49 protein-coding genes (2 of these 49 running past the window's edge) are annotated in these 57,671 nt (G+C 43.9%); 25 read left to right on the top strand and 24 right to left on the bottom strand.

Translation table 11 applies throughout. The features are described 5' to 3' along the window. A protein-coding gene (locus MAS10914_RS0115020) for a cytochrome P450 (protein ID WP_017316765.1) crosses the window boundary here: on the bottom strand, window positions 1-415 show its start. The gene continues 968 nt to the left of window position 1, outside the view; only the first 415 of its 1,383 coding nucleotides appear in the window; it begins with the start codon at window positions 413-415; its stop codon lies off the left edge, out of view. A gap of 66 nt (window positions 416-481) precedes the next feature. After that, window positions 482-919 carry a hypothetical protein gene (locus MAS10914_RS0115015; protein WP_033366009.1) on the bottom strand — a complete coding sequence of 146 codons (438 nt, stop codon included), beginning with the start codon at window positions 917-919 and terminating at the stop codon, window positions 482-484. Window positions 920-1,028: 109 nt separating this feature from the next. Here MAS10914_RS0115015 and petN point away from each other — a divergent pair, with 109 nt between their 5' ends. Further along, a complete protein-coding gene (petN, locus tag MAS10914_RS32840) occupies window positions 1,029-1,118 on the top strand; it encodes a cytochrome b6-f complex subunit PetN (protein WP_071599833.1) in 90 nt (29 codons plus the stop codon). Between the two features lie 7 nt (window positions 1,119-1,125). Further along, a complete protein-coding gene (locus MAS10914_RS0115010; RefSeq protein WP_017316763.1) occupies window positions 1,126-1,311 on the top strand; it encodes a hypothetical protein in 186 nt (61 codons plus the stop codon). Window positions 1,312-1,556: 245 nt separating this feature from the next. Here MAS10914_RS0115010 and MAS10914_RS0115005 read toward each other — a convergent pair whose 3' ends face one another. The 5 genes from MAS10914_RS0115005 to MAS10914_RS0114980 form a co-directional block, all read right to left on the bottom strand. Continuing rightward, window positions 1,557-1,868 (bottom strand): DUF4926 domain-containing protein, encoded by a 312-nt coding sequence (locus MAS10914_RS0115005; RefSeq protein WP_017316762.1) that lies wholly within the window; start codon window positions 1,866-1,868, stop codon window positions 1,557-1,559. Beyond that, entirely contained in the window at window positions 1,865-2,212 is a 348-nt protein-coding gene (locus MAS10914_RS0115000) for a DUF6883 domain-containing protein (RefSeq protein WP_017316761.1), read from the bottom strand. Before MAS10914_RS0115000 ends, MAS10914_RS0115005 begins: the two co-directional genes overlap by 4 nt. 372 nt (window positions 2,213-2,584) lie before the next feature. Further along, window positions 2,585-3,991 carry an NAD(P)(+) transhydrogenase (Re/Si-specific) subunit beta gene (locus MAS10914_RS0114990; protein WP_017316759.1) on the bottom strand — a complete coding sequence of 469 codons (1,407 nt, stop codon included), beginning with the start codon at window positions 3,989-3,991 and terminating at the stop codon, window positions 2,585-2,587. Beyond that, complete coding sequence (locus MAS10914_RS0114985) at window positions 3,988-4,281, bottom strand: NAD(P) transhydrogenase subunit alpha (protein ID WP_017316758.1); 294 nt, start codon at window positions 4,279-4,281, stop codon at window positions 3,988-3,990. The genes MAS10914_RS0114990 and MAS10914_RS0114985 overlap by 4 nt, the downstream gene beginning before the upstream one ends. A gap of 62 nt (window positions 4,282-4,343) precedes the next feature. Further along, a complete protein-coding gene (locus tag MAS10914_RS0114980; RefSeq protein ID WP_017316757.1) occupies window positions 4,344-5,510 on the bottom strand; it encodes a Re/Si-specific NAD(P)(+) transhydrogenase subunit alpha in 1,167 nt (388 codons plus the stop codon). Between the two features lie 714 nt (window positions 5,511-6,224). Between MAS10914_RS0114980 and MAS10914_RS0114975 the strand changes: the two genes are divergently transcribed. The 7 genes from MAS10914_RS0114975 (at window position 6,225) to MAS10914_RS0114950 (ending at window position 10,402) form a co-directional block, all read left to right on the top strand. Then, window positions 6,225-6,737 carry a DUF2808 domain-containing protein gene (locus MAS10914_RS0114975; protein WP_017316756.1) on the top strand — a complete coding sequence of 171 codons (513 nt, stop codon included), beginning with the start codon at window positions 6,225-6,227 and terminating at the stop codon, window positions 6,735-6,737. A gap of 113 nt (window positions 6,738-6,850) precedes the next feature. Continuing rightward, window positions 6,851-6,985, top strand: coding sequence for a 50S ribosomal protein L34 (gene rpmH, locus MAS10914_RS32835; protein WP_071599832.1), 135 nt, complete (start codon window positions 6,851-6,853; stop codon window positions 6,983-6,985). 24 nt (window positions 6,986-7,009) lie between these two features. Next, window positions 7,010-7,429 (top strand): ribonuclease P protein component, encoded by a 420-nt coding sequence (gene rnpA / locus MAS10914_RS0114970; RefSeq protein WP_017316755.1) that lies wholly within the window; start codon window positions 7,010-7,012, stop codon window positions 7,427-7,429. Beyond that, window positions 7,416-7,805 carry a PH domain-containing protein gene (locus tag MAS10914_RS0114965; RefSeq protein WP_017316754.1) on the top strand — a complete coding sequence of 130 codons (390 nt, stop codon included), beginning with the start codon at window positions 7,416-7,418 and terminating at the stop codon, window positions 7,803-7,805. The genes rnpA and MAS10914_RS0114965 overlap by 14 nt, the downstream gene beginning before the upstream one ends. Before the next feature lie 191 nt (window positions 7,806-7,996). Next, the gene (yidC, locus tag MAS10914_RS0114960; RefSeq protein WP_026082563.1) at window positions 7,997-9,142 is read left to right on the top strand and encodes a membrane protein insertase YidC; all 1,146 of its coding nucleotides are present in this window, start codon (window positions 7,997-7,999) and stop codon (window positions 9,140-9,142) included. Next, window positions 9,142-9,666, top strand: coding sequence for a Jag family protein (locus tag MAS10914_RS0114955; RefSeq protein WP_017316752.1), 525 nt, complete (start codon window positions 9,142-9,144; stop codon window positions 9,664-9,666). The genes yidC and MAS10914_RS0114955 overlap by 1 nt, the downstream gene beginning before the upstream one ends. Before the next feature lie 226 nt (window positions 9,667-9,892). Continuing rightward, entirely contained in the window at window positions 9,893-10,402 is a 510-nt protein-coding gene (locus tag MAS10914_RS0114950; protein WP_017316751.1) for a YceD family protein, read from the top strand. 170 nt (window positions 10,403-10,572) lie between these two features. Here the strand turns inward: MAS10914_RS0114950 and MAS10914_RS32125 are convergent, their stop codons facing one another. Both MAS10914_RS32125 and MAS10914_RS0114940 read right to left on the bottom strand, forming a co-directional pair. Then, window positions 10,573-12,363: a tetratricopeptide repeat protein gene (locus MAS10914_RS32125; RefSeq protein ID WP_017316750.1), complete on the bottom strand. Its 1,791-nt coding sequence runs from the start codon at window positions 12,361-12,363 to the stop codon at window positions 10,573-10,575. Further along, window positions 12,360-13,652, bottom strand: coding sequence for a P-loop NTPase fold protein (locus tag MAS10914_RS0114940; protein ID WP_017316749.1), 1,293 nt, complete (start codon window positions 13,650-13,652; stop codon window positions 12,360-12,362). The genes MAS10914_RS32125 and MAS10914_RS0114940 overlap by 4 nt, the downstream gene beginning before the upstream one ends. A 132-nt stretch (window positions 13,653-13,784) precedes the next feature. Here MAS10914_RS0114940 and MAS10914_RS0114935 point away from each other — a divergent pair, with 132 nt between their 5' ends. The 3 genes from MAS10914_RS0114935 (at window position 13,785) to MAS10914_RS0114925 (ending at window position 17,081) form a co-directional block, all read left to right on the top strand. Continuing rightward, on the top strand, window positions 13,785-14,363 hold the full coding sequence (locus MAS10914_RS0114935; protein ID WP_017316748.1) for a Uma2 family endonuclease: 579 nt from the start codon (window positions 13,785-13,787) through the stop codon (window positions 14,361-14,363). A 226-nt stretch (window positions 14,364-14,589) separates the two neighbouring features. Then, window positions 14,590-16,128 (top strand): AAA family ATPase, encoded by a 1,539-nt coding sequence (locus tag MAS10914_RS0114930; RefSeq protein WP_017316747.1) that lies wholly within the window; start codon window positions 14,590-14,592, stop codon window positions 16,126-16,128. A 398-nt stretch (window positions 16,129-16,526) separates the two neighbouring features. Then, the gene (locus MAS10914_RS0114925) at window positions 16,527-17,081 is read left to right on the top strand and encodes an SH3 domain-containing protein (protein ID WP_026082562.1); all 555 of its coding nucleotides are present in this window, start codon (window positions 16,527-16,529) and stop codon (window positions 17,079-17,081) included. Window positions 17,082-17,241: 160 nt separating this feature from the next. On the opposite strand, the gene MAS10914_RS0114920 is transcribed toward MAS10914_RS0114925, so the two are convergent. Continuing rightward, window positions 17,242-19,206 carry a TAXI family TRAP transporter solute-binding subunit gene (locus tag MAS10914_RS0114920; protein WP_017316745.1) on the bottom strand — a complete coding sequence of 655 codons (1,965 nt, stop codon included), beginning with the start codon at window positions 19,204-19,206 and terminating at the stop codon, window positions 17,242-17,244. Between the two features lie 573 nt (window positions 19,207-19,779). Here MAS10914_RS0114920 and MAS10914_RS0114915 point away from each other — a divergent pair. From MAS10914_RS0114915 to MAS10914_RS0114900, 4 genes are all read left to right on the top strand, one after another. Beyond that, on the top strand, window positions 19,780-21,270 hold the full coding sequence (locus MAS10914_RS0114915; RefSeq protein WP_017316744.1) for a peptidoglycan-binding domain-containing protein: 1,491 nt from the start codon (window positions 19,780-19,782) through the stop codon (window positions 21,268-21,270). 99 nt (window positions 21,271-21,369) lie between these two features. Next, window positions 21,370-22,242, top strand: a complete 873-nt coding sequence (locus tag MAS10914_RS0114910) for an S-methyl-5'-thioadenosine phosphorylase (protein ID WP_017316743.1) — start codon at window positions 21,370-21,372, stop codon at window positions 22,240-22,242. Window positions 22,243-22,665: 423 nt separating this feature from the next. Then, window positions 22,666-23,121, top strand: coding sequence for a pentapeptide repeat-containing protein (locus MAS10914_RS0114905; RefSeq protein ID WP_017316742.1), 456 nt, complete (start codon window positions 22,666-22,668; stop codon window positions 23,119-23,121). 579 nt (window positions 23,122-23,700) lie between these two features. Next, window positions 23,701-24,147 (top strand): CAAD domain-containing protein, encoded by a 447-nt coding sequence (locus MAS10914_RS0114900; protein ID WP_017316741.1) that lies wholly within the window; start codon window positions 23,701-23,703, stop codon window positions 24,145-24,147. Window positions 24,148-24,328: 181 nt separating this feature from the next. Here MAS10914_RS0114900 and MAS10914_RS0114895 read toward each other — a convergent pair whose 3' ends face one another. From MAS10914_RS0114895 to petH, 3 genes are all read right to left on the bottom strand, one after another. Beyond that, window positions 24,329-25,348, bottom strand: coding sequence for an S-layer homology domain-containing protein (locus MAS10914_RS0114895; protein ID WP_026082561.1), 1,020 nt, complete (start codon window positions 25,346-25,348; stop codon window positions 24,329-24,331). A gap of 137 nt (window positions 25,349-25,485) precedes the next feature. Then, a complete protein-coding gene (locus tag MAS10914_RS0114890) occupies window positions 25,486-26,784 on the bottom strand; it encodes a homoserine dehydrogenase (RefSeq protein ID WP_017316739.1) in 1,299 nt (432 codons plus the stop codon). Window positions 26,785-26,968: 184 nt separating this feature from the next. Continuing rightward, complete coding sequence (gene petH, locus MAS10914_RS0114885; protein WP_017316738.1) at window positions 26,969-28,258, bottom strand: ferredoxin--NADP reductase; 1,290 nt, start codon at window positions 28,256-28,258, stop codon at window positions 26,969-26,971. Window positions 28,259-29,410: 1,152 nt separating this feature from the next. Between petH and MAS10914_RS0114875 the strand changes: the two genes are divergently transcribed. From MAS10914_RS0114875 to pcrA, 5 genes are all read left to right on the top strand, one after another. Then, window positions 29,411-30,415 carry a phosphoribulokinase gene (locus MAS10914_RS0114875; protein WP_017316736.1) on the top strand — a complete coding sequence of 335 codons (1,005 nt, stop codon included), beginning with the start codon at window positions 29,411-29,413 and terminating at the stop codon, window positions 30,413-30,415. 335 nt (window positions 30,416-30,750) lie between these two features. After that, the gene (metK, locus tag MAS10914_RS0114870; RefSeq protein WP_026082560.1) at window positions 30,751-32,013 is read left to right on the top strand and encodes a methionine adenosyltransferase; all 1,263 of its coding nucleotides are present in this window, start codon (window positions 30,751-30,753) and stop codon (window positions 32,011-32,013) included. A gap of 695 nt (window positions 32,014-32,708) precedes the next feature. After that, the gene (locus MAS10914_RS0114865) at window positions 32,709-34,433 is read left to right on the top strand and encodes a sensor histidine kinase (RefSeq protein ID WP_017316734.1); all 1,725 of its coding nucleotides are present in this window, start codon (window positions 32,709-32,711) and stop codon (window positions 34,431-34,433) included. Between the two features lie 97 nt (window positions 34,434-34,530). Next, the gene (locus tag MAS10914_RS0114860; protein ID WP_017316733.1) at window positions 34,531-34,722 is read left to right on the top strand and encodes a hypothetical protein; all 192 of its coding nucleotides are present in this window, start codon (window positions 34,531-34,533) and stop codon (window positions 34,720-34,722) included. A 137-nt stretch (window positions 34,723-34,859) separates the two neighbouring features. Beyond that, window positions 34,860-37,202, top strand: coding sequence for a DNA helicase PcrA (pcrA, locus tag MAS10914_RS0114855; protein ID WP_017316732.1), 2,343 nt, complete (start codon window positions 34,860-34,862; stop codon window positions 37,200-37,202). A 378-nt stretch (window positions 37,203-37,580) separates the two neighbouring features. Here the strand turns inward: pcrA and MAS10914_RS0114850 are convergent, their stop codons facing one another. From MAS10914_RS0114850 to MAS10914_RS0114830, 5 genes are all read right to left on the bottom strand, one after another. Next, complete coding sequence (locus MAS10914_RS0114850) at window positions 37,581-38,195, bottom strand: class I SAM-dependent methyltransferase (protein ID WP_017316731.1); 615 nt, start codon at window positions 38,193-38,195, stop codon at window positions 37,581-37,583. 60 nt (window positions 38,196-38,255) lie between these two features. Beyond that, window positions 38,256-39,077, bottom strand: coding sequence for a carbonic anhydrase (locus MAS10914_RS0114845; protein ID WP_017316730.1), 822 nt, complete (start codon window positions 39,075-39,077; stop codon window positions 38,256-38,258). A 470-nt stretch (window positions 39,078-39,547) separates the two neighbouring features. After that, a complete protein-coding gene (locus MAS10914_RS0114840; RefSeq protein WP_017316729.1) occupies window positions 39,548-40,192 on the bottom strand; it encodes a retron system putative HNH endonuclease in 645 nt (214 codons plus the stop codon). Beyond that, window positions 40,189-41,598, bottom strand: coding sequence for an AAA family ATPase (locus MAS10914_RS0114835; protein ID WP_017316728.1), 1,410 nt, complete (start codon window positions 41,596-41,598; stop codon window positions 40,189-40,191). The genes MAS10914_RS0114840 and MAS10914_RS0114835 overlap by 4 nt, the downstream gene beginning before the upstream one ends. A gap of 5 nt (window positions 41,599-41,603) precedes the next feature. Beyond that, the gene (locus MAS10914_RS0114830) at window positions 41,604-42,518 is read right to left on the bottom strand and encodes a metallophosphoesterase family protein (protein ID WP_017316727.1); all 915 of its coding nucleotides are present in this window, start codon (window positions 42,516-42,518) and stop codon (window positions 41,604-41,606) included. Between the two features lie 127 nt (window positions 42,519-42,645). Here MAS10914_RS0114830 and MAS10914_RS0114825 point away from each other — a divergent pair, with 127 nt between their 5' ends. Next, complete coding sequence (locus MAS10914_RS0114825; protein ID WP_017316726.1) at window positions 42,646-43,560, top strand: hypothetical protein; 915 nt, start codon at window positions 42,646-42,648, stop codon at window positions 43,558-43,560. A 196-nt stretch (window positions 43,561-43,756) separates the two neighbouring features. Here the strand turns inward: MAS10914_RS0114825 and MAS10914_RS0114820 are convergent, their stop codons facing one another. Beyond that, window positions 43,757-44,797 carry a zinc-dependent alcohol dehydrogenase family protein gene (locus MAS10914_RS0114820; RefSeq protein ID WP_017316725.1) on the bottom strand — a complete coding sequence of 347 codons (1,041 nt, stop codon included), beginning with the start codon at window positions 44,795-44,797 and terminating at the stop codon, window positions 43,757-43,759. A gap of 238 nt (window positions 44,798-45,035) precedes the next feature. Between MAS10914_RS0114820 and MAS10914_RS0114815 the strand changes: the two genes are divergently transcribed. After that, a complete protein-coding gene (locus MAS10914_RS0114815; protein WP_017316724.1) occupies window positions 45,036-46,289 on the top strand; it encodes an HhoA/HhoB/HtrA family serine endopeptidase in 1,254 nt (417 codons plus the stop codon). Window positions 46,290-46,528: 239 nt separating this feature from the next. On the opposite strand, the gene MAS10914_RS0114810 is transcribed toward MAS10914_RS0114815, so the two are convergent. Continuing rightward, window positions 46,529-47,209: an N-acetylmannosamine-6-phosphate 2-epimerase gene (locus tag MAS10914_RS0114810; protein ID WP_017316723.1), complete on the bottom strand. Its 681-nt coding sequence runs from the start codon at window positions 47,207-47,209 to the stop codon at window positions 46,529-46,531. Next, window positions 47,209-49,245, bottom strand: a complete 2,037-nt coding sequence (locus tag MAS10914_RS0114805) for a GAF domain-containing sensor histidine kinase (protein WP_017316722.1) — start codon at window positions 49,243-49,245, stop codon at window positions 47,209-47,211. The genes MAS10914_RS0114810 and MAS10914_RS0114805 overlap by 1 nt, the downstream gene beginning before the upstream one ends. Before the next feature lie 88 nt (window positions 49,246-49,333). Between MAS10914_RS0114805 and cobN the strand changes: the two genes are divergently transcribed. Together cobN and MAS10914_RS0114795 are read left to right on the top strand one after the other, a co-directional pair. Further along, window positions 49,334-53,311 carry a cobaltochelatase subunit CobN gene (cobN, locus tag MAS10914_RS0114800; protein WP_017316721.1) on the top strand — a complete coding sequence of 1,326 codons (3,978 nt, stop codon included), beginning with the start codon at window positions 49,334-49,336 and terminating at the stop codon, window positions 53,309-53,311. A gap of 18 nt (window positions 53,312-53,329) precedes the next feature. Beyond that, window positions 53,330-54,484, top strand: coding sequence for a peptidoglycan-binding domain-containing protein (locus tag MAS10914_RS0114795; RefSeq protein ID WP_017316720.1), 1,155 nt, complete (start codon window positions 53,330-53,332; stop codon window positions 54,482-54,484). A gap of 129 nt (window positions 54,485-54,613) precedes the next feature. On the opposite strand, the gene MAS10914_RS0114790 is transcribed toward MAS10914_RS0114795, so the two are convergent. From MAS10914_RS0114790 to MAS10914_RS0114780, 3 genes are all read right to left on the bottom strand, one after another. After that, window positions 54,614-55,069 (bottom strand): Fur family transcriptional regulator, encoded by a 456-nt coding sequence (locus MAS10914_RS0114790; RefSeq protein WP_017316719.1) that lies wholly within the window; start codon window positions 55,067-55,069, stop codon window positions 54,614-54,616. 360 nt (window positions 55,070-55,429) lie between these two features. Beyond that, window positions 55,430-56,680, bottom strand: coding sequence for an RNA polymerase sigma factor SigC (sigC, locus tag MAS10914_RS0114785; protein WP_017316718.1), 1,251 nt, complete (start codon window positions 56,678-56,680; stop codon window positions 55,430-55,432). 476 nt (window positions 56,681-57,156) lie between these two features. Next, on the bottom strand, window positions 57,157-57,671 hold the 3' portion of the coding sequence (locus tag MAS10914_RS0114780) for an NAD(P)H-dependent glycerol-3-phosphate dehydrogenase (RefSeq protein ID WP_017316717.1). 406 nt of this gene lie beyond the right edge of the window; the window shows 515 of its 921 coding nt (coding positions 407-921); its start codon lies off the right edge, out of view — the gene reads right to left on this strand; the stop codon is at window positions 57,157-57,159.

The raw sequence follows: 57,671 nt of genomic DNA, 5'->3' as shown, positions 1-57,671 counted from the left end.
TACGAGCTGAGAAGGGTTTTTTGTGTGGTAATTGACTAAAGACTTTTTCAGTTATATTGCAGATTATTTCACTGTAAACTCGCATGCGATCGCCATGAAAGGGGGGCATGACGAGTTGGCGTTGTCTTCTATGGCGTTCACCATCTAGCAAAAAGAGTGAATTATTGCCTGCTAACGGTAGCAAAATTTTGTTCTCTTCACCTAAGGCAGCAAACTTTTTTCGATCATTCGTTAAAATTTCCTGAATTGTCTGGGGGTGCTGCACAAATACCACTTGACGTTTAGACCTGATTATTTTAGAAGTAAAAATGTCGGGATATTGCTGAACCGCTTTTTCCATATATCCTACAGGATCAACAATCCACTGAAATCTCTGGATAATAGAGGGGGTTGTGATAGTGTTGGTTAGTTTCATTTGTTGTTTTCCTATAAAATTGTGTTAACAATGACTTCAAATTTTGAGTTAGTGTTCGTCTGACATTTACTCTATTTTAAAAGGCTTAATCCAGCCGAACTGTATGGCAGTATCGAGGGCATATGCTGCTAACCCAAACCACAAAATACTTTCAACTGCTAGCACCACTAAAGGCAAAACACTGCTAGAACAACAGAGCATAACATCCACTTGGGCTAAACCCCGTACCAAACCAAATGCTAGCACTCCCCCAGCTTTGAGTTGGAAATTTTTATCTGAACGAATGATATAGCGGTAGGTGACACCAAACAGCAAGCCACAGAAAACTGCAATCCCAGCACTCACAAACGAGTGCAAACTTAGAGTATCGATTCTCAAACTGCTAAAAACTTCATCATACTTTGCCAGTACTAGACTGTTTACCAAAGTAGTGATGAGGAAGGCTATCATCAGGCACAAACCCCCTATTATCGCGGCTTTGAGGGATTCAATGCGTTCTGCCATGAGCTGATTATCCAAAATGTTGTTCACTGAGTCCAAACTTTAGTTCAGAACATGGTTCTAGTATTATTAATATTAGAGTCGTTTCGTAAATAACTTTAAAAGTACCACTATGGACATTTTGACACTAGGTTGGGTTTCTTTACTGGTTGTTTTTACTTGGTCAATTTCAATGGTAGTTTGGGGTCGCAACGGACTCTAAGAGAATCGTGGAAAGTCCATTCCTGAGTATTTTGGCTTTAGTTGCTGCGGTACTGCTTGTTGCAGTCACAGGAGGTGTTGGTTATTTGACACTAGCAGATTGGCGCGATCGCCGTCTGCGAGCACAAGAAAAACGCGAAACACGACGCACCACTCATTCGAACACTGCTCCTAAGCTTAAGAAGAAAAAATAATTTTTCTTGAAATTTCGCGCAAAGGCGCTAAGACGCAAAAAGTTTCTTAGCGTCTTTGTGTATTTGTGCTTTGTTTCTCTGCCAAAGAGGAAAAGTGCGTAGTATGATTAATTAGTAGGATAGAAAGGTAATACTGATGGTCAAAATCACAATTACCTTATAACTCAGTAATCTTTCAGCAACAAAGGAGTAAACTCAAAGAATGATTCGACTAGAATCTTATCAAGTTTAATCCATATAAATAATTACCGCTGATATAGAGAACGGGCAAAATCTAATACTTCCTGCTTACGTTCTTCAGATAAATAGTTAATTACAGCAGTAATCCGTTCCGAGACTGGTAACCAACTCTTATTTTTAGCTTTCCATATAACTATAAATTGCTCAGATGATAAATTACAAAGAGCTAAAGTTTCTCCTTCTTCATTAGTAAACTCAACTTCATAAGTATTATTATCGTAACATTCTACAATCGCCCCTCGGACTCCTGCATATAGGTTATCTTCTGGCAAATTTACTAACAATTCAATCAGATCAAATAGTTCTGGTTCAGTCATTTTTTCCTCCGAACATAGAGCGTTACTAACCTAGCGCTATCACTGTTGGGTTCTACTATCCAACCTGTACGAACAATCGAGCGCTGTCCTTGTGTCCCCGTAATATCCAAATCTACAGTGTAGCGTTGTCCATGCTCGTCGGCACGCCCCAAAATTGCTTCAGCATCTAAGGCTTGAGTCGAAATTTGTTCTAGCAGAAGTTGATAGTTATCTATAGTAAAACCTAAATCACGCTGAAACATCACCGCTTTATCAGCACCTACGGGGTTGTCTGTGTTAAGAGCGTAATTTGTTAGCTTGCGAGGATCTATAACAATGCAACTAACAATATCTCCCAGCTTCATCCTTGTTTACCTTCAATTTTAGCGAAAGCTCATCAATTGCTTCATTCTTCGCTAACTAACGCTTGCATCGCTCACTAACGAAGCTTAGATTTGATGCTGCGTGACTTTTTCACAGCCTTATTTTCAATAATTTTAGATTATTGAGAATAACGAACGAAAAATCAGGGCTTGAGGAAACCCATAAAATGAGCTATTCCACATACCCTGAAAAGCCAACTGTGATATCACCTTCTCTATCAAAGACATGAATCACTTGAGTGAAACTGCTTACAAGGCTTTCTATCAAAAAAGCTTGCCTCAAGAGCATCATACTCCCAAGGCAAGCTAACTCTCTAATTCTTCCTCTGCGCCCTTGGCGTCTTGGCGGTTCGTTTACAACTGCTTCACCTCAGAAACCAACTTCGCCACCATATCCTTAGCGCTACCAAAGAGCATCGTGGTTTTATTCTTGTAGAACAAATCATTATCTACACCAGCAAAACCCGCACTCATACCGCGCTTAATCACAATCGTCTGCTTTGCCCGATCCACTTCCAAGATGGGCATACCATAAATTGGACTATTTGCATCACTCCGCGCCGCCGGATTCACCACATCATTTGCCCCAATCACCAAAGCCACGTCCGTTTGATCAAATTGGGGATTGATATCTTCCATATCATGCAACTGCTCATAAGGCACATTCGCCTCAGCCAGCAACACGTTCATATGCCCAGGCATTCTACCAGCAACGGGGTGAATCGCATACTTCACATCTACGCCCATGCGTTCGAGCTGATCTGCCAACTCGCGTACGCTGTGCTGCGCCTGCGCTACAGCCATCCCGTAACCAGGAACAATTACCACAGAACGGGCATAACCTAACATCATCGCGCCTTCTTCGGGATCGATGCTGCGGACAGATTTATCAGTTGTTCCACCAGCAGCAGCACCACTACCAGATGTAGCCCCTGAACCAAAAGCACTGAACAGCACACTAAATAAAGAGCGGTTCATTGCCTTACACATAATCTCGGTGAGGATTAAACCAGATGCTCCCACCAAAGCACCAGCAATGATCAACATATTGTTCATCACCACAAAACCAGCAGCAGCAGCGGCTATCCCCGACAAGGAGTTCAACAGCGAAATCACCACCGGCATATCACCGCCGCCAATGGGGATGACAAACATTACACCCAATACCAGAGAGACAGCCACGACTCCTAAGAACACGGGTAAACTATCCGGTGTGATGATTAAATAAGCGCTACCTGCTAGATATGCAATCAGGAGAAGAGCGTTGATTGGTTGCTGCAAAGGAAATGTAATCGGGGTACCGCTGATTAAACCTTGTAACTTGGCAAACGCCAGCATACTACCCGTGAAGGTAACACCACCAATCAACACATCTAACAGCATTGAGATGTTGACATCCAGGGGTATTCCTTCACCATTTGCCAGCAACCGCCAAAATTCAGCAACAGCGACAAGTGCTGAAGCTGCACCACCCAAGCCGTTGAGTAAACCCACCATTTGGGGCATTTCCGTCATTTGGACTTTGTAGGCGGCGATCGCCCCAATTGCAGAACCAATAGCCAACCCCACCAAAATCATTTCGTAGTTCAACACCTGCTGATCTAGCAGTGTTGCCACAATCGCTAACAGCATCCCCACGGCTGCAACAACATTACCTTGTCGCGCTGTCGCGGGTGATCCCAGCTTTTTCAAACCCAGAATAAATAAGGACGCAGCGACTAAATACGATAGCTGAATCCCAGTTGGTAAAAAGTCGCTCACGCCTTAATCTCCTTTTTCTTGAACATTTGCAACATCCGATCTGTGACGAGGAAACCACCCACCACGTTCACAGTTGCCAGCACTACAGCAATCAAACCTAAAATGACTGACAAATTCGTCTCTCTGGCACCAGAAGCCACGATTGCCCCAAGTACAGCAATGCCAGAAATGGCGTTGGAACCCGACATTAAGGGTGTGTGAAGAGTTGGTGGGACTTTGTTGATAATTTCAAATCCTGTAAAGGATGCCAAAACAAAGACAAATAAAGCAGCGATTAATGCTTCTGTCATCGATAAAAAACTCCTGTGGAAATTTGCTTGTAGTAAGCGCTTAAGCGCTTACTACGAACTGACTACCCTGCTACGCCGCTTAAAGCTTGTAGGGCATCCTTCACTCGCTGGTTGCGAATCTCTCCTGCATGAGTCACGCAAGCAGCATCGATGATGTCGTCGGCAAAGTTGACATTTAAAGCATTGTCTTTTGTAATCAACAGTTGCATCAACGATGTCAAATTCTTGGAATAGAGTTGACTGGCGTGGACTGGCATCGATGATGGTAAGTTGATGGGACCAATGATAGTAACGCCGTTCCACACAATATCTTTGCCGGGATCAGTGCAGGCGCAGTTACCACCTTGTTCGGCGGCGAGATCCACAATCACCGAACCTGGTTTCATCTGTGCCACCATTTCTTCAGTCACTAAAATTGGTGCTTTTCTCCCAGGAACTTGAGCGGTTGTGATCACGATATCAGCATTTTTCACGTGTTCAGTGACGACTTCCTGAGTGCGTTGTTTGCTCGCCTCAGAAATTTCTTTGGCGTAGCCTCCGGCGGCGACGGTTTCTTCCTCGAGTTTGACTTCGACGAATTTTGCCCCTAAACTTTGAACTTCTTCTTTGACGGCGGGGCGAATGTCAAAGGCTTCTACCACTGCTCCCAAGCGTCTAGCTGTGGCGATCGCTTGTAAGCCAGCAACACCAGCACCCATAATAAACACTTTTGCAGGCGCAATTGTACCAGCTGCTGTTGTCAACATGGGGAAATATTTTGGTAATGCTGCTGCACCAATCAGTACCGCTTTGTAACCGGCGATTGATGCTTGCGAAGATAACGCATCCATACTTTGTGCTCGAGTGGTGCGGGGGATCATTTCCATGCTGATAGCAGTTACCTTGCGTTCTGCTAGTTGCTGCGCTACAAATGGGTTCCCTAAAGGATTGAGAAAGCTAATGAGCACAGATCCTTCCTTGAGCAGGTCAATTTCTGAGCGTCCATCTTCTCTCTCTTGAGGTGGGCTGACCTTCAGCAGAATATCTGCTTCACCCCATAATGTAGCGGTATCAGTTATGACTTTAGCTCCGGCTGCCTCATAGGCTGCATCAGAAAAGAAAGCCCGCTCACCTGCACTCCTTTCTACCCATACTTCCAAGCCTTGTTTGACCAATCGGGCAACGGTGTCAGGAATTAATGCCACTCGACGCTCACAAACTTCAATTTCTTTGGCAACTGCTATTCTCATGCAATCTCCTTAAGATAAATACCTATTTTCTGCAAGCTGTGAAATTTTTCAGGGTGAGGCAACAGGCGCACTTATAGTGTGCATAGACAGCAGCTATTAGCAGTTGGTTTGACCAGTCAACTTAACCTTCGCTCTCACAATCTACAATTACCTACGCAAAGACTCAATTTCGTTCTTACAGGATTTCAAGATTCCAATGTTTTTGCAAAAAGGGTCATCTATTGCACATCCTATGCTACTCCCCAAATTTTGCATCTTTGTCTTCAACTTCTTTTAGGGATTTAACAATTTTGTTCTTCTTTTTTTACATACTGCAATATTAAGAAAATTTTCAAAAATTATCCCCAAATAATCTTAATAAATCCTGCATTGAGTACAACTTGTTTTAGCCAGTATAATTCAAGTTAACTACCGATGTTACTATTGAATGACTCAATTTTTATAACAAGTTATATATATTTCTACACATTTAGCAACACAATGACATCTCAACGTGTTTTTCGTAAGTTCAAATTCAAAAATCCTGAAAACCAATTCTAATAGTATAAAAAGTAACAAATAAAAAAGGGCTATCCCTGAGAAATACTGAGCTTGACACTTTTGTGAGCATTTTACGTCTATTATCCAAATGTTCAGTAGTAAAGTTTAGTTACGATGAACTTTTAGTCCCAGTTATTAAGACAAAAGATCTATATCTGCTTGAGGAGCTTAACCATGCGACGTTTACTTTCTACTTTGGCTTTGACTAGCTGTTTGCTGGCTGGGATCCCCGCCATAAGCTGGGCACAGAATTTGCCTGGGTGGACTCTATTTAGCGGTGTCAAAAGCGAAAATCAGCTACCATTCCGCTTAGATTTTGGTGGTCAAACCAATGGCTGGGATAGGTACAGACTGAAAATTTCTAACAAAAAGCTGAAAACAGCAGTTGGTCATTTTGTCATTTCTTATCCTGAGTACTACAAAGGAACCTTTGACCCCAAAAAGGTTGAGGTAAAGGTTAGGGACAAAGAGATTGCATTATCGGAAGTGAAGTGGGATAAAGAAAATCGCGTCATTGAAATTTATCCCCAAGAAGCAATACCAGCAGGTAGCAACGTTGAGGTGGTTCTCTCTAACGTAAAAAACCCATCTTCTGGCGGAATTTTCTATTTTAACTGCTCAGTTCAGTCTCCTGGCGATGTGCCGCTATCGCGCTACATCGGGACATGGATTATCAGCATTAGTTAAATTAAGAGTCAATAGTCAAGAGTTATTGGACTATTGACTACTTTTTGGAAATTTAAGTGATACAATTAAAAATTGTGACTTTTTTTATAAAAATTGTCTAAGAGGATAAAAACATGAAGAGAACGTTGGAAGGCACTTGCCGTAAGAGAAAAAGAACCTCTGGTTTTCGCGCTAGGATGCGGACACCAGACGGTAGAAACGTGATCAAGGCTAGGAGAAGAAAGGGACGCTACCGTTTGAGCGTTTAGGGCATTGAGCGAAACATAGCAGCAGTGGCATTGCCCAAAGCAAATCGGCTAAAATCTCGAAAAGATTTCCAGGCAGTTTTCCGGGAAGGATTCCGTCGTCATGGTTCACATATGACATTAAGAGCCTTACGACCATCACCTTCCTCCAAGCCTTCTGAGGATACTGTTCCTGAAATTGAAACAAAAAACACACCAAGTCTTACTCCAACCCGAATAGGCATTTCGATTAGCACAAAAGTCAGCAAACGAGCAGTCGTTCGCAACCGCCTGAAGCGGCAAATTGCAGCAGCTTTGCATCAATTGTTGCCTCAAATATTACCAGGATGGCGGATAGTGGTTGTTGTGAAACCAACAGCAGCAGAATCTAAGTGCGTAACCCAACAATTTCTGCAAGAATTAGAGCAGTTGTTGGCACAAGCCGAGGTGTTCAATGGGCATTCGTGAAGACGTTTATTTTGAGGGTGGTCCCCATATAGGGGATTTAATCACGAACATATTGATTGGGCTAACCATTGTTGGTCTACCATTGACAGTCGGGGCAATTGTTAGGGCATTGTGGCTGCGCTACCGCATTACTGATCGCAGGATTTCCGTGATGGGTGGTTGGATGGGGCGCGATCGCACTGATGTGATTTACTCAGAAATTGTCAAAATTGTCAAAATTCCCCGTGGCATTGGGTTGTGGGGGGATATGGTAATAACTCTCAGAAATGGTACCCGTCTAGAAGTGCGGGCTATTCCCAAGTTTCGGGAAATTTACGACTACATTGAAGAAAAAGTCATCGCTAGAAATCCCACCTATGTGGGCGCTAAGAAGTGATGGAAAGTGGGGAATTGTTAGTTGTTAGTTGTTAGTTGTCAAAAAGTACCACTACCCACTACCCACTAACCACTAACCCACTTGTCATATAATGTGCGGCTATCCGTAGTACGAAGCTAGTCGCATCTAAATCATGATTTAGATAAATTAGATTAAGTCAATTTACAGTATCTCAGGTTGAATTCAGAATAATGGATTTTGGTATCGGGTTTCTCTCGAACAACGTAATGCTGCCGATCATAGACTTGTTCTATAGCATTGTGCCTAGCTATGGATTGGCGATCGTGGCATTGACATTGATAATCCGCTTCGCGCTCTATCCCCTGAGTGCTGGTTCAATTCGCAATATGCGGCGGATGCGGATTGTGCAACCTCTGATGAACAAGCGGATGCAAGAAATTAGGGAGCGGTATAAGGACGATCCGCAAAAACAGCAGGAAGAAATGATGAACGTCCAAAAAGAATTTGGCAACCCGCTCGCAGGTTGTTTGCCACTGCTGTTACAGATGCCAGTTTTACTGGCACTGTTTGCTACTTTGCGGGGTTCACCTTTCGCTGGTGTCAACTATAGCTTAAATTTGCAAATCCTTCCTGGTGAACAAATCGAAAGAATTCAACCGCAAGCCTTTGCCACTGCCCCACAAAACATCTATGTTGCTGAAGGGGAACACGTTAAGGTAAGTGCCATCCTTCCCGGAGGCAACAAATTAGCGGTGGGAGAAAATACGAAGATAGAATATCAAACCCCGGAAGGCAAACCATTCCAGGCACTTTTAGCAGAACACCCCGATAGTCAGTTAATCCCCGAATGGAAAATTACTAAAGGGGAGGAACGGATAAAAATTGATGCTGAAGGCAACATAGAAGCCTTGCAGCCAGGGGATGTGACCATTCAGGGAACTATTCCTGGACTCGCCGCAAGTCAAGGATTTCTCTTTATTGATGCCTTAGGTAGGGTTGGTGCAACTGATCCAGACGGCACCATTCACTGGGATATCGTCGCTATGGTGGTACTATTTGGTATTACCCTTTACGTCAGCCAAATCCTTTCCGGGCAAAATTCCACTAATGCTAACCCGCAGCAGGACACCGTAAACAAAATCACCCCGGTCATCTTTTCTGGGATGTTTTTGTTCTTCCCCTTGCCAGCCGGGGTGCTGATGTATATGGTGATTGGTAATATTTTCCAAACACTGCAAACCTATATTCTCACGCGCGAAGCTCTGCCTGAAGAACTACAAAAAATTGTAGAGACTCAGGAGAAAGAAGAACAAAGCGCACAAAAAAAGGCGTTGCCGTTTGAGCCAAAAAGTTCTAAGAAAAAGACTACAGGGTAATGATGACAGACAGTCGAATGCAACGTGGTCAGGAGTGGTTAAAGACACTGCTGCAACTTAGTGGACTATCTGTTGATATTGAAGGTGAGCTAGAAACAACCCCCAGTCTGGACGAGGAATCTCAAGAACAGGATAGTTACTGGTTGACGATTGATCAAACCAACCTGATGCCAGAACAAATCGAGATTTTAACTGGTCCCGATGGTTCAGTGCTAGATGCAATTCAGTATCTAGCAAATTCTATTCTCAACCTGAGTCAACCACAACAAGAGCAAGCCTCCTACACTGTTGAGTTAAATGGCTACCGTGTCAGGAGATATGCAGAAATTCGCGCAATGGCTGAAGCAGCAGCCCAGCAAGTGCGCTCCTCAGGTCAAGAAGTAGAAATCAAGTCACTCAGTTCAGCTGAACGCCGTCAAGTTCACACATTATTTAAGGAGTTTGGTGACTTAGAAACCTTCAGCCGAGGGAAAGAGCCGCATCGTCACTTGGTTGTACGCCTTGCATCAATGGAGATGGAATAACTAAAAAGTGAACTGTAGGGGCGCAAGGCATTGCGCCCGTACCAAAGTCAAGAGTGAAGAGTTAGCACCAAACTCATGATTTTCATAGAATTCATATAAAAAGTTTCGGAAATCCGAATTTAACAGTTATAAAACTTATTTCTATAAAAGCTAGACTTAAATATGTATTAACAGCTGCATCGCTGATGATACACAGAGTTTGTCGTGAGGATGTCTCACAACTCCCATGGACGCAATTTATATTCCGCAGCTTACTAAAGCGCCACAACGAACAGAAGAAATTCAAGTCACAGAGTTTCTGCCCGGTCTGGACACTCTAACACCAGTTCGCGGTCGTATCAGCGTGCAGCATCACGGTAATTACTTAGAAGTCTCTGGTCAAGCAGAAGCCATCATTACCTGTACCTGCAATCGTTGCTTGCAAAATTACAATCAACGTTTAACGGTTGATACTAAGGAAATTATCTGGTTAGACGAAGCAGCTAACGAAACAGATGACCTGCCTTTAGAACGGGAAATCGCTTTTGATGATTTAGTAGAAACCCTCTCACCTGACGGATATTTTTATCCCAGTGAATGGCTGTACGAGCAAATGTGCTTGGAATTACCTCAACGACAATTGTGTGATGCCAATTGTTTGGGTATTCAACCAAGCACTGAGAGCAAATCAGATAAGTTGGTTGACAGCCGTTGGGCTTCTTTGGAGGCTTTGAAAAACCAATTACCAGGATCATAGATTGGTGGGTTTGTAGTAAGCGCTTCAGCGCTTATTACAAATTAGGGTTGACTTTTGCCAAGTTGACAAGATATCATATATATAATGGAAAAGGTGCGCGCAGGTAAACTCAGCCTTTCAAGAATTGTAGTTCTTATATATAGATGCTGGAATAAGCCCCGCAGTAGTCGCTACAGTATCAGCGGTGCAGCAGTAGAGTTAATTTCGGTTATCTTCGATTCAGCGTATTTGATAAAGGGTTCATAATTAATAGAGGTGGCGAGTTCAGCAGCCTGATGCAACGACTCAAGAGCGGCGTCTCGTTGTCCCAAGTTTAATTGTGCCTTAGCGATAAAGTAGAGTAGATTGCGACTTTGGCTGTAGATATCGCCAATTTCAAGGTAAAGGTTTTGAGCTTGTTGGAGATATTCTAGCCCTTGAACTGGGTCATCTTGTAATTTGCCAAACTGTTGCAGAACGTTTGCTTCACCCAAGCGATCGCCAATATCGCGGTAGAATGCCAATGCTTGTTCGTAACGTTCTAATGCTTCGCTGCTACGTTTGAGGAACTGCAAAACATTGCCAATCGCTTTTAAGGTGTTTGCTTCACCCAAGCGATCGCCAATATCGCGGTAGAATGCCAAAGCTTGTTCGTAACGTTCTAATGCTTCGCTGCTACGTTTGAGGAACTGCAAAACATCGCCAATCGCTATTAAGGTGTTTGCTTCACCCAAGCGAGCGCCAATTTCGCGGTAGAATGCCAAAGCTTGTTCGTAACGTTCTAATGCTTCGCTGCTACGTTTGAGGAACTGCAAAACATCGCCAATCGCTATTAAGGTGTTTGCTTCACCCAAGCGTGCGCCAATTTCGCGGTAGAATGCCAATGCTTGTTCGTAACGTTCTAATGCTTCGCTGCTACGTTTGAGGAACTGCAAAACATCGCCAATCGCTTTTAAGGTGTTTGCTTCACCCAAGCGATCGCCAATATCGCGGTAGAATGCCAATGCTTGTTCGTAACGTTCTAATGCTTCGCTGCGACGGTCGAGGAACTGCAAAACATCGCCAATCGCTTTTAAGGTGTTAGCTTCACCCAAGCGATCGCCAATATCGCGGTATATTTCTAGTGCTTGCTGATAACAATTGTTAGCTTTTTTGACCTCATCTTTCAGTTCAAAATACAGATCCCCCAACTTTTTCAAGCTATCAGCTAAATCAGCCTTTAACCCCAACTTTGTTTGCAGCGCAATTGCCTTTTCATACGCCTCAATTGCCAATTGACGTTCTTGGGCACTGTCATAACGTTGTTGATAAGCTTGTGCCAAACTGTCGTACAATGTTGCTAGTATGGGAGATTCCTTGCCTTGAGCTTCAATTTGTTCAATCAGTCGTAAGATTTCTTCTAGTGGTAAACCAACCGTTTGCTTTGGTGCAGTCGTCGAGAGAGTTCTTGATACGGAAAAATTCTCTCGTTCCACGGTTGTAGACTCGCGGGTAAACCAAAACACTCCACCGCGCCAACTCCAAAAATCTGGTGCGCGTTCTGCCAAGCGAACCAATATTGGTTCAGTTATCCACAGCACAATTGGGAAGCGAAACTCTCGCAGTGCTTCTCTTGTCCATTGTAAGTAGCCAAAAAACCTGTCTTGCTCAGATTTTGGTGCATCTAGCTTCACTGATAGTAACTCGTCCACTCCCAAAACTGTAATCACAGCAGGTTTACCCTGCTGCAAATCTGGCTCTTTTTCTACCAACTGCGCCAGCGCATAGCGTAAACTGGGGTCTTGGTTGCGTACCCGCACCCGATAGGTGAGAAAGTCTTGCTGTTTGAGTTCTGTTTCGTATTGTCGAATAAGATTTTCGCGCAAATTACGGTCATCGCAAACTGCAATCAGCAAGTTAAGAATACCTTGGCTGGCTTCCAAGGCTACGATTAACTTCAGATAATTCCGTTGATTTTCAGTTACATCATCAACTGTTGTCATTCTGCAATCAACTTCTTGCGCTTGAGTAGATCCACCACAATCGGATGGACGTCGTACCACAAATCATCGTTTTCATATTCTAGTACATACAGTCCGTGCAGCAGCGAGAGAAATTCCTCACTTTTGGCATCTTTTGGTGTGAGGTTTTCGTAGGTCGTTACTAATATGCTATACAAATTCTCACCCAAAGGACGAGCAAACTCATTCCGCAAATCCTTGACTGCTAATTGGAGAATTTCATCATTAATTTTAATATCGGTTCGCTCTGGTTCCGAACGAATTAATAGTAAACATTGAGAACAACATTCTCTAGCAATTCGCACTAATTCACGTACCACACCACCACTTTTAAGAACAATTTTTCTGGCGGTTTCTGGTTCAATTAATTCTTCTGGTATGCGCCTTTTAAGGATTTCCAGAAACAAATTTACAAATTTTTCCTTCGGGACTCCGTCTTGTTTGTGAATATCTTCTGGTTTAAAAAATTTACAAACTGCCATTAACAGAGGACGCGATACGAGTGATTGTAAAACCGCAAGTAACTCATTGTTGCGGATTGCTGAAATAGGAATGGTAAAAACTATCCTAAATTTCGGTAAAAATAAAGAATTGATATTATTTTTGTAAATATCCTCAACCAAACCTAAATCAAGTTTGTCTAAGTCATCAATGACTACCAAAACTTCCTTTTTTGTATCAGCTTGAATGATAGAGGCAATTTCATCAGCTTTACGAGCAAGTTCAGAAACTTTGCGTTCGTAAGTTTTTTTAATTTCTTCCCGAAATGTGGCTTCGTTTTTCAACTTGGCGGTGATAAGTTTGAGCCACTCACCACCCAGTCCTAGCTCAGATTTCAAATCTTTGGTGACTGTTTCTGTTTGCGTAGTGGTAAACCATTCTCGTAAAGTTTTTTCGGTTTCTTTGGATATTTGGACTCCGTTTTCTGTTGCTTTAGTTAGCAGAGTCAAAGCAATGGCATACAAGATATTAACGTGATTAACATCAGACATTTCAATCAAATCAGCAACAGAAAAGAAGGCAACAAAATATCCTTGTTGCATCATCTTTTTGGCAAATTTCGCTAGCAAAGTAGACTTGCCACAACCTCGGTGTCCTGCAAAAATAAGCTTACCGTTGGGAGGTGCATCTTCGACGGCTTGCTCTAAGCGGGCGATTGTATCATTGGCAAAATCAACTCGAAACGCTTCAATCTGTCTTGCAGTGATCAGCGGAAAGAGTTCTAGAGATTGATATGCTTTGCGAAATCTTTCCAGCAAAGATTTGTCCATATTCGTTCTTCCTGCGATGCTTCGATGATCATACCTTGTCGCCCTCAACAAGATTCCCGACAACTTTGGCGAAGTCGGGAATCTGAACCTGATAAATGCAAAAATTGGAGAAAGTATGACAGAGGTTGTCTGATGACATCCACTACTACCCAACATTTGCTCACCTTTGAGGAATATCTCGCTTATAAGGATGATACTGATAACCGCTATGAACTGGTGGACGGTAGGTTAGAACTGATGAATCCACCAACGTTCAGGCATATTTTGATTGCTAAGTTTATTGAAGGACAGTTGGATGGAGAAATTCGCCGTCTTGGCTTACCTTGGCTGTGCTTTCGGGAGGCTGGGATTAGAACAGGATGGCGCAAGTCGAGACTAGCGGACGTTTGTGTCGTGGCTGCGGAACAAGTGACAGATATGCTGGATGAATCTGCTGTTTGTCAAACGCCACCACTGCTGACTGTGGAGATCATCAGCCCAGAGTCTATCAAACGCGACTATCGCTATAAGCGTTCTGAATATGCTGCTTTGGAAATTCCAGAGTACTGGATAGTAGATCCCCTAGAAGGAAAAGTGACAGTCCTGTTGTTGGAAGAAGGACTGTATGAAGAATCTGTTTTTACAGGTAAGCAGTGCATCGCCTCTCGCACTTTCCCAGAGTTGACTCTTTCCGTAGAACAAGTTTTAGCAGCAGGTAAGGTTGGTGAATGAGTTGACTTTTCACTTCTGCTGTGGAAAACCTCTCTCCAAACCTCTCTCCTACAAGGAGAGAGGCTTTGAGTCTTACTCCCCTTCCCTCGTAGGGAAGGGGTTGGGGGTTAGGTATTTCGTGGATTTTTCTACATGGCGTGAAAAGTCAGGGTGAATGAGTTGTTAGAAGCATGACAAACCTGAACAATGAGAGAAAGAACTAACAACTTACTCCAAACATCTACTTATGAGCTTCCGTGACGAGTTTAAACTCCTATTACGCGCCCGCTACCCTTTAATCTACATTCCAACTTACGAAGAGGAACGGGTGGAAGCCGCTATCCGCGAAGAAGCAGCGAACCAGGGTAATCGTCCAGTGTATACTTGGGATTTTGTGGATGGTTATCAAGGCAATCCCAACGATGCGGGGTTTGGGCGGCGTAACCCTCTACAAGCTTTGGAATTAGTCGAAAAACTCCCAGCTTCTGCGCCTGGGGTGTTTATTCTGCGAGATTACCATCGTTTTTTAGAAGATGTGGCGATCGCCCGCAAACTCCGCAACTTCGCCCGACTCCTCAAGTCCCAACCGAAAAATATTGTGTTGCTGTCGCCAAGAATTGCTATTCCTGACGACTTAACCGAAGTTCTTACTGTCCTTGAATTTCCTTTACCCGCAGCAGCGGAAATTAAAACGGAAGTGGAACGCTTGTTAGCTGGGACTGGTAACTCCCTTTCTGGTAAAATATTGGATGATTTGGTGCGCTCTTGTCAAGGGCTATCGATGGAACGCATTCGTCGGGTTTTGGCACGCGCAATAGCTACCCACGGGGAACTGCAACCAGAAGACGTGGATCTAGTTTTGGAAGAAAAGCGCCAAACGATTCGCCAAACCCAAATACTCGACTTTTACCCAGCCACTGAGCAAATTTCTGATATCGGCGGACTCGATAACCTGAAAGACTGGCTCCTCCGTCGGGGTGGAGCATTTACCGAAAGGGCGCGACAGTACGGATTACCGCACCCCCGTGGTTTAATGTTGGTGGGAATTCAGGGAACTGGAAAATCGTTAACTGCAAAGGCGATCGCCCATCATTGGCACTTACCTTTGCTGCGTCTGGATGTGGGACGATTGTTTGGGGGTTTGGTGGGTGAGTCGGAATCTCGCACGCGACAAATGATACAAGTCGCCGAAGCTCTTGCTCCCTGCATTTTGTGGATTGATGAGATAGATAAAGCCTTTTCGGGGCTTGGTAGCAAAGGTGATGCGGGAACTACTAGCAGGGTTTTTGGTACATTTATTACATGGTTAGCCGAGAAAACCTCACCTGTGTTTGTTGTTGCTACCGCCAACGATATCCAAGCGCTACCACCAGAAATGCTGCGAAAAGGGCGGTTGGATGAAATTTTCTTTGTTGGTTTGCCGACTCAAGAAGAGAGAAAAGCAATTTTTACTGTGCATTTATCTCGACTGCGTGCCCATAACTTAAAAGATTACGATATCGATAGGTTAGCTTATGAAACGCCTGATTTTTCAGGAGCAGAAATAGAGCAAACTTTGATTGAAGCAATGCACATCGGGTTTAGTCAAAATCGGGACTTCACCACCGATGACATTTTAGAATCCGCCAGTCAGATTATACCTTTAGCACGAACCGCCGTCGAGCAAATTCAAAAACTGCAAGAATGGGCGGCGGCTGGTAGAGCGCGTCTGGCTTCCAAACACAGTCCTTTGAGCGATAGCCCGTATATGCGAAGAGGGTTTTCTGGAGGAAAACCCTCTTCCTGAGTTGCACTCAGGACAAGATGCCTCCGGCATCTTGGCGCATAGGGCGCGCTACGCCATCGCATTCAACGCCAGTTGCAATCAGGAGTTATGAATTATGAATGCTAAAAAGGAGTCAGAATATACAACTCAGAACTGAGCTTGGGACTCCACCCACCAGGAGATAGAGTTGTAAGAAGGAATAAGTTTAACATTGGCTTTGTCCTCAAGGGGAGGCGCTTCGTAGCGGGACGTTACCGTAGCCTCTGCGTAAGGAGAAGCCCGATCTTAACCGCAGACTCATGACCCACTCATACAGAACTAAAGCTGAGTTCTAACTCCTGAGTTCTGAGTTCTTCTTAAAAATTTTCATAATTCATAATTTATAATTCATAGATTTGTAGGGTGAGGTTATAACTATGATGATTGTTAACGTACTGAAATATACACTAGGAATTTTATTGGCGATCGCTATTTTAGCTGGTAGCGGATTTGCTACTGCTCTGTATTTCATGAATCGAACCTCTGCACCCCCCACCAAACCCATTTTTGCCAATGATAGCCCCTCTGTGAAAGGGCAAAAACCAAAAGTTCCAGTGGCTAAAGCAACCAAAGCAGCTTCTAAACCTGAGGCTAAGGGTGAAGCTTCTCCTAAACCAACCCCCACTCCCACGACATCTCCTAAGGCTACTGAATCCCCGAAGCCGTTACCACCAGGAGCTTATCAAGCGCGTGTCACTTGGAATCAAGGCTTGATTGTGCGAGCAGAACCGAACCAAGATGCTGAACGTATTGGTGGAGTTGGTTTTAATTCAAGAGTTATCGTTTTGCAACAAAGTGAAGATAACACCTGGCAAAAGATTCGCTTAGAAGATGGCGAAAGTCAACAAGAAGGTTGGGTGAAAGCAGGTAATACCCAGAAAGTTGATCAAGAGGATTTGCAGCAGACAGAACAGCCGGAGCAAATAAACCAATAAGTAGATAAGTAAAATAAACAGAACTGCGTTAAGAAATGTAAAAACACCGGAAACTCCTGCCAAGGACTAATGACTAATCTGAACGAGTTAACTTTATTTGTGCCGACCTACTTAACAGTAAAACATTTACGCGTAACTGCTAACCGTATGCATAAATGGATCACGTTCCACCTTGACTGTCCTGATCAACATCACCTACTGCAATCTGCCAAACTACCCTAAACGATTGGAATGATTCTTGTGAAATTCTTTCCTCAACCAAGGCATTAACGGCTCGCTTGAAAATGGCATCCAAGTCTCGCCAGATCTCTAGACTTTCGGATTCTTTGAACTGAGATAACTGAGATGGTTCTTGCAAAGTTTGTCGCGTATCTTTAGGAGCTAAGGCATTTTGGAGAGTTTCATTTAAGTTCGCCTTAAGCTTTTCGTTTTCAATTTTTTGTAATTCATCTAAAGATATTGAGCCAAAAAATTTTTGCCACCAGCCATGAATCAAGGACAATAATTGGTTGTGCAAACGTTTTTGCCGAAACTGGTTGTGCAAACGTCTTTTATCAGACTTATCTAAAATTTCTATTGCTTTTTGAGGAATCCCATGAAAAATTTCTTCTGATGCGTTTTCAGGTATCTTTTCAATTGCGTTAACAACTTTCCGCCAAGTTTTGCTAAAAGACTTCAACGAATCATTTGAAATCAATTTATCACTATGATCAAGCTGGGCAATTCTTTTAACAACTAAGATTTTGGCAGCTTTTTCAGTAATGACATCACTCAATTTTTTCAACTTATCAGTGTCATTTGATTCCTTAGCATTTAGATATTCAATGACTGCCTGAACACCATCTGAAGCGTCCATCAAGACAGTCACTTCTCGGATATAGTCATCAGCTTTATTTTTGCGCCTTTGCTCACGCTGTTTTAACCGCAACCAAATCCAAGAAACCACGGGAATCGCAAAACTAACAATCAGAGTTATGATAATCTCTATAACTCCCGAATTCTGCTCCCACCAAGAAGGTTTTTCCCGGTCGTAGTATACTTGTGCGCCTTCATGGATGGGCAAACCAATTCCTTCAAAATTGTTAGGGGGACTCATATTGGCTGCCAACGGCATTTCCTTCACGAGTTCCTGTTGATGCTCGTACAGAATCTTAGTAAGAAGGTGAATCACTTTTGTAGGGACATCCTTGTGTGCTAAGAGTAATCTCTGCACACTCACCGTTTTCATTTTTTGCTTTTGGTAGTCGGGAATATTGTCAGGTCCATTGTTGGGAATCGGATTTTCTCCGCCTCGGTAAGCTCCTTTAGGGATTTCCGTTTCTTCCAAATAAGGGTTTTGGATTTTTATCGCGGCGGCTTGGTCAATTGACACTAACCGCACCTGACATTTTTCATCTGTGAGGAGTTCACGGATTTTTTGATTGCCCATAGCACGGACGTAAAACACCGCATCAACTTTTTTTTCTTCGCACAAGGCTTTTTTTATGTCTCCATTTTTCTCATCAATTTCCACCAGTCTGACTAACTGTTGGTCTTTTGTTATCAAACCGTAATGTTGCATGAGAAATGCAAAGGACTTGATTTGACCACCTTTTTGTGGTGGCATTGCAACCGACCTATTCTTTAAATCAGAGACATTTGTGACATTAGAATCAGCTCTAACGATTAACTGATACATATCTGGAAATAACAAGGTTACAACTTGAGCCTGCTTTAACGGTGCTACAGAATCTAGAACCACACGCTTACTTTTCTCTGACCACAAGGTAGGCAAGTCCTTCATCACCAGAATATCCGCTTGTGCCGTCGCTAATTGTGCGTCGTTATTTTCTAACTTTTGCAGGTTTTCTTCTGTCCCTTGAGGAGGAGCAGGGTTGTTTAAGACAGTAAGACAAATCTTGCTGCCTCGCGACCACAAAAAGGTGGTCAAATCAAATTCTTGTTCAGAAGAATTTTCATCTACTAAACTTTTCATCTTCTCTGCAAAGAGATAACTGTCTCCACCTGGTAGCCCAGCTGCAATCTTTAGACATTTATCTTCCTTAGGGAAGATAAGCAAACTAATACCCAAAAAAATAATCAGTCCAATACCAAATGGAATGATGAACCATATGCGGCGCTTCATTGGTTTTCCTTTTTTGGTAAAAGTGTGGAACTTCGATGAGTGCGGACACTCACTTTACTCCAAGCCAAACTCTAAAGGACATTTGAGTAAAGTGTTTTACCATCCATACCTAAAAATCAGATACTTGTGGGCGTAGCATGGAGCATACGCAAAAGTTTCCGCAGGACACAAGTATAGGGTTGTATACTCTGTTTTTCTAATAGGGACTACCACCAGGCAGTTGTCGATTTCGGAAAAAGTAGAAAAGTTTTTTTACCAAGGAAACTGGTATATTTTTTTATAAGTCACTTTATGCAATTAAGTCAAATGAGGGCTTAGTTGCTTGCTGTATGAAACTGTCGTAAATAGTCTTTTTAAGATTTTCTTTATGTAACGTATCAAACAGCAAAAATTTTGCCCGACAACCGTGAAATCACTGGATAAATAAAATTTAAATTATTACAAAACTAATTGTAGAGGATTGGCTATCACAGAAGTTTGTGAATAATTGTATACACAAACAACTGACGAACGCCCTGTATGCGGTTAAATTCACAACAGGGAAATTCTCTAAACTAACAACTTGAAACAACTATGGAAAAAATTGGTTTTCTTCAGCTTGTCTCAGCTAACGAGGCATCAGCAAGAAATGAGGATGTTCCTGTCCGAGTTAATTTCGATTTTTTTGCTGAGTTAAATTGGAAAAAACTGTCTAGCGGTGTTGCAATACACCTTTTATCTGTAACACTGACTTTGGCAGTTCTCAGTATAGCGGAGCGTGCCTCAGCACTTGAGAAAGGAAGTAGTGGATCTCAAGTTTCAGAAATCCAAAGGTGTTTGAGCAGATTGGGCTATTATAATGGTCCGGTGACAGGCAATTTTGCTTCCTTAACTGAGAATGCTGTCATTCGGTTCCAGCGAGCAAATGGACTACCAGCTATTGGAGTTGTCGGTCCTAGAACTCAACAATTGCTACAATCTCAGTGTCAAAGTAGAAGACCTAGTGGGAATACTAGCGGTGATCTGCAACCAGGTAGCACAGGTCAAGCCGTCACCAGATTGCAGCAGAATTTGCGGCGTTTAGGTTACTTTAATGGTCCGATAACAGGCTACTTTGGTTCAGAAACACAGCAAGCAGTTATTAGATTCCAGCAAGCGCGTGGAATACGTGCTGATGGTGTTGCCGGTGCCAGAACAAAAGAAGCAATACGTCTGAGTCTTAATAGAAATAATTCCCCTGATAATAATTCCCCAAATGGCATTGGTGGAGATAGCTTGCCTAATGCTTTGAATTTGGGTGACTCAGGTGGTCAAGTAAGAGAATTGCAACAGGATTTGCAGCAGTTGGGCTACTTTAGGGTAAATCCAACTGGCTATTTTGGTCCAACAACCCAAGACGCTGTGGCACGTTTTCAGCGAGATTATGGAATAGCACCCAACGGTATTGCAGACTCACAAACGCTAGGAGCAATAACGACAGCTCTAGCAGGAGGACAAAATTATGGGCAAAGCTATGGGCAAAGTTATGGACAAAATTATGGACAAAGCTATGGACAAAGCTATGGGCAAAGCTATGGACAAAGCTATGGACAAAGCTATGGACAAAGCTATGGGCAAAGCTATGGTTGTTCAACAACAACCGGAGATATTTGTTTAGGTGAGAGGAGTCAACGAGTTAGCGTTGTGCAACAACGTTTGCAGAATTTAGGATTCTTTAACGGTAATGTCACAGGTTACTATGGTCCAGCAACTAGAGATGCTGTCACTCAATTTCAGCGAAACTATCAGCTCGAAACAACTGGGTCTGTCAATTTTCAAACCTGGCAAGCATTAGGGTTAAGCAATAATCCAAACAATTCTACAGGATGGAATCCTAAGCAGGAGAATCGCTATGTCGTGGTCGTACCGATTTCTAGGAACGAGACTTTGAACGAAGTGCGACAGTATATTCCTGAAGCTTTCCCCGCTGAATCTAGACTGGGTCGTTATGTAAATGCTGGACAATTTAGAGAACGCTCACAAGCGGAAGAGTTGTCTAAATGGTTACGTTCGCGTGGGTTAGATGCACGAGTAGATTACTTCTAAAAGTTATAAGCTATGAGCTAAGAGTGATGAGTTAAGATTTCAAACTCCTGAGTCTTAACTCTTAACCCTATTGCTCACTTCTAACAAAATTGAAAGATAATGGCAGAAACTCGTATTGGAATTATTGGTGGCAGCGGTTTATACAAAATGGATGCCCTCAAAAATGTCGAAGAGGTGCAAGTCCAAACGCCCTTTGGTTCACCGTCTGATGCTTTAATAGTGGGAACTTTAGAAGGTACGCGAGTCGCTTTTTTAGCGCGTCATGGTCGCAATCATACGCTGTTACCTTCCGAGTTGCCATTTCGCGCCAATATCTATGCAATGAAGCAACTGGGTGTGGAGTATTTAATCTCTGCCTCAGCTGTTGGTTCATTGAAGGAAGAAGTGAAACCACTGGATATGGTAGTTCCCGATCAATTTATTGATAGAACGAAAAATCGGGTTTCAACGTTTTTCGGTGAGGGAATTGTTGCTCATATCGCTTTTGGTGATCCAGTTTGTAAGAATTTAGCAGGGGTTGTCGCAGAGGCGATCGCCTCTCTAAACTTACCCGATGTTACTCTGCATCGTGGCGGTACTTATGTGTGTATGGAGGGACCAGCATTTTCGACAAAAGCGGAATCAAATCTTTACCGCAGCTGGAGTGCAACGGTGATTGGCATGACAAATTTGCCAGAGGCGAAGTTAGCACGGGAAGCAGAAATTGCCTATGCCACCCTAGCACTGGTGACAGATTACGATTGTTGGCATCCAGATCACGATAGCGTGACGGTGGACATGGTTATTGCTAATTTGCAGCGAAATGCAGTCAATGCTCAGAAAGTCATTCAAGAAACGGTGGGGCGTCTGAGCGACAACCCACCCTCAAGTGATGCACATTCGGCGTTAAAGCACGCGATTTTGACCAACCTGGAGAAGGCTCCAGCAGCCACTAAGGAGAAGTTGGGGTTGTTGTTGAAAAAGTATATGTAGAAATGAACCGAACATAATACGAAACCTATTTGCAATTATTTCTTGTCGTTTTTCAGCAAGAAGTGATACCACCCTGGTAGGAGTACTATTAGGGTGTTTCTTTTCTTGTAAATACCTATAAAGTAAGAAAGCTTTTAGAAGCTACCTTTTTTGTAATCTACGTCTCATAGCAGATATTGATTAATACCCCAGGGCAGAACTTACCACTGAAACCGGGTGTTATTATTTTTGTCAGTGGTGGATGGATACGGTGTATACAGTAATAGTTCAAAACTAAGATGCCTTGTCTACCATCACAAAAAAAGCTGACGTAACTCACAACGTACTTATGTCGTCAATCTAGCGCCAGAAATACCTCTAGAGGCGATAATAGAACTGTGAGGAGAAAACGGAAGCAAATTGTATCAAAAAGGGGAAAATATTATGAAAATCAAACTTCTAGCAGCTCTAACCTTAGCAACTCCCCTGCTCTTAACGACTTCAGTTAAGGCTGCTAATCCGCAACACGTACAAAAGCTAATTTCAACTGGGGAATGTACTAGGTGTGATCTATCAGGAGCAAACCTCAGTGGTGCTCATTTAATTGGTGCTGACTTGAGAGATGCAAATCTCAAGGGAGCCAATCTGACAAAGGCAAATCTTGAAGGCGCTGATCTAACGGGTGCTAATTTGGCTGGAGCCAACTTAACGTCAGCTTTCGCAACAAATGTTAATTTCAAGCAAGCCAATCTTAACCGTGCGAATTTCACTCGTGCTACGATTCATGACTCCAATGTGTATGGGGCGTCAATGAATGACCTCAATATTACCAATGCGGAAATATTTAACACAGGTATCGGCATCGGTGGTGAAGATGCAGAAATTCCCGATTGGAAATAGAACTTGTCGCACCTTCAATAATTGGAAGTAGGGACTAGTACTCTGTCAAGTTTGAATTAATAGGTTCGTAGTTGGCGCTAAAGCGCTTTAGCGCCAACTACTATAAAGATTTTTGAAGACCCAACTTATTTTTAGTGTCTATTCAGTATAAGTAATAACTTTTATTAGGGATAAATAGTACATAAATGTGTTGATTGAGGATAACAGCTTAAGATAGCTTAAATATCGGGTAAAATCGGCATTTAGACTAGTATAAATGAAAGGTGGAGTGATTTTGGCACGATTTGCACTTAGATGAGTGCCATGACTAATCACACGGCGTGGGATAATCCTAGATTGAGGATTCTAGTTCATCAAAAAATGAATTTAGAATGCTATTTTCAAGTCATCCTACTAGGATATGACTGCTACTCTCTGGCTAGCTCTCTACCTTGTAGTTGATGAAGTAGTGGTTGAGGGACAATTATGGTTATAGACAACTAGAGCCTATTTGTACCCTGAAGTCAGTTGTGCTGATGCGGTGGTGCAACGCCTAGTTAACAGCATTGTGGTTATAAAAGTAACTACCTCGTGAAAATTATGGAAGCCCAAATGCAAGAACCGGAAATTGTGGAAACTAAGTCTCCAGAGGCAACAATGCCAACCATTAACAACCAAACAGGAAGCATAACCAAAGTCCAGCCAAGCGCGCAGTCTCAAGAGCAATGGCTAAAATACGGAGAACAAGTTTCTGGCTTTTTAGCGACACTGCCCGACTATCTAGGAAGCTTTTTTAATAGATACAAACAGCCCCTGATTAGTGTTGGTTTGATTGTGACAGCAATTGTTGCTGTGAAGGTGGTCTTGGCGGTATTGGATGCTTTGAATGATATTCCCTTAGTAGCACCTACCTTTGAACTAATTGGTATTGGTTACTCTGCATGGTTCGTTTACCGCTATTTACTCAAAGCTTCAAATCGGCAAGAGTTAACCAATGAAATTGCAACGCTTAAATCACAAGTTGTTGGCAAAGTTCAAGAAGGCTAAATAGCTGCTATTGATGCGGTGCTACAGCCATTGCGGCTGATGCGCTCTCAATTGCTTCTGAAGTTTTGCCTCCCTAATTTTACGCCCTCAGACCGGAAGTCTGGGGCTAAAATAAAAAAGCCTGCCTACGCAGGCTTTTGGTTTATGAGGTTGTTGAATTTTGCTTGTACTGCCAAGCCTATCAACGCGCTGTCACAATGCTTTGAGATTTGATGGATGGCAATTTTCCCATTCGCACCAAAGCTTGATGAACCATAGCAGCTACCTCAGCACGGGTAGCTTCTTGATTTGGAGCAAAGACTTGTGGGTCTGGATAGTTCACCACAAGACCATTTTCTGTAGCCGCTGCTACTTTATCAAGGGCGTATTTAGGAATATCTTTGACATCTTTGTAGACACTTAAAACTTTAGCTGGGGAAGGAGGTACTTTCAGATTCAACCCACTAGCAAGAGCAACTAAAACTTGTACTCGCGGAATCTTTTGCTGTGGTTTGAAGGTTGTGTCTGGATAGCCTTTTAAAAATCCAGTACTGAGGGCTTGGTTAATCGCTGGAGTTGCCCAAAATTCTGCTGCTACATCTTTAAAATTTGTTGCAGTACCACCATGTCTTTTGTCAAAGGCTTGTTGCACAATGGCAGCAAATTCAGCACGGGTTACAGGCTGATTAGGTCTAAAGGAGTAATCAGGAAAGCCTTTGATAATCGCACGAGAAGAAAGAACGTCAATAAAACGTCGTCCCCAAAACTCAGCAGGTACATCTGTAAAAGCGAGTGGTGGGGGAATTGTTGGCAATTTTTCACCAGGAGGGATCACAGAATATTGTTCTGTAGTTCTCGTCTGAGATGATGACGGGTCTTCTGTTTGTAACGGGTCTGGGGATAAATTAGAAACCGGAGGTAACTCATCTTTAAAAGTATTCTCATCAGTTGGCGATCGAGTTACTGTTGGTTTAACACCAGGAATAATAAATGAAAGTTGTTGCTCAGGAGTAGTAGGGATAACCGGAGTTATAGAAGAAGCAGAGGGAGTAGGGGAGGGTGACACCAAACTAGTTATGTTCCAACCAGAATCCCTACGGGAAAATGACCAAAATAGAATAAATCCGATGGTTGTAAACGCAACAAGAATACCAATAAATTCATCAAAGCCAAGGGTATTCGTTTGAGATGACTTCGGATCTGAAGGACGCATATTTGTCATCTTTTAGGAAATAGGGGAAAGGGAATAGTTTATGGGTTTTAGGTTATGGGTTTTAGGTAATAGCTTACAACTGTGCAGTTACGGATTCGTTAAATTTTCCCTGTAACCTGTACCCTGCCCCCCATAACCTTATATTCTCAAAGCACTCGTAGCAAGCTGGGAATGCTATCTACTGCTGTGAGGGTACGAATTTCTGTCAATGCTTGTCGAAAACCGCCTTCTGGGACATCGTGAGTGACAACAACAATTTCTGCCAGTTCTCCCTGAAAACCTGTTTGGACAATTGACTCCAAGCTGACTCCGTGATTGCCAAAGCAAGTTCCCAATTTACCAATCACCCCAGGTTGGTCTTTTGTAAGAAAACGAGCGTAAAATCGGGTGACCAGTTCTGCTATCGGCACAATTTGGCAGTAGTCTTGATGTCCGCAAGCAAGCAGTGGATTTGGTGCTGCTGTGCTATTTTTGAGTACTGCTACTAGGTTCAAGATATCCGATGATACAGCGCTAGCTGTTGCCCCAGCACCAGCACCAGGACCAAAAAACATCACCTGTCCGATGGGTTCGCCTTCAATGAGAATGGCATTGTTCACGTCGTTAATGCTGGCTAGGGGGTGGGTTTTAGGGACTAAGGTGGGATGGACTCTGACTGAGATGGGGGGAGGAGATGAGGGGGAGAGGGTGGCTCTTTTTGCAATTGCAAGGAGTTTGATGACAAATCCCAATTTTTCGGCATAGGCAATATCTGTCTTGCTGACTTGCCGAATCCCCTCACAATAGACATCTTCCAGCTTAATGCGTCCACTAAAGGCTAATGATGCGAGGATGGCGATTTTATCTGCGGCGTCTAAGCCATCCACATCAGCAGTTGGGTCAGCCTCAGCATAACCTAAGCGTTGGGCATCAGCTAAAACATCACTGAAGTTACTGCCTTCTGTTTGCATCCGCGTGAGGATGTAGTTAGTCGTGCCGTTAACAATGCCAGTGACGGTGTGAATGCGGTTGACACTTAAAGACTGCTTCAAGGGTTGAATCACTGGAATACCACCACCGACGGCGGCTTCCAGCATGACGTATACTCCAGCTTGGTTAGCAGCGCTGAAGATTTCATCACCAAAACGGGAAATTGCTGCTTTGTTAGCAGTTACCACATGCTTACCACTTTTAATGGCTTTGAGGATGAGCGATCGCGCTGGTTCCAGTCCACCTATGACCTCGACAACAATATCTACCTCTGGGTCAGTGACAATTGCCTCTAAATTTGTTGTCAACACGGACTTTGGCAGTGTGACTGCGCGGAGTTTGTCAGGCGATCGCACTCCCACACGGTAGATTTCTACTTCCTGTAACAACGGGTGACGAAAACCCCTATCTTGTAACAATTGCACCGTACCTGTCCCTACAGTGCCTAATCCCAGTATTCCCAGCTTTACACCCACAAGCCTTACACCAAATTCAGTGCTGAGTGCTGAGTCCTGAGTGCTGAGTAGTTATAAGTCATTAGTACTTTTTTACTTGGCACTCAAAATTCAACACATTTCATAAATATAAATAAAAATTGTAGGGTGGGTACTGCCCACCCTACTAAAAACTACTCAAAACTCAGCACTCGGCACTCAGCACTTAGTAGGTTTCTACGTGCCAGCGACCAGCTTTCTTGAGGTTTTTCTGGTAATCACTCCAACTGACACCTTCTTTTGCAGCAGCAGCAGTCAGCGCTGCATCAATACCATCTTCCATACCTCGTAAACCGCAGATGTATGTGTGGGTTTTCTCTTCTTTAATCAACTGCCACAGTTCATCTGCGTGTTCTGCCACGCGGTCTTGGATGTACATTCTGCCGCCTTGGGCGTTTTTCTGTTCGCGGCTGATGGCATAAGTGAGGCGGAAATTATCGGGATACTTCTGTTGTATTTCTTCGAGTTCTTCTTTGTAAAGGATGTTGGGAGTTGTGGGAATACCAAAAATCAGCCATCCAAACCCCTTAAACTGGTATTCTGGGTTAGCTGCTCTTTCTTTGTCCTTGAACATCCGCCACAGGTAAGCCCGCATAGGCGCGATACCCGTTCCTGTCGCCATCATAATAACTTTGGCATCTTCATCAGCGGGTAACAACATTTCTTTACCCACCGGACCCGTGATTTTCAAGTCGTCCCCTGGTTTGAGGTTACACAGGTATGTAGAGCAAACACCGTAGACTGTTTCCCCTGTTTCTGGGTGCTTGTACTCCAACTGGCGGACGCAAAGTGATACTGTTTTGTCATCCACATCATCGCCATGACGAGTTGAGGCGATCGAATACAGTCTGAGTTTTTCAGGCTTGCCGTTCTTATCCAATCCGGGTGGGATAATGCCGATACTTTGTCCTTCTATGTACCGCAAATCACCACCAGAAAGGTCAAACTTAAGGTGCTGAACAAGACCAATTCCGCCTTCTTGTACTAACGCTTCATTAGATATGCATTTACCTATAAATGGAGCGTTCGGACGGTAAATATTTACGGGAACGTTAGCGTGGGCATCTTTTTTGGCTTTCGCTTGAGTCATGGTGTTGCCTTCTTTGTCCTTTTTCTTAGGCTGTTGTTCAGCTACAGGTGTGGCTTTACCATTTGCTTGAGTGCTAGCAGTCTCGGCTTCGCTGTTAGCACTTGCTGTGGAGGCTTTTCCATTAAGTTGCTCCAAAGCAGTCATAGGCTGGATGCTAACAATTTTGCCGCCTAGGCGAGTGATGCGCCGCATTTCCTGATTCATGCGGTTGTAAGGTACTCTGATGAATACACTGCCACTCTTGCGAATTGGGTAGTTCGTTTTATCAGTTTCTTCGCTCTGACGCAGACCCACTACTTCGTACACGAAAACGCGGCTACCTGATTCTGTGTTGGCAGCACCTTCAACAGATCCTTTAATGTACATTCCTTCTACCACTCCGATGTCTACTTAACCTACTCTCAAAAAAACCCTTCCCGGCAGACACGCCAGCTTTAGTTTACCTGATTTTGGGCTTTTGAAAACTGGCACCTCGGGAAAGCTATATGCCCCTGTCAATACCTTGCTACGTACACTCAACAAAGACCTACAGGCATAGTAAAACACACACCCGTTCACCTTCTAAGGTAGAGGATAAGTCCTTTGGAGAATGTTAATAATGAGTCAATTTAATCTTTTTTTCTTGAAGTTTTCTTGAAGTAGCACCTCCTTAAGAGGGAGATGGCTTATGACTCCTCATTAGGTATATACCCCTCAGCGATGCTTAACTTGGAAAGTGCCAATCACAGAAGGTATGAATGCGATTAGTTTTACTTCCCCAATTTTGTTTGCATCCCAATATTCCACAGAAAATTTTTTTGGGAATTTTACTTAGAAGATTATTGGCTGAATTTGCATCCTCCATTATGGGTATTTCCATAAATGGGGCAAAGTCCAGCTTGCGAATTCTGATAGAGGGAAACCTCACATAAGCAACTAAAATAAGTTTTACTTGATGTGAAAAATCTGTCAACCACTATTACTGTGATGCAAGAACGCTCAATATCATATTTGTGAATATACGCATTGCTGGCAAAAATCTTGCTATTTTCGTCACTTGCTCAATCATTTGATAAATTCCTGATTTAATATCTGGATAAGTTCTCTCTAATGAGAACTCAAAGGTGTCTATTTTCTGTACCAAAAAAATTGAAAAGAAAAAACTTCCATATAAACTTGTTATCTATATGGAGTCACAAGCAAAGACTTCACATTACCAAGCCACTTATGGGTGGTTGTAAAAACTTTAATCAGCCCTTACTTGAGTGGAAAAGTAATTGAAAGGAAATACCAACAAGCCTTGTATGGAGTACTTCCTTCTGTTACAATCCAATATAACACTAGGATTAAATACTTAGCAGCAACGAATTCAGATTGGTCAGACGGGTATCTGCCGCTACTGTGTTGTTAGCCGTCTACTCTGTCATAGCGCTGTTGGAGGCGAGAACACAGGATAAACCATTGGGGTAGACTCCTGGCTTGAGAATTGCTGTAAGAAAAATTATTGATTGATTCATCTTTAGTATCTAGGGGAGATTTATGACTAGTAAGCCGGAACGCGTGGTATTGATTGGAGTAGCTGGAGACTCCGGGTGCGGTAAATCTACTTTTTTGCGTCGTCTGATAGATTTATTCGGTGAAGAGTTAATGACAGTCATTTGCTTAGATGACTATCATTCCTTAGACCGTAAGCAGCGCAAAGAAACAGGGATAACTGCACTAGACCCAAGGGCAAACAATTTTGACCTGATGTATGAGCAAATCAAAGCGCTCAAGGAAGGTCGAGCAATTGATAAGCCGATTTACAACCACGAGACCGGCATGATCGACCCACCAGAACGAATCGAGCCAAATCACATTGTAGTCGTTGAGGGGCTGCATCCTTTATATGATGAGCGGGTGCGCGAACTCATCGATTTCAGCGTGTATTTCGATATCAGCGATGAAGTCAAAATTGCCTGGAAAATCCAGCGAGACATGGCAGAACGTGGTCACCGCTATGAAGATGTCTTAGCTCAAATCAATTCCCGTAAACCTGATTTTACAAAGTATATTGAACCACAAAGAGAGTTTGCTGATGTGGTTCTCCAGGTATTGCCCACAAACTTAATAAAAGACGACAAAGACCGCAAAGTACTGCGGGTACGTATGCTCCAGCGGGAAGGAAAAGAAGGCTTTGACCCAGTCTACCTCTTTGATGAAGGGTCAACAATTCAATGGACTCCCTGCGGACGCAAGCTGACCTGTTCTTACCCTGGTATGCAACTGTACTATGGCTCTGATGTGTACTACGGTCGCTATGTCTCTGTGTTAGAGGTAGATGGTCAATTTGACAACCTGGAAGAAGTCATTTACATCGAAACTCATCTGAGCAAGACATCCACCAAGTACAAAGGTGAGATGACTCAGTTGTTACTCCAGCACCGCGAGTATCCAGGTTCTAACAATGGGACTGGTTTGTTCCAAGTATTGACAGGTTTGAAAATGCGTACTGCCTACGAACGTTTGACATCTAAGGAAGCAAAGCTAGCTGCTAAGGTGTAGTTAAAGTAGCTGTGTTTGTGTCGAAGCTGTTGGGGGTGCTTACGGGTGTCCCCCGATTTTTATATATCTATAGGGAAAAGGTTACAGATTTTAGGTTTCATTCAGCTTAGATTTTTCCCATCCCTGTCCGCTGTCGCTTATTCCCTCAACAAGGATAACAAAGTAGCCTAACTTTTATCTATCTTTAAAATAATCAGTCTTAGGTAGTAATTTTTGTGAAAGTAGCATAACTACGAAGTGTGATTGTAGAAATCTTGTTATGATTGCAGATTAAAGTGGCTGAACTAAACGAAAACGTTTAGTCAGTTGAAAAACCTTCTATGGAGGAATTACACTTGTCTCGTCGTTATCTATTTACCTCCGAGTCAGTTACTGAGGGGCATCCAGATAAAATCTGCGATCAGATTTCTGATACCATTCTAGACACCCTACTCTCACAAGATCCTAGTAGTCGTGTTGCTGCTGAGGTTGTGGTTAATACCGGTTTAGTATTAATCACTGGTGAAATTACCACCAAAGCCAATGTAAATTATGTGAATCTCGCCCGCAAAAAAATTGCCGAGATTGGTTACACACACGCTGATAACGGGTTCTCTGCTAACAGCTGCTCAGTGATTGTAGCGTTGGACGAACAATCTCCTGATATTGCCCAAGGTGTGAACACTGCTCAAGAAACCCGCGAGCAGAATAGTGATGAACTATTCGACACAATTGGAGCAGGCGACCAAGGTATCATGTTTGGCTTCGCTTGTAACGAAACACCAGAATTGATGCCTTTACCTATCTGTCTGGCTCACCGCATTGCTCGCCGACTGGCTGCAGTTCGTAAAACAGGTGATTTACCGTACCTGCGTCCTGATGGGAAAACGCAAGTCACCATACTCTATGAAGACGGACGACCTGTAGGTATCGATACCATCTTGGTTTCCACCCAACATACAGCTACCATTGGTGATATCACTGATGAAGCAGCAGTGCAAGCCAAGATTAAAGAAGACCTGTGGTCAGCGGTGGTCGAACCTGTATTTGGAGACATTGATGTTAAGCCAGATGAGCAAACTCGCTTTTTAGTCAACCCCACAGGTAAGTTTGTCATCGGCGGTCCTCAGGGAGATTCTGGCCTGACCGGACGTAAAATCATTGTTGATACCTACGGTGGCTACTCACGACACGGTGGTGGAGCCTTTTCTGGTAAAGACCCCACCAAAGTAGACCGCTCTGCAGCCTACGCCTGTCGGTATGTGGCGAAAAATATTGTCGCCGCAGGGCTAGCAGAAAAATGTGAAGTCCAGCTCAGTTATGCTATTGGTGTCGCACGACCAGTCAGCATTATGGTGGAAACCTTTGGTACAGGCAAAGTCGATGACCAAATCTTGCTGGAATTGGTCAAAAAGCATTTTGAACTGCGTCCGGCGGGCATTATCCATGCCTTTAATTTACGCAAATTGCCAAATGAACGAGGCGGACGTTTTTATCAGGACGTCGCGGCTTACGGTCATTTTGGGCGCAACGATCTAGACTTGCCTTGGGAGCGTACCGATAAGGCGGAACTGTTGCAGCAAGCAGTTAATAATTTACTGTCAGCAGCGGTTGTATAAGTACAGTGAAGAGTTAGGAGCCTAAATACGTTTAACTTCTAGCTCATCTGATTTCCCCAACCCCCCGCTCCTCGGGGGGCTATTTCATAAAACATTTTTTAAGGTTTTTTAGAATCAGACCTTGCAGTGACAGTATTTGTGATAGTATGCTACCCTACCCACGGTGGCAACAGACTATATACTCTTGCCGAAAGAAGCATCCTATTGCCCGATGAAGGTGACTTTTGTTTACAGCAAATAAATGTCGTTAACGTTCATATTAAAACTCCTCAAATATAATAGGAGTCGTGCTAACGACTCGTGATTGAAGGAGAAGTGAAAAATAAAAGATGTAAACAATTGTAAAAAGAGAGCATAGCTTGCGACAAGGGCAGAAATGCTTGTCAACGGCTAAAAATAAGCCAAAAGGAACAAGCAAGTACAATCTCTCAAAAAGGATGAAAGATGCAAACGCCTTTTGGGCGGCTGCTTTCTACAGGTTAAGATAAAGACAATTTATAAAAAATTTATATTTTATCCTTTAAATTTTAGCCTTGATTTCATACATCAAACTTTATCCTTAAGTTAATAATCGCTTTGCTCCTGTTAACGAAGAAGATAATGATAATGTAGTAGGTGTTAATCACAAATTGAACAAAATCTTAGCTTTGATACAAATACTGTGATTTTCGCGGGAGGGCAAGGAGATTTGAGGAATGCAAACTCAAAAGCCAACCGCTGTTGACAGCAATTCGGAAATAAAACAAGTGTCAGCCGATCAGCCCTCGACCGACGAACTCCCAACTATAGAATTTCCCTCCCGAGGGAAACTTAAGGCAAGTTCTTGGCGCATTCATCAGAAAATTGGCTATGGGTACTTTCTAGCAATCGGGATTGGCTTTTTAGGCTCACTGACTGGGTTGGTCATATCCAATTTTTATTTGGGGATAGAAACTAAGAAATTAGGGCATGCCCAGTTTCAAACGCAAATGCTTGGGAACTACAAGGATGCGTTGACAGAGGCACAATTGCATAGCTCAAACCTGGTTGCTGTAGTAGAAGATCCGGAACGCCTTTCTAGTAAAAAAGCCGAATTTTTAAAGAGTGTTGACAAAGCCAACGACATTAAGCAACAAATTACGGAATTCGTAGACAGCAAGCCAGGAAAGTTAGCCGCAACGGAAGACACTATAAGAACTATATTGAAGGATTACTCCACTAACCTAGACTCTTACGTTAATCAAATTGAGTCAATTTTGCAGCAACTAGACCAGCAGCAACAACAGCAACAGCAGATCTCCTCAGTAAGAAACGAGTTGCTGACAATTATGACTGGTGAAACAGCCTTACGCCTAGATGAGATACGTCAACGATTGACTGATCGCTTGCAACGAGCACAACAGCAAGAGCGGGAAAGAGCAAAAGATGTAGAGGTAGCAAAAGGAGTCGAGAGATTAATCGCTATAGTTAGTATGCTGCTGTCGGTAGCTGTAGCCGCAATAGTAGCATGGCGTACTTCTCGGGCGATCGCCGAACCAGTCATCCTGGTCACTCAAGTCGCCGAACAGGTTGCGAAAAAATCTAACTTTAATTTGCGAGCGCCTGTCAGCACCGAAGATGAAATTGGATTACTAGCCAAATCTCTCAATCGTCTGATTGAACGCGTATCAGAGCGTACAAAAGAACTACAACAAGCAAAAGAACTTGCAGAAGCAGCCAGCAAAGCAAAAAGTCAGTTTCTTGCCAATATTAGCCATGAGTTACGCACACCGTTGAATGCCATTATTGGCTTGAGCCAACTCCTGCGCGACGATGCTATTGATTTTGGAATGTCAGAAGATTTTATTGATGACCTTGAATCTATCAATGGTGCGGGTAGGCATTTACTGGCATTAATCAATGACATCCTCGACTTGTCAAAAATTGAAGCGGGGAAAATGACTTTCTACCCAGAGACATTTGAACTCGCCACCCTCATAAATAACGTTGTTCTCACAGTCAAGCCTTTGGTGGAGAAAAATAGCAATGTCTTAGCAGTGGAGTTTGATGGGGAACTTGGCATCATGTACACCGACCAAACTAAGCTCAGGCAGGTACTGTACAATCTGTTGAGCAACGCCGCCAAGTTTACCACTAACGGCAAGGTGACGCTCACGGTCAAGAAGGAAATCCTAGACATACACGGGAACCATGCTCCTGGAATCATGACATTTACTGTTGAAGACACAGGCATTGGTATGTCCTATCATCAACAGCAGCAGCTATTTCAACCCTTTACCCAAGGGGATGCTTCGACAACGAAAAAGTATGGTGGTACTGGACTAGGGTTAGCAATTAGCCGTCACTTTTGCCATATGATGGGTGGTGAAATTTTTGTCAGAAGTGAACCCGGAGTAGGATCAATTTTTACCGTTCGCCTTCCACTTATAGTTAGGGAATAAGTTGCTAGGCATTATTTATACAGGGATAACTGGTCTGCATCCCATGCCACAATAGGGACTGCAATTTGTTTGTTGCCAATAGCCAGGAGTGAAGCTTGTGAATCGACCCCCTAACCTTGGTGTCACTATTTTCTTGTATATTGCTGGTATTCTGCTGGTGATTTTAGCTATAGTTCTTTTACTACAAGCTTTTGGAGTGTTGAAGAACATTCCCAAAGAAGTCATTTGGGCTTTAGTGCTGTTGTCAGTTGGTTCGGGTATTCTGGCAGGTATTCGCAGTCGAAGGTAATTCTTGTCAACTTTTTGCATTCCTCATTGATTGATGGAGTTTCGTTAGGATAGTGTAGCCTAAGCATTAGCTACCTTGTCTGTACTGACTCTATTTAAAGCTAAGCGATACCAGCCTCCTAAGAACTCCTCACGCCCATGACAACAACCACTGACTTCCTCAGTCACCTCAACCCCAGTCAACGCCGCGCTGTTGAACATTACTGCGGTCCCCTGCTCGTTGTTGCTGGTGCGGGTTCCGGCAAAACACGAGCGCTGACTTATCGCATTGCTAACCTCATTTTGCAACACCGTGTTGATCCAGAAAACATCCTGGCGGTGACTTTCACCAACAAAGCCGCACGGGAGATGAAAGAACGTATTCAGAAGTTATTTGCCGAACACTTGGCAATGACTCAATACAATGAGCGGTTTGATTTGTTGCCAGAATACGACCAAACCAAGCTCAAGTCGAAAGTATGGAAAACCTTTATCAAAGATATGTGGTGCGGTACTTTTCACAGTTTATTTTCTCGCATTCTCCGCTTTGATATCGAAAAATACCAAGACGAAAAAGGACGCCAGTGGACGCGGAATTTTTCCATCTTTGACGAGTCCGACGCCCAAAGCGTTGTCAAAGAAATTGTCACTAAACAGCTTAACTTAGACGACAAAAAGTTTGAACCTCGTTCTGTCCGTTACGCTATCAGTAACGCTAAAAACCAAGGTTTATCACCCAAAGAATTTGAGAGGGAGCAACCCAATTATCGCGGAAGGGTGATTGCAGAAGTTTACAATTACTATCAAAGCCGACTCGCAGAAAACAACGCCCTCGATTTTGATGACCTCATCCTCGTTCCTGTGAGATTGTTCCAGCAAAACGAGCAGGTTTTGGGTTATTGGCACAACAAGTTTCGCCATATCCTGGTAGATGAATATCAGGATACCAACCGCACTCAGTACAATCTCATCAACCTGTTAGCCACAAATGGTGAAACTAAAAAGAGTGAATGGGACTGGACAGACCGTTCAGTTTTGGTGGTGGGTGATGCTGATCAATCAATTTATTCATTTAGAATGGCTGATTTTACCATCTTGTTGGACTTTCAGCAAGACTTTGGCGACGGCTTACCGGATGAAGATACGCGCACAATGGTCAAGCTGGAGGAAAACTATCGTTCCTGCGAAAATATTCTGCAAGCAGCAAACCAACTGATTGAAAACAACACCCAACGTATTGATAAAATCCTCAAGGCAACAAGAGGTGCAGGTGAGGAGATTTATTGTTACAAAGCAGACGATGAAATTGCCGAAGCAGATTTTGTCATCAACCAAATTCGCACTTTAGAAAATCAGCATCCAGAGTTGAATTGGGGTAGTTTTGCCGTATTATACCGTACGAATGCCCAATCTCGACCTTTGGAAGAGTTATTAGTTCGTAGTAATATTCCTTACACAGTAGTTGGCGGCGTGAAGTTTTACGATCGCAAAGAAATTAAAGATATAGTGGCTTACTTGCGGGCGATCGCCAACCCAGCCGATACACTGAGTTTAACGCGAGTCATAAATACTCCCCGGCGCGGGATTGGTAAAGCGACCATCGATGCATTGAATAATGCCGCTAGAGAATTAGGCACAACTCTGTGGGAAATCATAAGTGATGAAACATCAGTAAATACATTAGCAGGACGTTCTGCGAAAGCTGTCAATAGCTTTGCCCAGATGATTCGTAACTTGCAAGAACAAATGGAGACGGTTCCAGTTTCTGAACTTGTGCAAGGGGTGTTGGAAGACTCTGGATACATCAAAGACTTGCAAACACAGAGTACGGATGAAGCAGAAGACAGGTTGCAAAACGTCCAAGAATTATTCAACGCGGTGCTGCAATTTGAAGAGGAAAATGATGATGTTACCCTGCAAGCCTTCCTTGCCAGTACTGCACTTAGTTCCGATTTGGATAACTTAAAAGAAGGACAAACAGCAGTTTCACTGTTAACCTTACACGCTTCCAAGGGGTTGGAGTTTCCTGTTGTGTTTTTGGTAGGAATGGAACAAGGGCTATTTCCCAACTACCGTTCAATGAACGATCCAGCAGCTTTGGAAGAAGAACGCCGCCTGTGCTACGTAGGAATTACTCGCGCCCAAGAACGGCTGTATTTAACCCATGCCCGCGAACGCCGCCTTTACGGGACTCGGGAACCAGCCATGCGATCGCAATTTCTTGACGAATTACCCGAAGAATTATTAATGACTCGACATAGAAACACTGTTGCTTACACGAAAGGTGCTGGTGGTAGTTCGTCGCAACGTACAACCCAACGCAAACAAGGAACTGCTGAGAGTTGGCAAGTAGGCGAAAAAGTTCTGCACAAAATTTTTGGCGTTGGAGAAATCACTCACATTTTTGGAGCAGGAAATAAAGTTTCTCTAGCGATTAAATTTGACAGTTTGGGTCAAAAAATTATTGATCCAAGGGTTGCACAGTTGCAACGAGTGGAGTGAAAATTTTCAGTTTATAGAGATGCGCCATGGCTGGTCTCTACAATTATTTTATCTAATAGACTTCTTGCACTCAATCCGGTTTAAAGATATTTAGAACCACAGATGCACACAGATAAACACAGATAATTTATCTGTGTGCATCTGGAGGACACTGCGTTGCGGAGAGCAGCGCCGTGCGGGGGTTCCCCCCGTTGAGGCGACTGCGGAGGGTTCCCCCCGTTGTAAGCCCTTCGGGCACGCTACGCGTTGGCGCAGCCTGTCCGCAGGACTTACGCGCAGCGTCTGCGCAGGAGATAGCAAGTGTCCGTTGTTTATCTGTGGTTTTTTTGATAAACATTGACTGCATGCAAGAGGTTTAACACCGTTTTGGGTTATCAGTTATGTTTTTACCGCCACTCCTTTATAGAAATAGCCCATAATTGCTGGTAAGTTTTCAGCCTGAAACTGTTCGACTGTGACTTGGTTGAACTGGTTTTCAACCAAGCGTTTGATATCGCGATTGAAATGACAACCATCAGCAATGACTTTTTGCACTGGAGTTAAACGATTTTGCCAAACTTGAACTTTAGGATTATCGCTCAATCCATGTTCAATAAAAAAGAATCGCCCTCCTGGTTTGAGCACCCGATAAATCTCCTGCAAAGCTTGCTGGACATTGGCAATGCTACATAATGTCCAAGTACTAACGACACTATCAAAGCTTTGATCTGCAAAGGGTAAGTTTTCGCCATTCAGGACGTGATTTTCTACAGTCAAATCCGAAGCCTCAATGCGTTTCAATGCCAGGGCATTCATCCCAGGATTAGCATCAACTGTCGTGAGCTTTTGAATATGTTTAGGATAGTAAGGCAAATTTAATCCTGTCCCAAAACCAATTTCTAACGTTTCCCCTGTCACCTGTGCCAAAACTTTCTGACGGTAGCGGGATAGGCTTGCATCAGACATCGACCAATCCAGTAAGCGAGGCAGAACGAATTGGGAGTAGAGATTCATAGGGTTGTCACTAACCTTTAAATATTTGGAGTCGGAAAGAGCACTTCATACCCTACACTTTTACTTTGTTGTCGAAGATCCTCGATAAATTCGCTCCATCTGCTCCTGAGAAAGCCGTGTTATTGGAAACCCTTGATCTACTCTGACGGGAAGTTCCTGAGGCGGTTCAACCACCTCAGACTGAGTTTTAGTGGAATGGATTCCCCCATTGCCACCTGAAACCTGGTTCATTCGTGCCTCATCTATCTCCAAAGCACTCAGCTGGCTTTGGGGCGAGACATAGGCGTGCTTTTCCTGATCGTATGCCAAAACTTCTCCTGTCTCAATGTGATAAATCCAAGCATAAATTTTGAGTTGCCCTTGGTAGAGCTTAGAGTGAATCACCGGATACGTCCGCAAATTCTCAATTTGGGTAAGCACATTTTCGGCAATCATAATTTCTAGCAGTTCTTCCCCCGAATACTGGCTATAGTGGTCTAGAACCAATCGTCGGGTTGCCTCTGCATACTTCAGCCAGTCATGCACGAGCGGCATTTCGCCTCGCAGGCTGTCTAACTTCATTAGCCCTTTCATTGCGCCACAATGCGAGTGACCACAGACAATAATTTGTCGAATATCTAATGCTTGAACAGCATATTCAATTGTGGCACCCTCACCACCATTGGTTGCTCCAAATGGTGGAATAATGTTGCCGGCATTACGGATGACAAATAATTCACCCAACTCGGCTTGCGTGATTAGGTTTGGATCGATACGCGAATCTGAACAGGTAATCAACAACACCCTAGGCTTTTGACCATGAGAAAGTTGTTCGAACAGTTCTTGATGGGTGCAAAAATAGCTAGCTTTGAATTCACGCAAGCCTTTAATCAATTTCTTCATAGAGCTACCTAAACGAAGAGGTAATATTCTAAATTTTCCCAAAGGATGTCTACTGTCGTATCAGAGTTTTATCAATCAATACGGTTCAGTTAAGATTGATGTATAAAAAATCACGTGTGTAGAGACGCGCCATGGCGCGTCTCTACATTGTGTTCCTGATAAGGATTCTGGTCTTATCTGAACGGTATTGTTTTATAAATTTGTTAATGCTGCTTTTCGCAACACTCCTCGTGCCACAACAGATACAGCGCTTCTCATCTGAATGAAGTACTAATTTATCTGTGTCCATCTGTGGTTCATTATTTCTTTGTATACCTCACCCAATTGCAAACCGCTGTATCTCAAGCAAATTGATTTAAAAAAAAAGGGGGCTTGTAACATGATTGTTCGGGGCTAATTAGCCCTACACCCCTACCCCCCTATACTCCTATACCCGCTCCCGTTGCGGGCTTGGTCAATCATCAAAAATATCAAAAATATTGCTTAAGTATATACGTAATCGCCGCAGAAAAGGGCGTGTATCGTCCATCTGCATCTAGTTTCTGATAACCCACAGCAAGGAGTTGTATCTCTGCATCTGTTAACCCTGCTGTCGCCTGCAATGCCGCATCAATTGCTGCACGTCTCATCTTTCTCAATTTATCAATACTGAGTGCTAGTTTTTGAATTGTGGTTTTAGCCGCTATTTGCTTATCTGGGTCATCTGTCGGCAGAATTTCTCCAAAACCAGAGTACTTAAAATAATCTGCACAATTGGGATCTAAGGGGGAAATCATCAGTTCCTCATCGAACCAGGCTTGTTTTTTGTGTCCACAATGCACTGGTACGCGAGGTCTGTGTTCATCTTCGCCTTGGCATGAAGCTATGAGATTTGTATACTCAAATGTCAAGTGTTTATAAACACTCTTGGGTCTGAAGTGTTCAATATGACATTGCTTTCTAGCAATAGACATACCACAGTAACCACAAATGAACCCTTGCTCCTGTAGTAGAGATTGATAGACCTCATTTTTTATTGACTGAGGAAAGGATTTCCAATCAGGTGTTCTTTTCCCCAATTTCTGCTTCCATTTCGTTAAGATATCGGGTTCTTTAACCTTTTGAATATATTTCATCGATTTAGAATTTCCTTGCGTCGGATAAGGACATCTGCTCGTACAAACTCCGGATCGTCTTCTCCAATTTCATCAGCTAAATTTTGGCGCAATTGCTTGGCGCTATCGAGATGTCCCTGGTCAATTAATCTGAACAAATCACGGAGATTATCTTTAATTTCCTGTGGTCTTTCAGATACACCCATGAGGTCTTCTAGAATCTGATTGCTATCTCTGCCAAACGAATTTTCAGGTTGTTCAGTAACGATACCATCAGGTGTCGCTTGTAAGAGGTAGATGCTATCAGGTTGGACATGACTCACCACCTGTGGCGAATGGGTGGTAATAATAAACTGACAATTGGGGAATGTTCTGATCAAAGCTGTAATAACTTGTCGTTGCCATTTGGGGTGTAGGTGCAGTTCAATTTCATCTATCAAAACAACACCTTTCCCTTGGAGTGGATCTGCTAAACCTGGGTTAGCAATTGCCAAGCGCCTTGCCAAATCCCCCACCAATGCTAGTAAGCATTTTTCGCCATCAGATAATTGATTAACGATGAGTTCCTGACCTTGTTTTTTTATAGTCATCCGTAAGGGCGATCGCTCAACTCGTAAGTCAGAAAAATCTGGTTGCAAAGATGCGATCGCACCTCTTACCGCTTCCAACTGTTTGTCTCTATGGTTGGGGTTATCTCGTCGCCATTCATTCTCCAAATCTTCCCTATTTCTAAACCATTCAAAGAAGCCTTTAAAGTCAATTCTTCCACCAGTGAGTGCTTGGTCGTAAGCATTTCTTTGAGTAAATAAATGTTCCTCTGAAATCTCCAAAGGCATATCAAGAACAGCACGATTCACCGGATAGTAAACTGCCAAAGGTATGCTAGCATTATTGCTTTGTGCCAACTGCCCATTTATTTCGTCAACCGCCGTTTGTAAATCTCTTAAATGGTCTTGACTCACTTCATCAGCTTCTATCTGACTTAGCACTTCTGAGACGACTTGCAAAGCTTTTGTCAAGTCATTACCGCGCCTCAACTGTTGCAGGCGTTGTCCGCTCATACCATCTAACAAAGATTTGATAGCCTCTAACCGCGTCTCGCCTGCATTTCTAGTAGATTTGCCCTCTTCCCGTTCCAGGCTTAAAGACCACGTTATGTCTTCCCCTCCGTTGAGAGAAATCGTAAGTTTAATCTGTGTTTCTTTGCGTCCATTCGTTATGTCTTGTTCGCTTAAGGAACGTGTGGAATCATCAGAACCTTGAATCTGCCCTGTCAACTGTGACAAAAGAATAGCAAGACAATCAAGTATCCTTGATTTTCCTACACCATTAACACCGATAAGCACAGTTAGACCCATTTCATTGAAATCGAGCGTCAAATCGCCGATTCCACGGAAAGAATTCATTTTTAGGCGCTTGACTTTCATAAAAATTAAGCTGATTTAAGTGGAATAATACCTTTATCAAATACGCGGTTATCGGTGCCGATACCACTAATTTCTATTCTATCTGCATAAACCTCATAGGCGGCAAAACTCAACTTTTCTGCCGAATATTCTGTCCATTCCGAACGACCAACAGGACGAGTACCAGCACCACCACCACATATTAAATAAGTTGTTCCATTAAGAGAACGAGTACGTTCATAATGGTGTTCGTGTCCATTTATATATAGTTGAACACCATATTTTTGAAACAATGGAGTAAAGGCTTTAATAAAAGTTGGATTGCTGCCATATACACCTGATGCATAAACTGGATGATGACCAAAGACAACTTTCCAAGGTGCATTGGAGGCGCTTAATTCTTGCTCTAACCATTTTAGCTGCTTTTCCCAGTCAGCATTGGTGTTAGTATCTAAAGCAAAAAATTGCACATTATCGCGACGAAATGTGTAGAAACGACCCCTCATATTAAAGCCAAGATACTTAAGTTGAAGGTCGCCGTTGGCAGTGCGGATATCATGATTTCCTAAAACAGCCTGAAATTTCACACCTTGCTGAAGTAACGGTGCATAGGGACGCTCAAAGACTGCACCAATTTTTTCCATTTCGCCATTGGTGTAGATATTATCACCAGCTAAAACTACTAAATCATAAGGATTTTTGTTATGATGCTGAGTCATTGCCTTAGCTACGGCGTACTGTCCTTGATCTCCAGTACCAGTATCCGCGACGGAAACAAAACGCAGTAACAAGTCGTTTTTGGCTGGATTAAGAGGTATTGCCGCCTTTGATGCTGCAATACCAGCATTTTTGCCAGCTTGACGAGTGACACAACCTAGAAATCCTACACCAATGGCGCTGAGGCTACTTAAGAACAAAAATTGACGACGTTTCAGCTTCATAGATTACCAAATTCAATAAATAGTAAAGTATAGCCGAGGCAATGAAGTGATAAATTAGGGCTGAGGAGGCTGCACCCACAAGAATAAAGTCTCTTGTCTTTGATTCGCAGCTGTCGGTGAAAGTTCCATGTCCCAAGACAATCAGAATTCACAACCACCATTCTCCCCTGAACCAGAAGCCAATCAGCCGCAACCGACGATTGAGCCACAAGCGAAATCTCCCCAAAAATCTGACCACAGAGTCCAGCCAATTTGGAAGGCTACAATTATCCAAATTCTGAGAGGGACGATTGGGATTTTAGAATCAACGGTAGAGCAACTGGAAACAGGTTCTGTCGGGACACGCCGTAGCACTTCTCTAAACGGATGGAGTGCAGCTTTAGGCAAAATCCGCTCCTTATTACCAGCCAATTTATCGGCAAAGTTCTCAGATACGGCTTTAACAGGGATAATTGCAGGAATTGCTGTGATTCTGGTTTGGACAACTTCTACGGTGTTTGGTGGTAAGCCTACCGAGGTGGCGACTGTTCCACCTACCCAGGAAGCACCTCCCGCAACGATAACAACTCCACCAGAGGTGGAAACACTTCCCACACCACCAGCCGCTGAGGAAACCCCGCCGCCTGTAGAGGAAATTACACCGCCAGTAGCTGAAGAAACCCCGCCACCAGTGGAAGAAACTCCGCCACCAGAACCAGAACCGGAACCTACTCCCACCCCAACCCTGGTATTAACGCCTGAGCAAACCTTGATTGCAGCTATTGAAAATCAAGTGGCGGAAATTAGCGATCGCTTTGCCTCGGGTTTGATACAGTCAATTCAAGCTAACTTCCATAACAGTAGTCTTGCTGTGACAATGAGTGATGAATGGTATAATATCAAACAATCGGAACAAGACAAGCTATTAGCACAGATGCTACAACGTTCTAAAGAACTGGATTTTAGCCATTTGGATATTGTTGACTCACAGGGTAGGTTGGTAGCACGGAATCCTGTTGTCGGTACAGAAATGATTATTTTGCAACGGCGCGCGACAAGTTGAAAAGAAGTTACGGGTGTGGTCAACCCCTTTTTCCTACGGAGAGACGCTAAGCAAATAATATTTAAAACCACAGATGCACACAGATGTAGGCTTACGCCTACATCTGTGGTTTTATCTTTATACAATTGACATTTTCAAGACAGGTTTAGTTCAGTTATTAACCGATGTGTTGCAAAAAACCTGTTGAGCCTTGCTCCTAAAAGCGTATCGCTATCTTACCGAAATGCGCCCCACTCTCCATGTACTCCAACGCCTGTCGCGCTTCTTCAAAGGGGAACACTCGGTCAACAATGGGTTTGATACCATGCAAAGCGATGCTCCCAAAGGGAGCCGCCCAAAGGGCAATCGCCCGGTTCATAGCCTCAAACATAGCACGACTACCGACATAGATGCCTTGTACAGTAATACCTTTGTGCAAAATCGACACTGTACTGACATCTGCGCTTAACCCAGTAAGCACCCCAATCAAACCGATATACCCGCCATAGCGGACAGCTCGTAGCGACTTGCTGAAAGTTCCTGCACCACCAACTTCTATAATGCGGTCAACTCCGACTTGATTTGTCAGTTCCCAAACTTTTTCATCCCAGTTGGGTGTGGTTTTGTAATTGATGACTTCAGATGCTCCAAGTTGTTTCAACTTGTCTAACTTCACGTCACTACTAGAAGTCGCAATAACTTGCGCCCCCATAATTTTGGCAAACTGCAGCGCAAACACAGAAACCCCTCCCGTACCTTGCACAAGCACGGTATCACCAGCTTTAAGCTTGCCATCCGTTGTCAGGGCGTTCCAAGCTGTCACCGCAGCACAAGGTAACGATGCTGCTTCTTCGTCAGAAAGGTTTTCTGGTAGATGAACAACGCCGTCTTCATGGAGCGTTACATATTCAGCTAAGATGCCATCAATAGCACCACCCAATGCTGATTTTGATTTGTCTAGTGAGAAATCCCCTTCTAACCAGGTTTGCATGAAGATGCCCGCCACGCGATCGCCCACTTTAACTCTGGTCACTCCGTCGCCAACAGCAACCACTTCCCCCACCCCATCAGAGAAGGGAACAAACGGTAGCTTTTGCTTAGATCCATATGCCCCTTTTATAGTCAACAAGTCCCGATAATTGAGTGAAGCCGCACGCATCTTCAGAAGTACCTGCCCTGCCTTTGGTTGTGGTTCTGGTCTTTCAACGAGTGTCAATGCATCCAGACCTTCTTTAGACTGAACTTCCCAAACTTTCATGGCAGTTTCCTGTTGTTTTTTCTACTGCTTACTTATCACAAATTGATCCAATTTTGCTTGGTCTTACTCTAGCGAGTTGCTGCACGCCGAACGGCACTCCAGTAATAATGGTCATAGAGGTGCTGATATCATCGACGCTGATTTTTTAGAATCTAAGTTACAAAATGTTAATAGGTTGTAGAAACTCGATGCTCACGTTTGTGCAACCTGTAAGCTCTTTGAGATAGCACAAATTACTATGTCTTTGTCATCTTCTGAAGAACAACGTTTCTCGCCCCTCTGGCGTCAAGTGACTAGCCATGCGCTGGTAGCTGTCTTGAGTGTGGCATTGACCTTGACGACTTTATGGGCATTTCCCAACCTGCAAATTCTTCGCTCGTCTCTGCCAAGTGCTATCGCACCGAGTACGACCACAGTAGAAACTACTGCATCTTCAACAGGAGCTTCTCAAGAAGAAGTTGCTATTCGCAGTTTCGTGACGGCTGCTGTGAATCGAGTTGGTTCCGCAGTTGTGCGAATTGATACAGAGCGTATAATTACCATGCGTGCGCCTGACCCGTATTTTGGAGACCCCTTCTTCCGGGAGTTTTTTGGTGACGGCTCATTTTCCAGAGTGCCTCAAGAGTACCACCAACGCGGGGAAGGGTCTGGTTTTATTATTGACCCCAACGGCATGATTCTCACCAATGCTCATGTTGTCAGTGGTGCTGATTCTGTCACTGTCACCCTCAAGGATGGACGTAAGTTGCAAGGAGAGGTGAAAGGAGTAGATGAGCCTTCAGATTTGGCGGTTGTCAAAATTAATGGGAGAAACTTGCCAGTAGCCCCCCTCGGTAATTCTAAAGACTTGCAAGTGGGTGACTGGGCGATCGCCGTTGGCAACCCGTTAGGGTTAGACAACACCGTCACCCTAGGTATTATCAGCACCCTGAACCGCTCCAGCGCTCAAGTTGGCATCCCTGATAAACGTTTGGACTTTATCCAAACCGATGCAGCCATCAATCCTGGTAACTCCGGCGGTCCTCTGCTCAATGAACAAGGTGAAGTTATTGGCATCAATACAGCTATTCGTGCTGATGCTCAGGGAATTGGGTTTGCCATTCCCATTGACAAAGCCAAGGTCATTGAAGATGCTTTGGCTCGCGGTCAGAAAATTTCTCATCCTTACATCGGCGTTCGGATGATTACCCTCACGCCAGAACTAGCAAAACAATCCAATAGCGACCCGAATACGATGATCACGGTGCCGGAAATTAACGCTGTGCTGGTGATGCAAGTTATACCTAACAGTCCGGCTGCTGCTGCTGGCTTGCGTCGGGGAGATGTGATTACCCAAGTTGATGGACAAGCAATAACGACTGCTGAACAGTTGCAAGACTTGGTAGAACAGAGTCGAATTCATCAGTCCTTGCAGGTTACGGTACAACGAGGTGAACAAACTCAGCAGCTGACTGTGCGACCGGGTGAACTACGGGAAGCCGCTTCTAGCTAGCATATCTGTCAAGCCCTAGTTGTTTACAACCGGGGCTTGTGAAGTACCCCAACTAAGCAACCCTCAAGTTGGGGCTTCCAACTAAAACAAAGACTTAGGACGGTTTTATTCGTCTATGGCTTGCGCCACGCTTACGCGAACGGAATTTCCCGTGTCAACCGCCAACGCCTCTCCATGCAAGCATAGTTTGGTCTTATTGAGCTGCTAACTCTATTTTAAATATTCAATTAAGCTATAAATCACAACTCTTTCACATACCCTCTCACCAGATAATCAATACCAGTGATAGCGGTGCCGACAACAACCGCATACGCTCCTAAATCAATAGCGCGACGCGCCATTTGGGGTGAAGAAATACCTCCTTCACAAATCGCTGGAACATCTAACATTTGTACCATCTGGGTGAGGAGTTCCCAGCCAGGGGGAGAAAGATGCTTGGTTTGTGCAGTGTAGCCAAAAAGAGTTGTCCCCACAATATCTGCTCCAGCTGCTACAGCCGCTTTTGCCGCTTCGATTGTGTCTACATCTGCCATTACTAGTTTGCCTAATTCTTGATGAATTTTGGCAATGATATCTGCTATTGTTTCACCCCCAGGTCGATTTCTGCTAGTCGCATCTATGGCGATGATGTCTGCTCCCGCTTGTGCCACAGCAGCAGCATGGTGAAACTGTGGTGTGATGTATACATCATAACCAGATATAACTTGTTTCCATAATCCAATAATTGGTACTTGAACTCTTTCTTGTACAGCACTGATGTGAGCAGGAGTATCAATCCTCACTCCAACAGCACCGTTGTTAACAGCAGCTTGCGCCATTGCTGCTATAACCATTGGTTCATGCAGAGGCGATTCAACAGGCGCTTGACAAGATACGATGAGTCCGTGACGCAGGGCTTGAATTAAATAGTCATTTGTCATTACTTTTCTTCCTCCACTCCCCCACTCCCTTCACTCAACACTCCAGACTCCCCACTCAGTCCTGAAGTCGGCTGGACTAGTATCCAAACGGTGAATACTGAGCCAACACCTACGGTGGATTCTACTTCAATTCGACCCCGATGGAGTTCTACAAGTTGTTTAGTTAAAGCTAAACCCAGTCCAGTTCCTCCGTAACGGCGGCGGTAGGGTGTATCGAGTTGGTGAAATTTCTCAAACAGTAGGGATAACTGTTCTTCTGGAATGCCTATGCCAGTATCCTCTACTTGAAACACGGCAGTGTCGTCTTCTACCCAAAGACGTAAAGTGATATGACCACCTTCTGGCGTGAATTTTATAGCATTACTTAATAAATTCCAGATAATTTGTTGCACTCGCCTTGCATCCGCAGTAAATATGTCACGCTGCGGGTTGAGTTGCACATCGAGTTTGAGATTGACTCGCTGGGTGGATGCTTTTTCTTTGAGCGCGTTGACTGTGGATTGGGCTATGTTGACTAATGAAAATTCTGTAATATTTAAAACTGCCTTACCCGCCTCGATTTGCGATAAGTCGAGGATATCATTAATCATTTCTAGTAAATGTTCTCCACTATCGTGGATAGTTTGCAGATAATCCCGTTGGCGCTGACTTAACTCACCAAAAGACCAGCGTAACAAAGTGGAAGACATTCCAATGACATGAGTCAGAGGTGTGAGCAATTCATGGCTGACAGTGGCAAGAAATTCACTTCTTAGACGGCTGGCGGCTTCAGCAGCAACGAGGGCGTCATGCAACGCCATTGTACGCTCAACAACTCGTTGCTCCAGAGTTTGTTTTTCTTGAGTGAGCGATCGCATTAACTCTGCTTGGTAAATGGCGATTCCAAGTTGTTCAGCAACAGAACTGAGCAAAATTTTTTCACTTTCACTCCAAAGACGTGGAGTATTGCACTGATGAGCAATCAACAGCCCCCAAAGTTTTTCCTCATACATAATTGGGTAAGCTAGCTTTGAGCGGACTTTGGCTTCCTTTAAAAAATTCAATAAACACTCTTCTAGAGCATAAGTTTTTTCCACATCATCTACAACTAAAGTCAAGCCTTGCCTATACTTTTCCCAACATTGGCGTATTTGTGCAAAGCCATTTTCGTCTTGGAAATTCAACACTGACGGAATATCATCATTAGCACGGACTTCGTAGATAATACAACCAGCTTTGTCAAGTAACTCTTGCTCTGGGGTTTGGGACGATGGGGAGGTTATTGACTCTTGACTCTTGACTTTTGACTTTTGACTTTTGACTTTTGACTCTTGACTCTTGACTCTTGATTCCTCAAATTTGTAAACTACGAGCCTGTCTAATTCTAAAAATTCTCGTACTTTTGCAACTGCTGTTGCCATAATGACAGGTAAATCCTGACTTTTACGGATTTGAGTTGTGACCTGATTTAACAGTTGCTCTTGAGCAATCTGTTTTTTCAACGCTTCTTCCACTGGATGACAGACAGAAACGTGCGGATAATTTGGGGAAGATGATTCTGTTAGCTGCTGGTTTGGCTGTGGCAAAAAATACTTTAATAACAAAAGTGAGAATTGACTTTGAAGCGTGGCATCATTAGGAACGGGAATTTGACGATATTGTTCAAGCTTTTGGTAGTTATGGGAATCTCGCTCAAACAAATCTCTCAAGTTCAACACGAAGGAGGCGATCGCTTCTGGATCAAAGGTCAAGTTTACATTCAGTTCTCGGTACTGAGAGCATGAGGGAGATAAGGGAGCATTTTCTTCCCCTGCTTCCCCTGCTCCCCATCTCTGGTCATAGGAACCCACAAGCAGTGCATTAAACTGTTCAGAAACCACTACAGTAAACCTTTGTACCTGCCATTCTTGAGGTATGTGAATCCCTGTCATCACAGCTTCTGTAAGTACCACCGCCTTTCCCACTGTTTGAGCCATCTGCTGCAATAATTCCCCAAGCTGATCAAAAACATTACTAGGCAAAGTTCGAGAAAAGCTCAAATCGCGAGAACTAGGCATTGTTCCAAAGAGGAGTGAAAGGGGCGTGCTATTGCTGAAAAATTTGTACTGTGTTTTAACCAACAGTTTAAGACGGTAATACAGGATTATGCATCGTATTAGTGCCACATCGGGAGGATGGAATCCTCAGTCGGAAGGCGTAATTTTTTTAGAACAAACCCCTGCTCCCATAGTGTTTCTTACGTCTGCTGATACCGACATTCAAACTCTGGCGGCTGCTGTACCTAAATTACCCACGACATTTCCTGCTTTAAGAGTTGCCAACCTGCTGCAATTGCAGCAACAAGTAAGTCTTGATAACTATGCCGAAAAAGTTTTAGAGTTCGCTCAGGTCATTGTCCTCCGTCTATTAGGAGGGCGTTCTTACTGGGCTTATGGCTTAGAAGTTGTGCAGGAAATTGTCCAACGTAATGGTACAACCCTAATTGTAATGCCAGGGGATGACGCAATAGACCCCGATTTAATCTCTCACTCTACCCTACCTCTGATTACTGTGAATCAGGTATGGCGCTACTTCAACGAGGGTGGAGTAGAAAATATTCTCAACGCGCTCCAGTTTATCGCCGATACTTGCTTTTCAACTTCTTTTAATCCTCCAGTAGCGCAAGTTGTTCCGCGTGTCGGGCTTTATGAGTGGGAAAAAGGAGTGGAGGGAGTAGGGGGAGAAGAAACTTCCCCATCTCCCCTCACTTCCCCTACTTCCCCGACTCTTTCCAAAGTCGGTATACTCTTCTACCGCGCCCATTATCTAGCGGGAAATACCAAGGTCATTGATGCTTTATGCGATGCTTTGGCAAAGCGAAATGTAACACCAGTGCCAATTTTTGTTTCTTCTTTACGTGATACTGATGTTCAAACTCAGTTGTGCGAGTTTTGTCAACCCAAGGACACTCAGCAAGTTTCGCTGCTGCTGAATACCACTAGTTTTTCTCTGGCGCGTTTGGAAACAGAAACACCGCAGATTGATTTGTGGCAAAAATTGGATGTGCCTGTGTTGCAAGTTATCCTTAGTAGTGGTTCGGTTGAGCAGTGGGAGTTGCAATTTCAAGGGCTTTCACCTCGCGATATTGCGATGAATGTGGCGCTTCCAGAAGTAGATGGGCGAATCATCACTCGTGCTGTATCTTTTAAGGCGGTACAAACCAGTCATTCGTCTCTAGAAACTGATGTGGTGGTTTATGAACCAGTGAGCGATCGCATTGAGTTTGTCGCTTCCTTAGCCGCCAATTGGGTGCGCCTGCGTTCTAAGCCACCTGAAGAACGTCGCGTGGCGTTGATTTTGGCAAATTACCCTACCCGTGATGGACGCCTAGCGAATGGCGTGGGATTGGATACGCCAGCGAGTTGTGTGGAAATTCTTCAGGCTTTGCAGTTGGCTGGGTATGGGGTGGAAAATTTACCTTGTACTGGGGATGAGTTGATTGAATGTCTGACTGCTGGGGTGACGAATGATCCGGAAGGTAGAGAGTTGCGTCCGGTGCTGCAAGGTGTTTCTGTAGATGAGTATGAGGAGTATTTTGCTTCGTTACCAGAAGCTGTGCAGAAAGGAATTGGCGCAAGGTGGGGAAGTGTTTTTGAAATGAACCGCGAAGACACGTTCGCGCAGCGTCTCCGTCAGGAGAAGGACGCCAAGAAGGAAGAGGAGCAGAGTTTTGCAGTTTCTGGAATTCAACTTGGTAACATTTTTGTGGGAGTTCAGCCAGCGCGGGGGTATGATGTTGACCCAAGTTTGAATTATCATGCGCCGGATTTGGAACCAACTCACGATTATTTAGCTTTTTATTATTGGGTGAGGGAATGTTTTGGCGCTGATGCTGTGGTTCATGTGGGGAAGCATGGAAATCTGGAATGGCTTCCGGGGAAAAGTGTGGCTTTGTCGAGTCAATGTTATCCTGAGGTGGCTTTGGGACCTCTTCCCCATTTGTATCCGTTTATTGTAAATGACCCTGGTGAAGGTTCGCAGGCTAAACGTCGCGCTCAAGCGATCATTGTGGATCATCTGACGCCGCCTCTGACTCGTGCAGAACTTTATGGTCCTTTGCAAGAGTTGGAAAATTTGATTGATGAGTATTATGAGGCGGAAAGTTTAGATCCAACTCGTTTGCCAATCATTGGCGATCGCATCCGCGAACTGGTTGTCAAAGAAAATCTTTTCTTGGATTTGGAATTAAAGTATAAAGCAAAAGGTATAACACGAAAACAAGAATCTTCTGTTTCGACGTTTGACTTTTCTGTTTTACCTTCGCTTGATGGTTATCTTTGTGAATTGAAAGAAGCTCAAATCCGCGATGGATTGCACATTTTTGGGCAATGTCCTCAAGGGCGACAGCTGCGAGATTTAATTATAGCGATCGCACGTCTTCCCAATCGCCATCATATTGGATTCACCCGTGCTTTGGCTGAAGATTTGGGCTTAGATTTCGACCCCCTGACTGCTGATTTCAGTACTGGGCTATCAGTCCCAGATATTCAGCTTTTAGCTGACAAGACACAACACTCCTGTCGTACCGTCGGCGATGCAGTTGAATTCTTAGAACAACAAGCCGCCGAACTTGTAGAAAAACTCACAACTCACAACTCAGAATTCACAACTCACAGCTTACAACTCAGCGCTGTTCTCAACTGGATACGCACCAAGCTTCTCCCTTCTTTACAACAAACGCACCAAGAAATTACCAACTTGTTACGCGGACTAAATGGCAGCTATGTCCCTAGTGGTCCCGCTGGCGCACCAACGCGGGGTCGTCCGGAAGTTCTGCCAACAGGTAAAAATTTTTATTCTGTGGATATCCGTGCTATACCGACAGAAACTGCTTGGGATGTCGGTAGAAAAGCGGCTGAGGCACTCATTGAACGTTATGCACAAGAGCAAGGTGAGTATCCAAAAACACTAGGATTATCTGTGTGGGGAACTGCGACAATGCGGACTGGGGGTGATGATATTGCCCAGGCGCTGGCTTTACTAGGCGTGCAGCCTGTATGGGATGGTGCAGCGCGGCGAGTAGTGGATTTTGAAATTTTGCCGCTTTCTATTTTGGGGCGTCCTCGTGTGGATGTTACGTTACGAATTTCTGGTTTCTTCCGGGATGCTTTTCCCAACTTGATTGATTTATTCGACTCCGCAGTGCAAGCGGTGGCGGCTTTGGAAGAACCGCAGGAGCAAAATCCAATAGCCGCTCAAGTTCGTCAAGAGACCGATTTGTGGACAAAACTTGGTTTAAGTTTACCAGAAGCAAGAGTGCGATCGCGCTACCGTATCTTTGGCTCTAAGCCAGGTGCGTACGGTGCAGGACTCCAAGGTTTAATTGAAGCGCAAAACTGGATGGATGACCAAGATTTAGCTCGTGCCTACATCAACTGGAGTTCCTATGCCTACACCTCAGGAAGAGTAGGGGAAGTAGGGGAAGACAAAGACAAATTAATCTCTTCATCTCCCTCCACTTCCTCCACTTCCTCCACTTCCTCCACTTCCTCATCCCTTCAACAAGGACGTTCAGCACCAGAAGCATTTGAAATGCGGTTGCAACAAATGCAGATAGTGTTACAAAACCAAGACAATCGCGAACATGATTTGCTCGATTCTGATGATTATTACCAATTTCAAGGTGGTTTAACAGCTGCGGTACGTTCTCTACGGGGAGAGAATCCCCAAACCTATTTTGGAGATAATTCCATTCCTGCTCAACCACGAGTCCGCCAACTCAAAGAAGAAATCGCACGAGTGTATCGTTCTCGCGTAGTGAATCCTAAATGGATTGCGGGAGTGATGCGCCACGGTTACAAGGGTGCTTTTGAAATGGCGGCGACAGTGGATTATTTATTTGCTTACGATGCTACGGCAAAGTGTGTGGAAGACTATATGTACCAAGGGATAGCCCAAGCGTATGTGTTTGACCCTGTTGTTTCAGAATTCATTGAGCAAAAAAACCCGTATGCTCTGCGTGATATAGCTGAAAGATTGTTAGAAGCACATAAGCGCGGTTTATGGCACGATGTAAATATACAAACACTGGAACATTTGCGAGACATTGTTCATCAAGCCGAAGCAGCCATAGAAGAGAAATAAGTGGTGTAGAAAAAAATTATGGATAATCTTGCGTATCTACACGTAGCTTCCGTCTACGAAGACTTACCCTCTAGTGAATTAATTTCCCTTAGCCGTTTGTTTAAGAAAGCAGCAGCACCTGATTGGAACCGTCTGTCTGGTAGGGCTTGGAAGTATATGCTACCTTTAGCCCTGGCCTTGTCTGTTCTTACCTGTGTTAGTAGTGCTTTAGCACTAGAAAAAGGCGATCGCGGTCCTTCTGTAAGAACTTTACAACAACAGTTGAAAAGAAGCGGCTTCTATCAAGCTCCTATAACTCAAGTATATGACACCTCTACAGAAGATGCTGTACGCCGCTTCCAAAGAACTGCAGGCTTAGATGTCAACGGTGTTGCGGGATCAGCCACTTTACAAAAATTAGAGGGTTGGCGTACCTCTTCTGAGAGTTCCCAAGCCAGAAAAACCAGCACCCGTTCTCAAGCTAGAAGAATTGATGATGAAAATTCTCAAGCTAGAAGAACTATGATTGAGAATTCGTCAGGTTCTAGCAAGCGCCGCACTTCTAACCTTCTTGAAAGAGGAGATGAAGGTGAAGATGTCAAAGTTCTGCAAGAACGATTGCGAGTCGCAGGTTTTTACACTGGTAACTCAACAGGAATATATGGTCCAATTACTGAAGATGCTGTTAAGAGGTTCCAAGAGGCTTATAACTTAGCTCCTGATGGGATTGTTGGACCAGCAACGCAAGCAAAATTACCAGATCGTGGTCTCGGTTATGGTGAAGATGCACCTAGCAAAGCGCGTACTAGTGGAGATAGACTCGGCTTGGGCGATCGCGGTGAGTCGGTGAGAGTTCTTCAAGAACAATTAATTAAGGCAGGATATTTAGAAGGAGAGCCAAACGGTTACTTCGGTCCTTACACCGCAGATGCTGTACGGCGGTTCCAAGAAGATAATTACCTTGCGGCAAGCGGTATTGCAGGTCCAACGACCAGAGCTAAATTGCACAGCTTGGTAAATCCTGCTGCTAGAAGTGATTTTAGTGTTTTGGAAATTCAAAGACGATTACGGGATCGGGGCTTCTACAAGGGGGACCTGAACGGCGTTATGGGCAATGACACACAGCAAGCTATTAAACAAGCACAAGAATTTTACGGTATCAGTCTAAGTGATGTCAGAAGCGGACGCTTTTAGCATCCGCTTAGGTGTTGCTGGTATCGATACCTAACAGTTTGCCTACTTCCCATGACGGTAAGTTGAAAGCCCCTAATGTTTCTCAAAGTCTTTGAAGCAAGCGCTTTCCCCAATCGTAAAACCCAGGTGCTAAAGAGGCATCAGTGCCCTTTGGCACTTGGGGCAAACAGCATGGATTGTCAACTGACAATCCAGCAGCTGATAACCTTCTTTTTGTGCAGTTTTCGCTCCAATTTTTAAAATCGAGTCGTTTTTGAACTCGATGGTCATGTTGCACCTTACACAAATTAGGTGATGGTGGTGATGGGGGTAGGGTTGATTGAGTTCGTAGTGTTTATGTCCTTCTCCCAGTTCTAGCTCTCGCAAGATTCCCATCCGCGCCATCAACTTGAGAGTGCGATAAATAGTCGATAGGCTAATTCCCTCCCCTTGAGTTTCTAGCCTTTCGTAAAGGTCTTCAGCACTGAGGTGTTCTCCTTGCGGAAGTTCTTGAAAAATGTGTAAAATGACTTCTCGCTGGGGTGTTAAACGCCAGCCACGTTCATTAAGTTCTGCCTTGAGTGAGGATGCTGTGTAGACTGTCATACTAATTTTTCTCAACAAAGCCCATTAGTTGCGAATATAGCAAAAGTTTGGACTAATTTGCAATAATCAAAGCCTATTGAGAATTATTGCTAAATGTTCAAGGATAGATAGTCAAACCTTAATCAGGGTTCAGAAAACAAGCGATCCCCGCCCTCATACATGTCCTAAGACAAGGGATGGAAAAACTCTCATGTCATTAGATGAAAATAAGTTGCCATAAATGAGTGAGAAGTTTTGGGAACGGGGATGAAGTTAGTCAACAGTTTAAAGCCAAAAACCGTTTAAAACAGGCATCTTACTTTCTGTGTAGATTGTATAAATTTTATGACTGGTAACAATTGACAATTGACTATCAACTAACTAGCTCAAAGACTCCAAGTAGTCACGGATGAGATTGCGCCGCTTGGGTTGGCGCAGCTTCTGCAACGCTTTGGACTCAATTTGCCGTACCCGTTCCCGTGATAAATCAAGAGCGCGTCCAATTTCTGCCAACGAATAAGGATGACCATCTGCCAATCCAAAACGCATCAGAATGACATCACGCTCACGGCTAGTTAAATCTGCCAGAAGATTATGCAAATCTTTATGTAAAGATTCTCGCATTAGTGTTTCTTCTGGGGTTATGGTATCGGTTTCGAGTAATTCTCCTAATTCTGTGTCTTTGTCCTTACCAACTTTTGTTTCCAAAGAAACGGAACGAGGAACTCGCAGGAGAACTTCCCGGACTTGTGTAGGTGTCATTTCTAGCTCTTGAGCAAGGTCTTCCAAAGTCGGGGTACGACCTTTTTCTTGTGCAATTTTACGTTGAGCTTTTTTGATTTTGTTGAGCTTTTCTGTAATGTGAACAGGTAGGCGGATAGTGCGGCTAGAAGTCGCGATCGCTCGTGTGATTCCTTGACGAATCCACCAGTAGGCGTAGGTGCTGAAGCGATAACCCTTGGTTGGATCAAACTTCTCAACTGCTCGTTCCAAGCCTAGAGTCCCTTCTTGGACTAAGTCCAACAATTCCAAACCGCGATTTTGATACTTCTTGGCAACGGAGACAACCAGGCGAAGATTTGCCTTAATCATGTGTTCTTTTGCCTGGAGTCCATTGCTTTGAATTTTCTCCAGTTCTTCCACAGTCATTTTGGCAATTTCAGCCCAACGCCGTTTCCCAAGCCCTATAATTTGCTTAAGCTCGAACACCTCTACACCAGCAGTACGAGCCCACCGTTCTATGGAAGGACGATGTCCCAGACCGGATGCCAAACGCTCCTGAACTTCAATGAGCCGAAGATATGGTGCAATAACTTCATCTCCTTGCTCGGCGGCTTTAGACAGAAGTATCCGCATCCGCAAGTAGCGCTGGACTTTTTGAGCTTCTGAAACTTCTTCATCCCGCCCTAACAACCGAACCCGACCAATTTCCTGAAGGTATAGACGTACTAGGTCTGTGCTCTTACGGTTAGGATGAGTAGCAAAACTTGCAGGGTCAACAGAAGCTATCTCTAGATCATCCAGTTCATCTATCGGCAACTCACTTTCGTCAATTGCGAGTTCCGGGTCAAAGACCTGGTGGGACTGTTTGCTATTGTAGGCGGCATCTGCGTAAAAAGATGTTGCTGGCATAAAGATTCGTCTCAATGGCTCCAGGTAACAATAGATGACGGTCAGCTAATTAACTGTTGCTATTGTTCCCGTGATTTTTGAAGAACTAACACGGTTGAGGGTGACCTTTAGGTTTTTTTTTCAAAAAACCTGTACTGGTTTTTGTTGACACAGTGCCTCCGAAGGCTCGGTTGCACTACCTTTCCCATGAACCAATAGCTATTCAAATTCCCTACGGGGCGTTAAATTACGAATGACCTAATTAAGATTTGAACTTTCACATATTTTGACTGTCACTGGGGCAGCAAAGTATAAACATATATCAGTGAAAAGTCCTATTTTTATATGCATAGTCATATCTACATGAATCCCAAGGTACTTTCCTGAAGATTTACTAATTTTCCTTCAAGAATGATTAGTCCTGTGATGGCGGTGCAGGAAATGGGGAAGCCGAGGAAGTATTTTCTTCCCCCACCTCCCCATCTTCCCCTACTCCCTTACTCCGGCTTCATACCTCGCAGCATCAGTTCTAAAAGCGCTTGTCGGGGTGTGACTTCACCTTGGAGTAAGCGATAAACTTGCTCGGTAATTGGCAGAGGAATCTTTTGCTGCTTGGATCGCTGCACCAAAACCTGAGTGGTGTTAATTCCCTCAGCAGTTCCTTCTAAATGGGCGAGAATGTCTGTCAGTGTTTTACCACAAGCCAACTGGTAGCCAACTTGGTAGTTGCGGCTCAAGGGACTGTTACAGGTTGCGAGCAAATCGCCCAAACCGGACAAACCATAAAATGTTTCCATGTTCGCACCCCAGTGGACACCAATGCGAACCATTTCTGTTAACCCACGGGTGACTAAAGCAGCTTTGGCATTGGTTCCCAACTGCAAGCCGTCACACACGCCAGCGGCGATCGCCATCACATTCTTGAGTGTCCCCCCCAGTTCCACTCCCAAGGGATCAGAATTGGTATAAACCCGAAAACGATCAGAAGAAAACACCACTTGCACTAATTCTG

The sequence above is a fragment of the Mastigocladopsis repens PCC 10914 genome (assembly GCF_000315565.1).
In the GTDB taxonomy this organism is placed as follows: domain Bacteria; phylum Cyanobacteriota; class Cyanobacteriia; order Cyanobacteriales; family Nostocaceae; genus Mastigocladopsis; species Mastigocladopsis repens.
This window is presented reverse-complemented; position numbering and strand designations above follow the sequence as displayed.

Coding starts and splice junctions, on each gene's coding strand:
- MAS10914_RS0115015 (WP_033366009.1), bottom strand. CDS start 919: ATGGCAGAACGCATTGAATCCCTCAAAGCCGCGATAATAGGGGGTTTG.
- petN (WP_071599833.1), top strand. CDS start 1,029: ATGGACATTTTGACACTAGGTTGGGTTTCTTTACTGGTTGTTTTTACT.
- MAS10914_RS0115005 (WP_017316762.1), bottom strand. CDS start 1,868: ATGACTGAACCAGAACTATTTGATCTGATTGAATTGTTAGTAAATTTG.
- MAS10914_RS0115000 (WP_017316761.1), bottom strand. CDS start 2,212: ATGAAGCTGGGAGATATTGTTAGTTGCATTGTTATAGATCCTCGCAAG.
- MAS10914_RS0114985 (WP_017316758.1), bottom strand. CDS start 4,281: ATGACAGAAGCATTAATCGCTGCTTTATTTGTCTTTGTTTTGGCATCC.
- MAS10914_RS0114980 (WP_017316757.1), bottom strand. CDS start 5,510: ATGAGAATAGCAGTTGCCAAAGAAATTGAAGTTTGTGAGCGTCGAGTG.
- MAS10914_RS0114975 (WP_017316756.1), top strand. CDS start 6,225: ATGCGACGTTTACTTTCTACTTTGGCTTTGACTAGCTGTTTGCTGGCT.
- rpmH (WP_071599832.1), top strand. CDS start 6,851: ATGAAGAGAACGTTGGAAGGCACTTGCCGTAAGAGAAAAAGAACCTCT.
- MAS10914_RS0114965 (WP_017316754.1), top strand. CDS start 7,416: ATGGGCATTCGTGAAGACGTTTATTTTGAGGGTGGTCCCCATATAGGG.
- yidC (WP_026082563.1), top strand. CDS start 7,997: ATGGATTTTGGTATCGGGTTTCTCTCGAACAACGTAATGCTGCCGATC.
- MAS10914_RS0114955 (WP_017316752.1), top strand. CDS start 9,142: ATGATGACAGACAGTCGAATGCAACGTGGTCAGGAGTGGTTAAAGACA.
- MAS10914_RS0114950 (WP_017316751.1), top strand. CDS start 9,893: ATGGACGCAATTTATATTCCGCAGCTTACTAAAGCGCCACAACGAACA.
- MAS10914_RS32125 (WP_017316750.1), bottom strand. CDS start 12,363: ATGACAACAGTTGATGATGTAACTGAAAATCAACGGAATTATCTGAAG.
- MAS10914_RS0114940 (WP_017316749.1), bottom strand. CDS start 13,652: ATGGACAAATCTTTGCTGGAAAGATTTCGCAAAGCATATCAATCTCTA.
- MAS10914_RS0114935 (WP_017316748.1), top strand. CDS start 13,785: ATGACATCCACTACTACCCAACATTTGCTCACCTTTGAGGAATATCTC.
- MAS10914_RS0114930 (WP_017316747.1), top strand. CDS start 14,590: ATGAGCTTCCGTGACGAGTTTAAACTCCTATTACGCGCCCGCTACCCT.
- MAS10914_RS0114925 (WP_026082562.1), top strand. CDS start 16,527: ATGATTGTTAACGTACTGAAATATACACTAGGAATTTTATTGGCGATC.
- MAS10914_RS0114920 (WP_017316745.1), bottom strand. CDS start 19,206: ATGAAGCGCCGCATATGGTTCATCATTCCATTTGGTATTGGACTGATT.
- MAS10914_RS0114915 (WP_017316744.1), top strand. CDS start 19,780: ATGGAAAAAATTGGTTTTCTTCAGCTTGTCTCAGCTAACGAGGCATCA.
- MAS10914_RS0114910 (WP_017316743.1), top strand. CDS start 21,370: ATGGCAGAAACTCGTATTGGAATTATTGGTGGCAGCGGTTTATACAAA.
- MAS10914_RS0114905 (WP_017316742.1), top strand. CDS start 22,666: ATGAAAATCAAACTTCTAGCAGCTCTAACCTTAGCAACTCCCCTGCTC.
- MAS10914_RS0114900 (WP_017316741.1), top strand. CDS start 23,701: ATGGAAGCCCAAATGCAAGAACCGGAAATTGTGGAAACTAAGTCTCCA.
- MAS10914_RS0114895 (WP_026082561.1), bottom strand. CDS start 25,348: ATGACAAATATGCGTCCTTCAGATCCGAAGTCATCTCAAACGAATACC.
- petH (WP_017316738.1), bottom strand. CDS start 28,258: ATGTACATTAAAGGATCTGTTGAAGGTGCTGCCAACACAGAATCAGGT.
- MAS10914_RS0114875 (WP_017316736.1), top strand. CDS start 29,411: ATGACTAGTAAGCCGGAACGCGTGGTATTGATTGGAGTAGCTGGAGAC.
- MAS10914_RS0114865 (WP_017316734.1), top strand. CDS start 32,709: ATGCAAACTCAAAAGCCAACCGCTGTTGACAGCAATTCGGAAATAAAA.
- pcrA (WP_017316732.1), top strand. CDS start 34,860: ATGACAACAACCACTGACTTCCTCAGTCACCTCAACCCCAGTCAACGC.
- MAS10914_RS0114850 (WP_017316731.1), bottom strand. CDS start 38,195: ATGAATCTCTACTCCCAATTCGTTCTGCCTCGCTTACTGGATTGGTCG.
- MAS10914_RS0114845 (WP_017316730.1), bottom strand. CDS start 39,077: ATGAAGAAATTGATTAAAGGCTTGCGTGAATTCAAAGCTAGCTATTTT.
- MAS10914_RS0114840 (WP_017316729.1), bottom strand. CDS start 40,192: ATGAAATATATTCAAAAGGTTAAAGAACCCGATATCTTAACGAAATGG.
- MAS10914_RS0114835 (WP_017316728.1), bottom strand. CDS start 41,598: ATGAAAGTCAAGCGCCTAAAAATGAATTCTTTCCGTGGAATCGGCGAT.
- MAS10914_RS0114830 (WP_017316727.1), bottom strand. CDS start 42,518: ATGAAGCTGAAACGTCGTCAATTTTTGTTCTTAAGTAGCCTCAGCGCC.
- MAS10914_RS0114825 (WP_017316726.1), top strand. CDS start 42,646: ATGTCCCAAGACAATCAGAATTCACAACCACCATTCTCCCCTGAACCA.
- MAS10914_RS0114820 (WP_017316725.1), bottom strand. CDS start 44,797: ATGAAAGTTTGGGAAGTTCAGTCTAAAGAAGGTCTGGATGCATTGACA.
- MAS10914_RS0114815 (WP_017316724.1), top strand. CDS start 45,036: ATGTCTTTGTCATCTTCTGAAGAACAACGTTTCTCGCCCCTCTGGCGT.
- MAS10914_RS0114810 (WP_017316723.1), bottom strand. CDS start 47,209: ATGACAAATGACTATTTAATTCAAGCCCTGCGTCACGGACTCATCGTA.
- MAS10914_RS0114805 (WP_017316722.1), bottom strand. CDS start 49,245: ATGCCTAGTTCTCGCGATTTGAGCTTTTCTCGAACTTTGCCTAGTAAT.
- cobN (WP_017316721.1), top strand. CDS start 49,334: ATGCATCGTATTAGTGCCACATCGGGAGGATGGAATCCTCAGTCGGAA.
- MAS10914_RS0114795 (WP_017316720.1), top strand. CDS start 53,330: ATGGATAATCTTGCGTATCTACACGTAGCTTCCGTCTACGAAGACTTA.
- MAS10914_RS0114790 (WP_017316719.1), bottom strand. CDS start 55,069: ATGACAGTCTACACAGCATCCTCACTCAAGGCAGAACTTAATGAACGT.
- sigC (WP_017316718.1), bottom strand. CDS start 56,680: ATGCCAGCAACATCTTTTTACGCAGATGCCGCCTACAATAGCAAACAG.